The sequence below is a fragment of the Citrobacter sp. Cb004 genome (assembly GCF_030337065.1).
Taxonomy (GTDB): domain Bacteria; phylum Pseudomonadota; class Gammaproteobacteria; order Enterobacterales; family Enterobacteriaceae; genus Citrobacter; species Citrobacter braakii.
Genome location: NZ_JAOWCH010000071.1, coordinates 98,385 through 156,055 on the forward strand (window position 1 = coordinate 98,385; position 57,671 = coordinate 156,055).

Consider the following 57,671-nt stretch of genomic DNA (forward strand, 5'->3'; position numbering starts at 1 on the left):
TTTTCAGCCGGACCAGCCCACACCTGACCCCCTGCGTTTTTTATCTGAACAGCAAAACAGAGTTAACTGGAAGTCAGTGCACCGTGCACGTTCACGGGTATCTGCGCTTCAGAAAAGTGATACCACTGAGGTGAACGGAACCCTGAGCCGAAACCACATGTTCTCCATAATGCTTAACTGACTGGTATTACATGTTAGTGCGGCTTTTTTGTTGTGATCTGCTTCAAATATAGAAATTAAATTCTTTATATTGATATAAAAGAGAAAATATTTCTTAACTTTTAGAAATTACAGGGGTTTGTTTGTGAAGTTTTTCTCTGATCCTGCGCGTATGATTTCCTCATTACTCCAATAGCTCACCTGCACCGTAGTACTGCGTATCGCATTGAGGCAGTACGAAAAAAATATAAAAACCTCTACCTACACATTGAGCGGAAAATTATGGAAACGGCAACGAATAACAGCGTAATACTCGACGCATCTGCTCCGGCACGTCGGGCGGGAATGACCGAAAGTGAATGGCGCGAAGCCATTAAATTCGACAGCATGGACACCGGCTGGGTCATTATGAGTATCGGTATGGCAATTGGTGCGGGGATTGTTTTTCTTCCCGTCCAGGTGGGTTTGATGGGGCTGTGGGTGTTTTTGCTCTCCTCTATCATCGGTTACCCAGCCATGTATCTGTTCCAGCGTCTGTTTATTAATACGCTGGCTGAGTCCCCAGAGTGTAAAGACTACCCGAGCGTAATCAGCGGCTATCTGGGTAAGAACTGGGGCATCCTGTTAGGTGCGTTGTATTTTGTGATGCTGGTTATCTGGATGTTCGTCTATTCCACCGCCATCACCAACGATAGCGCCTCCTACCTGCATACTTTTGGCGTTACTGAAGGTTTACTGTCCGACAGCCCGTTCTATGGCCTGGTGCTGATTTGCATCCTGGTGGCTATCTCGTCCCGCGGGGAAAAACTGCTGTTTAAAATCTCCACCGGTATGGTACTGACCAAGCTGCTGGTGGTGGCGGCGCTTGGCGTGTCTATGGTTGGGATGTGGCATTTATATAACGTAGGTTCACTGCCGCCGATGGCGCTGTTGATCAAAAACGCGATTATCACGCTGCCGTTTACCCTGACCTCGATTCTGTTTATTCAGACCTTAAGCCCGATGGTTATCTCCTATCGTTCTCGCAATAAATCCATTGAAGTGGCACGCCATAAAGCCCTGCGAGCCATGAATATTGCGTTCGGTATTCTGTTTGTGACCGTCTTTTTCTACGCCGTTTCCTTCACGCTGGCGATGGGCCATGACGAAGCGGTTAAAGCTTATGAGCAGAACATTTCCGCTCTGGCGATTGCCGCGCAGTTTATCAGCGGCGCGGGTGCTGGCTGGGTGAAAATCGTCAGCGTTATTCTGAACATCTTTGCCGTAATGACCGCTTTCTTCGGCGTTTACTTAGGGTTCCGTGAAGCCACTCAAGGGATCGTGATGAACGTGCTGCGCCGCAAAATGCCAGCCGAGAAAATCAATGAGACCCTGGTTCAGCGCGGCATTATGGTTTTCGCTATCCTGCTGGCGTGGGGAGCCATTGTGCTCAATGCGCCGGTACTGAGCTTCACTTCTATTTGTAGCCCTATCTTCGGCATGGTGGGATGTCTGATCCCGGCCTGGCTGGTCTACAAAGTTCCTGCACTGCACAAATACAAAGGCGCTTCCCTGTATCTGATTATTGTCACGGGCCTGCTGCTGTGCGTTTCTCCGTTCCTGGCATTTTCCTGAGATATCTGAGCAAAGGTTGTTGTTATGTTTGAGACTACATTGAATCCATTATGGGATAGTTTTATCCGCGCGGTGCAGGAAGAAGTTAAGCCTGCGCTGGGCTGCACGGAACCTATCTCTCTGGCTCTGGCGGCAGCGGTCGCCTCCTCTGAGCTGGACGGCGCGGTTGAACGCATTGATGCGTGGGTCTCACCGAACCTGATGAAAAACGGCATGGGCGTTACCGTGCCGGGTACCGGAATGGTCGGGCTGCCTGTCGCGGCGGCACTGGGTGCGCTGGGGGGAAATGCCCACGCTGGTTTAGAGGTACTGAAAGACGCTTCGCCTCAAGCGATTGCCGATGCGAAAGCGATGCTTACCGCCGGGAAGGTCGCGGTGATGCTGCAGGAGCCATGCGAGGACATTCTTTTCTCCCGTGCGAAGGTTTATAGCGCTGAAGGATGGGCGTGCGTGACGATTGTTGGTGGTCATACCAACATTGTGCACATTGAGACCAATAAGGGCGTGGTGTTCACGACAGAACAGAACGCTCAGGAAGAGGAACAGGAGTCACCGCTGGCGGTATTGTCCCACACGTCGCTGGAAGAGATTCTGGCGTTCGTGAACGCGGTACCGTTTGAGTCAATCCGCTTTATTCTCGATGCGGCGAAACTGAACGGTGCGCTGTCCCAGGAAGGGCTGCGCGGTAACTGGGGCTTGCACATCGGAACCACGCTTGAGAAGCAGTGCGCGCGTGGCCTGCTGGCGAACGATCTCTCCACCTCTATTCTGATCCGCACCAGTGCGGCATCGGATGCGCGAATGGGCGGGGCGACGCTTCCGGCAATGAGCAACTCGGGCTCCGGTAATCAGGGGATTACCGCGACCGTTCCGGTAATGGTGGTGGCTGAGCACTTTGGTGCGGATGAAGAGAAACTGGCGCGTGCGCTGATGTTGTCTCACTTGAGCGCTATCTACATCCATCATCAGCTTCCGCGTTTGTCTGCACTGTGTGCGGCAACCACGGCGGCGATGGGCGCCGCGGCGGGGATGGCGTGGATTGTTGATGGTCGCTACAACACTATCGCGATGGCAATCAGCAGCATGATTGGCGACGTGAGCGGAATGATTTGCGATGGCGCCTCAAACAGCTGCGCGATGAAAGTTTCAACCAGCGCATCTGCGGCGTGGAAAGCGGTGCTGATGGCGCTGGATGACACCGCAGTGACCGGCAATGAAGGGATTGTGGCGCACAACGTGGAGCAATCTATCACGAACCTGTGTGCGCTGGCGTGTCGCTCGATGCAGGAAACCGACAAGCAGATCATTGAGATCATGGCCAGTAAGGCACATTAATCTGCAGGCCGGGTAAGGCGGAATCGCCCCCGGCATAACTCTAAGCCGCCTTTTCAGGCGGCTTCTTCGTCTTCCAGCCGTAGCTCGGCATCCGCCACAATCGCTTCCAGCTCTGTCAGCATTTCTTCATAGCCGAAGGTCACAGTATCCTGTTTTTTCGGCTCAACCTGCGGCTGGCGTTTTTTTGATGATTTCTTGCTCAATAGTCGTACTCCATTGTTTTCCCTGACTATACGGGCAAATCTATCAGCAAAGCGCGCAGCGCGGTATCGGCGACTAACGTTATGTTAGTTTCGTCACGAATAAATGCGCCATCGCCGCAGGTGAGCGCTTCTTTTTCGGCGCCAGATGTCACCGCATGGAATCTGCCGTGGATCGACTGTAAGTAAGCCCGCGGCCCATGTAACTGAAAACTCAGCGATTCACCTTGTTGCAGTTCAACGTGGTGCACCCATACCTGTTGACGCAGATGCAGGCTGCCTTGTTCACCATCCGGCGAGGCGAGCAACTGATGCTTACCGGCACTCAGCGTGGCTTTCTGTACGCAGGCGTTTTCGCGCTGCGGGCAGGCATCCAGCCAGAGCTGCATTCGGGTTAACGGTTTATCTTTGCTGATATTGTGTTCGCTGTAGCTAATTCCCGGCTGTGTGGCGAGCAGTAAAACTTCTCCTGCCTTGGCCTGGATATGGTTCCCTTCACTGTCGCGATACTCCGCTTCCCCTTCGAGGATCAGATTGACGATATCCACCTTCGGATAGGTACGTGGCTGGAAAGAGGCTCCCGGTGCCAGAACTTCCTGGTTCAGAACACGCAGCGAGGCATAACCCAGCAGTTTAGGATCAAAATAGTGCCCAAAGGAGAAGGTATAACGGGCCTGCAGCCAGCCGTAGTCTGCTTGCCCGCATTGTTTGGCTGTACGGGTAGTAATCATAGTTCTTGACCTCTCTTTACTTCCTTTTATGTTAAATGGCTAGACGCTGCATTGTTAGCCAGATATTCTGCCCGGTATGTTCAAATTTCCTGAATGAGAACGAGATGGCCAAAGAAAGGGCTTTAACGCTTGAGGCGTTACGCGTCATGGACGCAATAGACCGGCGTGGCAGCTTTGCCGCCGCAGCGGACGAACTGGGGCGCGTTCCTTCCGCGCTCAGCTATACCATGCAGAAGCTGGAGGAAGAGCTGGACGTCGTGCTGTTCGACCGTTCAGGTCATCGCACAAAATTCACCAACGTCGGGCGTATGCTGCTGGAACGTGGGCGTGTACTGTTGGAAGCTGCGGATAAGCTGACCACCGATGCCGAAGCGCTGGCTCGCGGTTGGGAAACGCATCTGACCATCGTCACCGAAGCGCTGGTGCCGACGGCGGCGTTTTTCCCGCTGATCGACAGACTTGCCGGGAAGGCCAATACCCAGCTTTCCGTTATCACCGAAGTTCTGGCCGGGGCGTGGGAGCGTCTGGAGCAGGGGCGGGCGGATATCGTGATTGCGCCGGATATGCATTTTCGCTCATCTTCGGAAATCAACTCGCGCAAGCTGTACTCGCTGATGAACGTATATGTGGCGGCCCCGGATCATCCAATTCATCAGGAGCCGGAACCGTTATCGGAAGTCACCCGCGTGAAGTACCGTGGAATCGCGGTGGCGGACACGGCCCGCGAACGCCCGGTGCTGACGGTTCAACTGCTGGATAAACAGCCGCGTCTGACGGTGAGTTCGATAGAAGATAAACGCCAGGCGCTGTTGGCCGGCCTTGGCGTGGCGACGATGCCATACCCGCTGGTGGAAGAGGACATTGCGGCGGGTCGGTTGCGTGTGGTTAGCCCGGAATCGACAAGCGAAATTGATATTATTATGGCCTGGCGTCGAGACAGCATGGGCGAAGCGAAATCCTGGTGTTTGCGGGAAATTCCCAAGCTGTTTGCGGGTAAATAGCAGGGCTGTTACGCCGGATGCGGTGCAAATGCACCTTATCCGGCCGACAAGATGGTGTATTACATCAGGACAGTTGTTTAGGGTCAGCGCCGAAGCGGTTGCTCCCCTGAGTCCCGTTTTGACAGTTGAAAATGATGATTACCAACCAGCCTACGATCGGGATCAGCAGCACCAGTAGCCACCAGGCCGAGCGGTCGGTGTCATGTAAACGCCGGAACTGCACCGCCCACCACGGGATAAAGACCAGAACCCCATAAATCGTCGTTAATATGCCTTCCCCTCCGGCGCGTTCCCAGCCAAGCATTCTGTCCAGAATGCCCAGCACGAACGTAAAGATGATGTTGACCAGCACAAACATCCAGTATTCTTTACGACGCGCGCGGCCCCCAAAACCAAAGTAGTTCTTTAATACGTTTAAATACCAATCCATTTTTGCCTCGTTCTGTATTCAATTACTTGTTTTTAAAGCAATCAAATTAAGAATAGCCGTGAATGGAATACTGGTAAATATTTGCTGTATTAATTATTTGGCCCCCAAAGGGGACCCGTGTAAATCAGGCAAAACGGTCATCACGCCCGTGGGGCTCGTTGAGGTCCTGCCACGGTCCGACAGAAATAATGCCGGTCGGGTTAATGGTTTTGTGGCTACGGAAGTAGTGATTGCGGATGTGATCGAAATTAACGGTCTCCGCAATGCCTGGCATCTGGTAGATATCGCGCAGGAAACCGTACAGGTTCAGATAGTCGCTAATCCGGTGTTTGTCGCACTTGAAGTGCGTCACATACACAGGATCAAAGCGCACCAGCGTGGTCCACAGGCGAATATCGGCCTCTGTTAACTGGTCCCCGGTCAGGTAGCGATGTTGCCCAAGGATCTGCTCCAGTCGCGCCAGAGATTGAAAGACTTTTTCTACGGCGTCGTCGTAGGCTTCCTGACTGGTGGCAAATCCGGCTTTATACACGCCGTTATTGACGTTGTCATAAATCCATCCGTTGAGCTCGTCGATTTTAGTTTGCAGAGCGGGTGGATAGTAATCCCCGGCTTTCGCGCCCAGCGCATCAAACGCAGTGTTAAACATACGGATGATATCTGCAGATTCGTTGCTGACAATGGTGTGGTTCTTTTTGTCCCACAGCACCGGAACGGTCACCCGACCGCTGTAGTGCGGATCGGCGTGTAAATAGAGTTGATAAAGAAATTCGTGCTGATACAGGGTATCGCCGGTTGCCGCCGGGAAGTTATCGTCAAAGGTCCAGCCGTTTTCCAGCATCAGCGGATGCACAACGGAAACGGAAATAAACGGTTCCAGCCCTTTGAGTTTACGCAAGATCAGCGTGCGATGCGCCCACGGACAGGCCAGAGAAACGTAGAGATGATAGCGGTCTTTTTCGGCGGCGAAACCCCCTTCGCCCGTTGGACCCGGTGCGCCATCCGCGGTGAGCCAGTTACGGAAAGCTGATGCAGAGCGTTGAAATTTTCCCCCGGTTGATTTGGTGTCATACCAGGTGTCATGCCATACGCCGTCAATGAGTTGTCCCATGTTTTCGCCTCCTCAGATAGCAAAAGCGAGGAGATGTCTCCTCGCTTTTTGATGCGTTTAGTATAGCTCGCTTACCATTTTTTATTCAGTACACGGTCGATGCTGAATGCGCCCGGACCGGTGATAGCCAGCAGCAGGAAGCCGCCTGCGATGGTCAGGTTTTTCATAAACATCAGAGAGTTCACACCTTCCGCAAAGTTGCTGTGGAAGAGGAACGCCGTCAGCAGCGTGAAGCCCGCGGTGAACAGCGCAGTAGTACGGGTCAGGAAACCAAACAGGATGGCCAGACCGCCGCCAAACTCAAGCAGGATAACCAGCGGTAACATAAATCCTGGGACGCCCATGGCTTCCATGTACTGTTGGGTACCCGCATATCCGGTGATTTTTCCCCAACCTGCGGTAATAAACAGGATTGGCATCAGAATGCGCGCTACCAGTACACCAACATCTTCTAATTTCTTCATCATACTCTCCAGGAAACCACTCAGGCGGCTTATTGTGTTTTTTTGTGCAACGACGTCGCAGAGTGCGTCGTTGCTGTCGATGGAGAGAATCATAAACGCGGCTAATGACAATTGTTAGCAAGGAAAACTGTCAGAAATTTTCAAAAAATTTGAGGTTAGGGGGAGAAGAGGTGATTAGCCGCGCAGTTGCTGTTGTCTGATGGTCGATTTAACCAGACGCCAGATGCTCCACACGCTAAAGCCGCGTTTAGCCCAGCGTACCAGCAGATTCGGGTTACGAATGGTGCGAACCGCTATAATACTGCTTCCGACCAACACCCAGCCACGCAGGTTCAGCAGCGTCTTCCAGCCACGATCGTAAACTTCGGTGGCTTCAAGCCAGTCGCGGCGAGTGGCAGACAGATCCAGCCTTTGCTGCTGGATCTGTCCAAGCAGTTGCGCCTTACGTTGTTGACGTTCGACTTTACTGCTCATTATGCATCATCCTCCAGGGCCTGCCTGTCGTTAGCGAGTTCATTGCGCGTATGGCGTAGCAGCGTTGTTTTACGCGCTTTACTCAGCGTCCATAGCCCGCCGATAAGCGCTAAAAGCAACAGCACAACGGTGGTGGCAATCATGGCGTTCAGGCGATACTGCGGGTCTATGGCCCAGATGATAAGCACCATCAGGCTCATCAGACCAAACGCCGCGAACAGCATGGTCAGCCCAAGCATCAGCAGGATCTGGATGAGATTGGCTTTTTCCTCTTCCAGCTCAACGACGGCCAGCCGCAGCCGCGTCTCTACGATCTCAACGAGAATCGTCAGGATCCGCTGTCCAATACCCAGTACGCCTTTGCCTGGACCTTGTGCGTGTTGAGAGTCTGCCATTATTAACGGCGCGACAGCAGTACACCAAGCACCACACCGACTGCAGCGCCAATGCCGACGCCTGTCCATGGGTTTTCGCGTACGTAGTTATCGGCTTTTGCCGCGGCCTCACGGGTCTGTTTGGCAATCACATCGCTGGTTTCGCTCAGACGATGGCGGCTCTCGCGTAACGCATGTTCGGCTTTGCTGCGAATTTTACTCATCTCTTCCTTCGACTTATCGCCAGAGGAGCTAAGTACTTCTTCAAGCGTATCCGCAAGAGATTTCAGCTCAGCGCGCAGGTTTTCCGTAGCATTATCTTTCGACATAGTTTTCTCCAGTTGAGTGACTAGTTACCGTACTTAGTAATCGCGTGTCTCGAGTTCTTTCAGCTCTTGCTGAGCTTCAGCAAGCTTATGTTCGCGCTTGGCTATCTTATCCGCATCGCCTTTTTGCTTCGCTTCGGCCAAATCACGTTGACGCTCGGCTATCTCATTTTTCTGCTCGGCGATTTTTTTCTGATGGTCGGCGCGCAGTTTGCTGTCAGTACAATTTGCCCGAACTTCGCTCAGCGCTTTGTTCAGACCATTGATGCGGTTTTGATTGTTGTGCTTTTCGGCATAGCTTATCTCCCGCTGAATATCCTGTTCTTTTTCCTGACAGAGGGTGGAGGCGTAACTGCCGGCACTGAGAGCGAAAAGACTAATTGCTAAAGCGATGCGGTATTTCATTCTTGAACCTTCCATTGTGATTCGACCTTGTGGCTTTGGCCGATGCTCCAGAATAATAAAGCAATGGGTCATAAACCCAGTTTATTAATCATAGGCGCTAAATGATGAAATCACCAAAGTGAGTGATCTAATTCAGATTCCTGGAGATTAACCAAAACGGTGCGGGGTATCACGTAAGCGGGATAACCACTGTACCGCCTGATTATCATCATCCTGCTGAGCAATAACGAAACCGTGCGGTAACGTTCGGTCCAGCACGACCTTTGCGGCTGCGCTTTGCGCGCTGGAATCAAAGGTGATCAGCAGCGCGTCATTTTGCGGAGTAATGCTTTTAAAGCGAATACCGTTGGCGTCCAGGTGATGCCAGATAGAGAAGCCATCAGGCATGGTGGCTCCCTGGTTTACAGCACGAATGGCAAGCGTTGACTCCTGCTGGCGGATGACCGACCAGGTCAGGAGCAGCGCGCCGATAAACAGCATAAAAGTAGTCGTCCAGGCCAGTCGTCGGAGTGTTATGCATGATTTCAGCATAATTTACCCTCGGTTCCCGTATTTCTTTTTCCAAAGCACAACCAGTGAACCTGCCAGACCAAACACCAGTAACACCACGGGAAGCAGCATCAGACAAGACATCAGCTGATCTTCATATTTGAGAAACACTGGCGTTTTGCCCAGCAGATAGCCAAGCGTTGTGAGAATCAGAACCCAAAGCAGTCCGCTCATCCAGTTAAAGAACTGAAAGCGCGCATTGTTAAGACCGGACAATCCTGCGATGGTCGGCAGTAATGTTCTGACAAACGCGATAAAGCGACCGACCAACAGGGCAGACAAGCCATGCTTATGGAACAGATGATGTGCGCGCTGATGGTAGTGCGCGGGTAGATGAGACAGCCAGTTTTGAACGGTGCGGGTATTTCCCAGCCATCTCCCCTGGATATAGCTGAGCCAGCAACCCAGGCTGGCCGCGGTGGTGAGCAGCAGTACCGTTTGCGGAAAACCCATCGCGCCTTTAGCGATAAGTACGCCGACCAGTACCAGTAGACTGTCGCCAGGTAAAAAGGCTGCTGGCAGCAGTCCGTTTTCCAGAAACAAAATGGTAAACAGTACGAAATAGAGCATGCCAATCATGGAGGGATTGGCCAGCGTTTCAAAATCCTGAGCCCATAAAGCATTCAATAATTGAGTCAGTAGTTCCATTCAATATTCCTGGAGAATCGGTTGTCGTCATGCCGGTATTCTGGAGTTTGTAACGCCGCAATTTTATTGGTGTTTTTTACATGGATCGCGGTCTGACACAAATTCACGGCCTGAACTATTCCCTGTAAAGTTGTGAAGTAAGCAAGCTCTCAAACACAAAAATTCAAATAACAACTAATTGTAACAAAGGTCAACGTAGTCCGTTATAGAAATTACGGGTGTTGCACTGTGATTTTGCTTATCGCAATGGAGGGAGGCGAGAGGATTTACACAGGCTGACACTTTATACCTAATGCTTACCAAGCGTCAGAAACAGGCGCTTTGTCGCGCCTGCATCGTTAAGATTGTTTATTTTGCGCCGTTAGCTGCCGTATCGAGATGAATGACGGGATTATCGGTAAAAAGATAACGGTCTGCGTTGAATTCAAAATCATCGCTGGTTTCGTTAAACAGCATCTGCTTTGTGTTCTCAAGATGCTGCCACATCGCCAGTTTGGCGGCGTGTGGATCTTTGCGAATCAGCGCCCGCAGGATCTGGTCATGGTCGTCGCACCAGTTATCTATCGTGCGCAGGTCGATGTGGTCGTGCAGCTTCTTCCAGTAGGGGTTGTGAATACGCTGAGTCCACATTTTTTCAACAATCGCGGCCAGGGCAGAGTTCTGTGTTGCCAGCGCGACCTGCACATGGAACAGGAGATCCCACTCGGAGTCACGAAAGCTTTTTTCGTTACGCGACTTCTCCTGAATTTCCATCAGTTTCATGATGTCCTGTTTGGTCACCTGGGTGGCGGCAAACTCAGCAATGTTGCTTTCTATGAGCTGGCGAGCCTGGAGCAGCTCAAACGGACCGTAGCTGGCGAATTCCAGACTTTCATCTGGCGCGACATAGTGTTTGGGTTGGTTTGAAATGACGTGGATCCCCGATCCTTTACGCACTTCAACATAGCCCTCAACCTCGAGCATGATAATCGCTTCACGAACCACGGTGCGGCTGACATTTTTTTCATCGGCGATAAAGCGTTCGGCGGGGAGTTTGTCACCCACCAGGTAGACACCCTGCTCAATGCGTTCTTTCAGATCAGCGGCAAGTTGTTGGTACAAACGTCGTGGTTCGGTGATTTCCATATGCGCTCCAGGCATGATACGGCAGACTCTATTTGTTATACCACTTTTGCGATTACGGCTCCACTCGCGGCGATAAAAAAGCCGCCAGATGACTGGCGGCTTAGCATTACATAACCTTGTTAAATCGTGTCTGGTTAACTTTGCGCAGCGGGATCGCCAGTTTGCGAAGCTGACTCTACCTCGCTGGCCGATTTGTTCTGCAATACCGTCCAGATGACTAACGCGCCGAGCAGGTCGAATACCGCCAGTACGGCGAACAGCGGGCTGAAGCCGATGGTGTCAGCCAGCGCGCCAACGACCAGTGCAAACAGCGTACTTGCAAGCCAGGCGGACATACCGGTCAGACCGTTCGCGGTTGCCACTTCATTACGACCAAATACGTCAGAAGAGAGCGTGATCAGCGCACCGGACAGCGCCTGGTGAGCAAAGCCGCCGACGCACAGCAGGGCGATAGCAATGTACGGGCTGGTGAACAGACCGATCATCCCTGGGCCAATCATCAGCAATGCGCCCATGGTGACGACCATTTTACGGGAAACGATCAGGTTAACGCCGAACCAGCGCTGGAACAGCGGCGGTAAGTAACCCCCTACGATACAACCCAGGTCAGCAAACAGCATCGGCATCCAGGCAAACATCGCAATCTCTTTCAGGTTAAAGCCGTAGACTTTAAACATGAACAGCGGGATCCAGGCGTTGAAGGTACCCCAGGCCGGCTCTGCCAGGAAACGCGGCAGCGCGATGCCCCAGAACTGGCGATTACGCAGGATCTGACCGAGAGACATTTTCTTGGCGGTGCTGTTTTTATGCTGTGATTCCTGACCATTCAGAATGTAATCACGTTCTTCATCAGACAGTTTTTTCTGGTCGCGTGGGTGTTTGTAAAATACCAACCAGCACATGGCCCAGATAAAGCTCAGGGCACCAGAAATAATGAATGCCATCTGCCAGCTGTGCATGACGATAGCCCAGACGACCAGCGGCGGAGCAATCATCGCGCCGATAGAGGAACCGACGTTAAAGTAACCCACGGCGATTGAACGTTCTTTTGCCGGGAACCATTCAGAACTGGCTTTCAGACCCGCAGGGATCATCGCAGCTTCAGCGGCACCGACTGCGCCTCGCGCCAGCGCCAGTCCACCCCAGCTACCAGCCAGTGCGGTCGCGCCACAGAAGACGGCCCACAGAACGGCGAACATCGCGTAACCAATTTTTGTGCCGAGCACATCGAGCACGTAGCCGGCAACAGGTTGCATTACGGTGTAAGCAGCAGAATACGCTGCGATGATATAGGAATACTGTTGGGTGGAGATGTGTAACTCTTCCATCAGAGTTGGCGCAGCTGCCGCCACAGTGTTACGTGTCAGATAACCCAGCACGGTGCCAAGCGTCACCAGTGCGATCATGTACCAACGTAACCCTTTAATTTTACGCATGTAAAACCTCATCGTTTTGTTATGTCCGCGAACGAGCGGTCATCTTCCAGTTCAGGGAGGAGGATGTTCTTTTACGAGGGGGTAACCGAAAAAAAAGCCGGTACTCCCCGAACTCTGCCATGTCAATATTTGTGCTAATTCGGTTTCCGTACCGGTTAATCCGATGGTGATACATCGGTAATTTGCATTCCGTCGGCTTATGTATCGCGACGGCAAAAAGATAACTTGTCATACAGCTTTAAAAGGTGAGTGCCATCACAAAAGTGTGAATCTTCGTGTGGTCATTATTTCGATTCAGCAAAGCCAGTGCTGGTGCGGCTTGGCGCGTGGTTTACCTCTTTGAGAGTAATTTTTTTGTCGCCATTTGTTGATCTAACTCACGAAAATATCTTCAGTGTATGGAAATTGGTGTGATAACTTTGTCAACATCAAAACATAAGCAATCTGACGCACTCGCTGAGAGGAAGACGATAATGACCCCGTTTATGACTGAAGATTTCCTGTTGGACACCGAATTTGCCCGCCGTCTGTATCATGATTACGCCAAAGACCAGCCAATCTTCGACTACCACTGTCATTTGCCACCGCAACAAATCGCGGAAAACTACCGTTTTAATAACCTGTATGACATCTGGCTGAAGGGTGACCACTACAAGTGGCGTGCGATGCGTACTAACGGCGTCGCTGAGCGCCTGTGTACCGGCGATGCGTCCGATCGCGAGAAGTTTGACGCCTGGGCCGCCACGGTTCCGCACACAATCGGTAACCCGCTGTACCATTGGACCCACCTCGAATTACGTCGCCCGTTTGGTATTACAGGTAAGCTGCTGTCTCCGGCAACGGCTGACGAAATCTGGAACCAGTGCAACGAACTGCTGGCGCAGGACAAATTCTCCGCGCGCGGCATCATGCAGCAGATGAATGTGAAAATGGTTGGTACTACCGATGACCCGATCGACTCTCTGGAGCATCACGCGGCCGTTGCTAAAGACGGAAGCTTTGATGTGAAAGTGCTGCCGAGCTGGCGTCCGGATAAAGCCTTTAACATTGAGCAGGCGACCTTTAACGACTATATGGCGAAGCTCGGTGAGGTGTCTGACACGGATATCCGCCGCTTCAGCGACCTGCAAGCTGCGCTGACCAAACGTCTGGATCACTTTGCGGCTCACGGCTGTAAAGTCTCTGACCACGCGCTGGACGTGGTGCTGTTTGCTGAATCTAACGAATCTGAACTGGATAGCATTCTGGCACGCCGCCTGGCGGGTGAAACGCTGAGCGAGCATGAAGTTGCCCAGTTTAAAACCGCGGTGCTGGTGTTCCTCGGTGCGGAATACGCGCGTCGTGAATGGGTACAGCAGTACCACATCGGCGCGCTGCGTAATAACAACCTGCGTCAGTTCAAACTGTTGGGCGCGGATGTCGGCTTCGACTCCATCAACGATCGCCCGATGGCCGAAGAGCTGTCCAAACTGCTGAGCAAGCAGAACGAACAGAACCTGCTGCCGAAAACTATTCTCTACTGCCTGAACCCGCGCGATAACGAAGTGCTGGGCACCATGATCGGCAACTTCCAGGGCGAAGGTATGCCGGGCAAGATGCAGTTCGGTTCCGGCTGGTGGTTCAACGATCAGAAAGACGGTATGGAGCGTCAGATGACGCAGCTGGCCCAGCTCGGTCTGCTGAGCCGTTTCGTCGGCATGCTGACCGATAGCCGTAGCTTCCTGTCATACACGCGCCATGAATACTTCCGTCGCATCCTGTGCCAGATGATTGGCCGTTGGGTTGCTGCAGGTGAAGCGCCGGCAGATATCCAGCTGTTGGGTGAAATGGTCAGAAATATTTGCTTCAACAATGCGCGTGATTATTTCGCCATTGAACTGAACTAAGGCCTGGGTGAAGGTATGCAATACATCAAGATCCATACGCTGGATAACGTCGCGGTAGCGCTCGCTGATTTGGCTGAAGGAACCGAAGTCACCGTTGATGGGCAAGCGGTAATCCTGCGCCAAGCGGTTTCTCGTGGCCATAAATTCGCTTTATGCGATATTGCGCAAGGCGAAAACGTCATTAAATACGGTTTGCCAATCGGTCATACGTTGGTGGACGTGGCGGCGGGTGAGCATATTCATGCTCACAACACGCGCACGAATCTGAGCGACCTGGACACGTATAGCTACCACCCTGATTTTCAGGCAGAGCTTGTTCAACCCGCCGATCGCGACGTACAGATCTACCGTCGCGCCAACGGCGAGGTCGGCGTGCGCAACGAACTGTGGATCCTGCCGACGGTCGGCTGCGTCAACGCTATGGCGCGTCAGATGCAGAACCGCTTTCTGAAAGAGACCAACGACGCCGAGGGTATCGACGGCGTGCATCTTTTCAGTCACACCTACGGCTGTTCACAGCTGGGTGACGACCACATCAACACCCGTACCATGCTGCAAAATATGGTGCGCCACCCGAATGCGGGTGCGGTGCTGGTGGTCGGCCTGGGCTGTGAAAACAACCAGGTTGATGCCTTCCGCGAAACTTTAGGCGAGTACGATCCTGAGCGTGTTCACTTTATGGTCTGCCAACATCAGGAAGACGAAGTGGAAGCGGGGATTGAACATCTCCATCAGTTGTACAACGTGATGCGTAACGATAAGCGTGAGCCGGGTAAGCTGGGCGAGCTGAAGTTTGGTCTGGAATGCGGCGGCTCTGACGGCCTGTCTGGTATTACCGCCAACCCGATGCTGGGGCGTTTTTCCGACTACGTGATTGCCAACGGCGGCACCACCGTGCTGACTGAAGTACCGGAAATGTTCGGTGCCGAGCAGTTGCTGATGGACCACTGCCGTGACGAAGAAACCTTCGGCAAGCTGGTGACCATGGTCAATGACTTTAAGCAGTACTTCATTGCTCACGACCAGCCGATTTACGAGAATCCATCGCCGGGCAACAAAGCGGGCGGGATCACCACGCTGGAAGATAAATCTCTGGGCTGCACGCAAAAAGCGGGCTCCAGCCAGGTGGTGGATGTACTGCGCTACGGCGAACGCCTGAAGACACACGGCCTGAACTTACTGAGCGCGCCGGGTAACGATGCGGTTGCTACCAGTGCCCTCGCGGGCGCGGGCTGTCATATGGTGCTGTTCAGCACCGGCCGCGGTACGCCGTACGGCGGTTTTGTGCCGACGGTGAAAATTGCGACCAACAGCGAGCTGGCGGCCAAGAAAAAACACTGGATCGATTTTGACGCCGGACAGCTGATCCACGGTAAAGCGATGCCTCAGCTGCTGAGCGAGTTTGTCGATACGATCGTTGAGTTCGCCAATGGCAAGCAAACTTGCAACGAGCGCAACGATTTCCGGGAACTGGCTATCTTTAAAAGCGGCGTAACATTGTAATTACCCTTCATCTTTCGCGTGACAGCCGCGTTGGCTGCGTCCATTCACCCCGGTCACTTACTCCAGTAAGCTCCCGGGGATGTCTGAACTTACCGCCTTGCGGTAGCACGAAATCTATTGGGTAATCGAAATGGAGTGGATTTTAAAAACGGCGTTTCATAATATGGAGCGCCGTTTGTTTTTGCGTTTCCTCACAAGGATCTCCCATGACCGCGTATTGGCTGGCCCAGGGCGTAGGTGTCATCGCCTTTTTGATCGGCATTACCACCTTTTTCAATCGAGATGAGCGCCGGTTCCGGCTGCAACTTGCCGTCTACAGCGCCACCATTGGCGTGCATTTTTTTCTGATGGGCGCCTGGCCTGCGGGAATGAGTGCAGAGCTAAACACCATCCGCACACTCGTCTCGATGCATACCCGCAAACTGTGGGTAATGACCGTTTTTATTATCCTCACCCTGGTTCTTGGGCTGGCGAAATTACAGCATGCGATGGAGCTGTTGCCGATTATCGGCACGCTGGCCAGCACCTGGGCGCTGTTTCGCTGCCAGGGGCTGACCGTGCGCTGCGTAATGTGGTGCGCAACCGCCTGTTGGGTTATCCATAATTTCTGGTTGGGATCGATTGGTGGGACGATGATCGAAGGTAGTTTTCTGGTGATGAACGGCCTGAACATTATTCGCTTCCGGCGGATGCAAAAACGCGGAATTGATCCATTCAAAATTGAAAAAAGCGTACAAGAAGAGAACCCCTCCGTCCGGTGACGGAGGGGCAGAGATTAGCCGCGCAGGGCGTTATTTGCCAGACGTTCGTCTTCAGCCTGGCAGGCCGCAGCGGTAAACAGGACGTCTGTAGAAGAGTTCAGCGCCGTTTCACAGGAATCCTGCAATACGCCGATGATAAAGCCAACGGCAACGACCTGCATGGCGATGTCATTCGGGATACCGAACATATTACATGCCAGTGGGATCAGCAGCAGAGAACCTCCCGCCACGCCCGATGCGCCGCAGGCACACAGCGAAGCCACCACGCTCAGTAACAGCGCCGTCGGTAAATCGACCGGAATACCCAACGTATTTACCGCCGCCAGCGTCAACACGGTAATGGTGATCGCCGCGCCAGCCATGTTGATGGTGGCTCCCAGCGGGATAGAAACCGAATAGGTATCACGATCCAGGTTCAGCTTCTCACACAGCGCCATATTCACCGGAATGTTTGCCGCGGAGCTACGGGTAAAGAAGGCGTACACGCCGCTTTCACGCAGACAGGCCAGCACTAACGGATATGGGTTGCGGCGAATTTTCCAGAATACCAGCAGCGGGTTGACCACCAGTGCTACCAGCAGCATACAGCCTACCAGCACGGTCAGCAGCTGCGCGTAGCCCCAAAGCGTGGCGAAACCGGTGGTTGCCAGCGTGGAGGAGACCAGGCCGAAGATACCGATCGGCGCGAAACGAATCACAAGCTTCACCATAAAGGTAACAGCGTTGGACATATCGTTGACCAGATTTTTGGTCGTTTCATTACCGTGACGCAGCGCAAAGCCCAGACCGACGGCCCAAACCAGGATGCCGATGTAGTTGGCGTTAAGCAGTGCATCAATTGGGTTAGAAACCATGCTCATTAGCAGGCCACGCATCACTTCAATAATGCCGGACGGCGGTACGATATCGCTGGCGCTGCTGGAAAGATGCAGTGTCGATGGGAAAGCGAAGCTGAAGACAACGGCCGCTAGCGCTGCGGAAAATGTTCCGAGCAGGTAGAGGAACAGGATTGGGCGGATATTGGTTTTTTGCCCGTGCTGGTGGTTGGCGATAGAAGCCATTACCAGCATCAGAACCAGAATTGGTGCGACGGCTTTTAACGCGCCGACGAACAGAGTACCCAGCAAACCAACGGCTTCTGCCGCAGGTTTTGACACCAGTGCCAGTAAAATCCCCAGAACCAAACCGATCAAAATTTGTTTAACCAGGCTCCCTTGCGCCAGGCGCGAGAATAGCCCCGATGAACGTTGCGTAGTCATGTAGTAATCCTTTCATTGTGTTGTTGCCCTGCCTTTGTGCGTTCTGTAGACGCATCTTTCAGGATGAGGCAAATGTTTGCATGGCTGAGTATAAGGAAAGAACAGGGTTCTGGAAGCGAAATATCCTGGATTTCGCGTCGAGATCATATTTTATAACTTTGAGTTAACATTATTTTGACATGATAAACAAAAAGCCCGACGCACGCAGTGTGCTGTCGGGCTTTTCAGCTAGCAGATGAAACTTACTGTATTTGCTGCTTTTTATCGTGCTGGTGGTTGACCCAGGCGTTCACAATCAGCGTCACAAACAGAATGCCAAATACCACGCCTAACGAGATAGCGATCGGGATATGGTAGAAATCGACGATCAGCATCTTAATACCGATAAACACCAGAATGACCGACAAACCGTACTTCAGCATGGAGAAACGCTCCGCCACGCCCGCCAGCAGGAAGTACATTGCGCGCAGACCCAAAATAGCAAACAGGTTTGAGGTCAGCACGATGAACGGGTCGGTAGTGACGGCAAAGATAGCCGGAATACTGTCGACGGCAAAAATGACGTCGCTCAGCTCAACCAGAATCAACACCAGCATCAGCGGCGTAACAAACAGCAGGCCGTTTTTACGCACGAAGAATTTTTCATCTTCGATGGTATCGGTCATGCGCAAATGACCGCGCAGCCAGCGTACTAACGGCCTGTCGCCAATACCGGAAGCATCTTCTTTCGCCAGCGCCATTTTTACGCCGGTAAACAGCAGGAATGCACCGAACACGTACAACAGCCACTCAAATTGGGTGATAAGCCAACTGCCGGCGAAGATCATGATCGTACGCAGAACAATGGCTCCCAGCACGCCATACACCAGTACCCGACGCTGCAACGCAGGCGGTACGGAGAAGTAGCTGAACAGCATCAACCAGACAAAGACGTTATCTACTGCCAGCGATTTTTCGATCAAATAGCCGGTAAGGAACGCCAGCGCCTGTGGGTCGGCAACGGCGCGGCCCTGGGTTTGTGCTAGGTACCACCAGAAGACGGCGTTAAACAGTAACGACAGCGTTACCCAAACGATTGACCAGGCCGCAGCCTGCTTCATCGACATCGTATGCGCGCCACGACGACCCTGCAACAGCAGGTCGATGGCCAGCATAATTACCACCACGACAGCGAAGCCACCCCATAACAACGGTGTGCCGACAGTATTCATTGTATTTCCCCATGCATAAAAAAAACGGCCAACGCCGAATGACGTTAGCCGCTGCTTTTTATGCATAGACCTTGCCATTCGGCAAGGTCTCACTTACAACAACAAAGGAATACGATGGCGTATTCCTTTGTTATCGCCCGGCGACCGGATGTGGTTTTTCACACATCGTAATGACGATCAACCGACAACGAAGTTACTCCCCTTTGCGGGTTACAAAATATTACAGGCCATGCATTCAGTCAATGGCCTGCAACATTCGTTTTACATACTTTTACGCAGTCAGCGATATTACCGCTTCGTCTGCCGGGAAAATCACGCCGGTCTGGCGGCGAATCTCTGTTTGCAGTTTGGCGGTGATACGGCTGACGGCCAGTGCGGGGTGATCCACTTCGCCGGATTCAACCAAATGAGCAAAAGCCTCTGCCTCATACAGCATAGTATTGATGTGCTGAGGCGTCGTCAGATCCTGGGTTTTCCCCCCGCGAGGAACGAAGCACACTTTCTGACACTCGGAGATATGCTCGATCACCAGCGATCCCTGCTCACCCTGAATTTCACTGGCTAACACCGAGTCGCTTACTTTTGAGTGCTGGAGTGTGACGCTGAAATCACCGTAATTCATCACCACCACGCCGTGGGCATCTACGCCGCTTTCCAGCAGACTGGCGCTGGCCTGAACGCTTTGCGGCTCACCCCACAGCGCAACCGCTGAGGCCAGGCAGTAAAAACCGATATCCATAATCGAGCCATTTGAGAACGCCGGATTAAACGTGTTCGGATTTTCACCGTCCAGATAGCGCTGGTAACGCGAGGAGTACTGGCAGTAATTAATAAACGCTTTCCTGATTCTTCCGACTTTGGGTAGAGATTGCTGCAACAGCAGGAAGTTAGGCAAGCTGGCGGTCTTAAACGCTTCAAACAGCACGACCTGATTTTCGCGCGCGCAGGCGATAGCGGCTTCGGCTTGCGCCTGGTTTGAGGCCAGCGGCTTTTCGCAAATAACATGCTTTTTGTGCCGCAAAAACAGCTCAGTCTGCGGGAAGTGCAGGGAGTTTGGACTGGCGATGTAGACGGCGTCGATCGCCTCGCTTTGCGCCATCGCTTCCAGTGAGGTAAACAGATGCTCGACGGGGTAATCATTGGCGAAGGTCTGCGCCTGCTCGAGGCTACGGGAATAGACCGCGGTTAACTTATATTTGCCGGTTTCATGGGCGGCATCGACAAACTGGCGGGTGATCCAGTTTGTGCCAATTACTGCGAAACGTATCATAATGGCCTTCAGGCTGCGAAAAGGGATCCTTTCGTCAATTTAGCATGCTCTGAAGACAAAGCCAGTGCGCGACTACGCAGTTTGCTTTAACGATTGTTGCGTTAACCACAGGCGGGTATCGAACTCCAGTTGATGATACTGAGGCTCCATATGACAGCACAGCTGGTAAAACGCTTTGTCGTGCTCTTTTTCTTTCAGATGCGCCAGTTCATGAACGACGATCATGCGTAAAAAAGGTTCAGGGGCATTGCGAAACACGGTGGCAACGCGGATCTCCGCTTTGGCTTTTAGCTTACCGCCCTGCACGCGAGATACGGCGGTATGCAGCCCCAGCGCATTCTTCAGAACGTGTATCTTGCTGTCATACATGACTTTATTCAGCGGCGGGGCATTACGCAGGAACTGATTTTTCAGATCCTGAGCATATTGCCAGAGCGCTTTGTCGGTCGCGAAATCATGCGTCCCCGGATAGCGCTTCTCCAGCACTGCGCCCAGACGCTGTTCAGCAATCAGCGTTCTCACCTGAGAAAGCAAATGTTCCGGGTAGCCCTGGAGATAAGTTAGTTGGTTCATCTTTGCCCATGCCAATCATAAAAAGTGTATACTCACGCACCCTTTTCAGGGATACGCCGAAATTTTACCATTCAGGAGGGCCGATGAGCCACATAGACAACGGTTTCCGTTCGCTGTCACTTAAACGTTTCCCGGAAACGGATGACGTTAACCCGCTGCTGGCGTGGGAAGCGGCAGATGAATATCTGCTGCAACAGCTGGACGATACCGAGATTAGCGGCCCGGTGCTAATCCTGAATGATACCTTTGGCGCGCTGGGCTGTGCGCTGGCGCAACATTCGCCGTACAGCATTGGCGACTCCTATCTCAGCGAGCTTGCCACACGCGAGAACCTGCGTCATAACGATATTGCCGAGTCGAGCGTCAAATTCCTCGACAGCACCGCTGAATATCCGCAGGCGCCGGGCGTGGTGCTGATTAAGCTGCCAAAAACCATGGCGCTGCTGGAGCAGCAACTGCGCGCGCTGCGTGAAGTGGTGACGCCGCAAACGCGTATCATCGCCGGGGCAAAAGCGCGTGATGTGCATACCTCGACGCTGGAGCTGTTTGAAAAAGTGTTGGGTCCAACCACCACCACGCTGGCGTGGAAAAAAGCCCGTTTAATCAACTGTACGTTCAGCAAACCTGAGCTGGCCGCTGCCTCGCAAGTGCTAAGCTGGAAGCTGGAAGGTACCGAATGGACTATCCATAACCACGCCAACGTCTTCTCCCGTACCGGACTGGATATCGGCGCGCGCTTTTTTATCGAGCATCTGCCGGAAAACCTCGAAGGGGAGATTGTTGACCTCGGCTGTGGTAACGGTGTCATCGGTATGACGCTGCTGGCGAAGAACCCGGAAGCCAGCGTGGTATTTGTTGATGAATCGCCGATGGCGGTGGCTTCAAGCCGCTTGAACGTGGAAAGTAACATGCCTGAAGCGCTGGATCGCTGTGAGTTTATGATCAACAACGCGCTGTCGGGCGTCGAACCGTTCCGCTTTAACGCCGTGCTGTGTAACCCACCGTTCCACCAGAAGCACGCGCTGACGGATAACATTGCCTGGGAGATGTTCCACCACGCTCGCCGCTGCCTGAAAATCAACGGTGAGCTGTACATTGTGGCTAACCGTCACCTTGACTACTTCCACAAGCTGAAGAAGATTTTCGGCAACTGTGTGACCATCGCCACCAATAATAAATTCGTGGTACTGAAAGCGGTCAAAACCGGTCGCCGCCGCTAATCGTGTGTGCCGGATGGCGGCGTGACCGCCTTATCCGGCCTACGAAATCCATACTGTTAAATTTCCAGCGCCAGCATCGTCCCTTGGGCAATAGCGCGTCGGGCATCCAGCTCCATCGCCACATCGCAGCCGCCGATCAGATGTACCGTTTTACCTGCCGCGTGGAGTGGATCAACCAGTTCACGGCGCGGCTCTTGTCCGGCGCAAATCACCACGTTATCCACGTTAAAGATCAACGGTTCGCCGTTCAACACGACGTGTAACCCATCATCATCAATTTTCTGATAGCTAACTGCCGGGATCATTTTCACGCCGCGTGAGAGCAGGGTGGCGCGATGGATCCAGCCCGTCGTTTTCCCTAAACCTTGTCCCGGTTTGCTGGCTTTGCGCTGCAACATCACTATCTGGCGCGGGCTGCGGGATAAGTGCGGACCTTCCAGGCGTAAGCCGCCAGGCTGTTGCAGGCTGGTGTCGATCCCCCATTCCACGCAGAATTCCGCAATGTTTTGGCTGGTGGGCTCACCGGGCTGGCTCAAATACATGGCGGTATCAAAACCGATCCCGCCGCAGCCAACGATCGCCACGCGTTTGCCCACCGGCATTTTATCGCGCAGGACGTCGAGATAGCTCAGCACTTTAGGATGCGCGATCCCCTCGATCGGTGGCATACGTGGCTCGATCCCGCTGGCGAGGATCACTTCATCGAAGGGGTACAGATCGCGTGCGCTGACAAAGTGATTCAGCTTCAGCGACACGCCAGTCACATCGATCATCCGGCGGTAGTAGCGCAGGGTTTCATAAAATTCTTCTTTGCCGGGGATCTGCTTAGCGATATTAAACTGCCCGCCAATCTCGCTATGCGCGTCAAACAACGTCACGTGATGACCGCGTGCGGCGGCATTAATGGCGAAGGCGAGGCCTGCAGGACCTGCTCCGACAACCGCCAGATTTTTCGGCACAGTGGCGGCAACGATCGGCATTTTGGTCTCATGGCAGGCGCGCGGATTCACCAGGCAAGAGGTGACTTTGCCGACGAAGATCTGATCCAGGCAGGCCTGGTTACAGCCGATACAGGTATTGATCTCATCCGCTCGCCCGGTTTGCGCTTTTGACAGCAGTTCGGCATCGGCGAGGAACGGACGGGCCATCGACACCATATCGGCATCGCCACGGGCCAGAATGTCATCGGCGACTTGAGGATCGTTAATGCGGTTGGTGGTGACCAGTGGGATCGTCACATGCCCTTTCAGCTTACGTGTCACCCAACTAAACGCACCGCGCGGCACCGGGGTGGCAATAGTGGGAATACGCGCCTCATGCCAGCCTATACCGGTGTTAATAATGGTCGCCCCTGCGGCTTCTATCGCCTGCGCCAACTGGACGGTTTCGTCGAAGGTTCCGCCGTTTTCCACCAGATCGAGCATCGACAGGCGGAAGATAATAATAAAGTCATTACCGGCACGCTGGCGTACCGCGCGCACCACTTCCACGGCAAAACGCATGCGGTTGGCATACTCGCCACCCCACTCGTCATTGCGCTGATTGGTGCGCAGAGTCAGGAATTCGTTGATGAGATAGCCTTCCGAGCCCATCACTTCGACGCCATCATAGCCTGCTTCCCGCGCCAGTTGAGCGCAGTGGGCAAAATCTTCAATCAACTGCAGCACCTCATCGTGCGTCAGCTCATGCGGCGTAAAGCGGTTGATTGGCGCCTGAATGGCAGAAGGTGCCACCAGATGCGGCTGGTAGCTGTAACGCCCGGTATGCAGGATTTGCAGGGCGATTTTGCCGCCTTCGTCATGCACCGCGTCGGTAATGACGCGATGATGTGCAAGCTGGCTGGTGTCGTTCAGCATCGCGCCGCCTTCCATCCCCACGCCGGAAAGCGCAGGCGCAATACCTCCGCTCACAATTAACGCTACGCCGTGACGGGCGCGTTCGGCGTAGAACGCGGCCAGCCGTTCTGCACCGTCGGGATACTCCTCCAGCCCGGTATGCATTGAACCCATCAGCACGCGGTTTTTAAGCGTGGTGAAGCCTAAATCGAGCGGGGCGAACAGCGACGGATAGCTCATAAAGGTGTCCAGTATGTAAAATTATTGTTATGTGGTCGGATGAGTTAATAATTTAGCCGTCGCCGCGTAAAAGGGAAAAGGGGAATGCCGTGATTGTGATGGGATTCAAAAAATGCCCCTGCGGACGCAAGGGCAAGTGGGTCAGAACGCCAGTCGTTTACCCAGACCGTCAAAGAGGTGCAGGTGCGACTCTTGTACGGTGAGCGTAAGTGGTGTATCCGGCATGAAGCTAAGCTGTTGAAAAGACTTCAGGCACACGGGGTGGCCGGCTAAATCCAACCACACCAGCGTGGAGTCGCCCTGTAATTCACACAGCCGGGTACGACCTTGCAATGTGAAATCCCCGGTCTGCTGGTACTGCATATGCTCCGGGCGGATGGCGACAAACAGTTTGTCCCCGTCGCTAACGCCTACGGGCTGACGGGTGAGGCGGAAGACGAGGTTATCGGCGATATGCAGCGCGCCTTCACGCCATACCGCTGGCAGAACATTAATTTTCGGCGTGCCGATAAACTCAGCGACGAACAGGTTTGCCGGGGTGTTATACAGCTCCAGCGGCGTGCCCACCTGCTCAATTTTTCCCTTGTAAAGCACCACGATGCGATCGGCCAGCGTCATCGCCTCCACCTGATCGTGCGTTACATAGATCATGGTGTTTTTCAGGGTGTTATGCAGCTGCTGGATCTCCTGGCGCATCCCGACCCGCAACGCGGCATCCAGGTTAGACAGCGGTTCATCAAACAGAAACAGTTCCGGTTGCTGGACAATAGAACGCCCGATCGCCACACGTTGGCGCTGCCCGCCGGACAGATTCTGCGGCAGCCTGTCCAGCATCTCTTCCAGCTTCAGCATGCTGGCGGCGTGAGCGACCCGCTTATCAATCTCGGCGGCAGGCGTGTTGATATTACGTAAACCGAATGACAGATTTTCCCTGACGGTCATATGCGGGTAGAGGGCGTAGGACTGAAACACCATCGACAGGTTGCGTTTGCCCGCCGCAAGCCTGGTGACCTCTTTTCCCCCCATCACCAGTTTACCGCCGTCGGGGATTTCCAGTCCGGCGATGATCCGCAGCAGCGTGGATTTCCCGCATCCGGAAGGGCCAACCAGCACAATGAACTCCCCGGAGGCGATCTCCAGCGACAGATTTTCAATGATGGTGTTCTTGCCCCAGGCTTTATGAATATTGCTCAGGCTTAGCGCGGTCATAACCTCTCCTTGTCAGAATCCCAGGCTGCAATCAGCGTTAAAAGTTCATCGGTTTTGCGCGCCAGCAGTGCCGTATCCGCGCGGGTTTCCACGTTCAGGCGCAGCAGCGGCTCGGTGTTGGAGGCGCGTAAGTTGAAGCGCCAGTCAACGAAGTCGATGCTCAACCCGTCGCAATCGTCACGCAGGCCGCCGGCTTGCAGATAGTGAGCGGCGATGGATTGCATGACCGATTGCGGATCGGCCACCGTCAGATTGATTTCGCCGGAAACCGGAAAGCGCACCTGGGCGTGTTCGATATACGCCGACAGCGGACGGCTGTCGCTGCCGATAATTTGCAGCAGCAATACCAGTGGGATCATCCCGCTGTCGCAATAGCCAAAATCGCGGAAGTAGTGGTGGCCGCTCATTTCTCCGCCGTAGACCGCGTCCTCTTCGCGCATTCGCGCTTTGATAAAGGCGTGCCCGGTTTTGCTGATGACCGGGATTCCGCTGCAGCGAGTTACAACGTCCAGCGTATTCCACGTCAGGCGCGGGTCCAGAATGATATGACTGCCTGCGGAGCGTTGCAGGAAGTGCTCGGCAAACAGGCCAACCAGGTAGTAGCTCTCAATAAAGCGGCCACACTCATCAAAGAAGAAGCAGCGATCGAAATCGCCATCCCAGGCGATGCCGAAATCAGCCTGATTCTCGATAATCGCCTGCTGGGTGATGAGGCGGTTTTCCGTCAGCATCGGATTGGGCACGCCTGCGGGGAAATGACCGTCCGGCTGATGGTGCAGGCGAATAAACTCAATCTGAACCCCCGCACGGGCCAGTCCGTCGGCGATCGCGTCAAGCGCAGGCCCGACGGTGCCATGTCCGGCGTTGGTCACAATACGTAGCGGGCGAGTCGGCGGATGCTGAAGGAAGCGCAGCAGGCAGGCAATCCAGGCGGGGCGATTATCATAAGGGATGAGGCTGCCACGATGGACGATCGGTGCAAAGTCGTTGCGCTCCGCCAGCGCTTTTATCTCCAGCAGGCCGTTGTCGTTACTGATCGGACGCGCCTCTTCGCGCACCAGCTTCATACCATTGTACTGCGCCGGATTATGGCTGGCGGTTATCTGAATGCCGCCGTCCGCACGCAGTTCCCGGGTGGCGAAGTAGATCTCTTCGGTGCCTGACAGACCAAGGTCGATAACATCCACGCCGCTGGAAATCAGCCCGTCGGTCACGGCGGATTTTAACGATTCCGAGCTAAGGCGAATGTCTGAGCCGATCACTACCCGGCGCGGATGGCGCCAGGCGGCGTAAGCGCGACCGATGCGAAAGGCGATATCCGGCGTCAGGTTGACGCCAACCTCACCGCGAATGTCGTAGGCTTTAAAACAGGTTAGTTCATCCATAATCTACTCTTCTGTAATTAATGAGTCAGGCTGACTCCCGAATGATGAGCTGGTAAGGCAATTCATAGTGGGTCACCGGTCCTCTGGTGAGCAGCAATTTGACGGCCATTTCCCCTTTCTTTTCCGCGTCTTGCGCGATGGTGGTCAGGCGTATTCCCGCCACCTCAACGGCGAGATTATCGAAACCGGTAACGGCAACCCGCTGCGGAACCGCCAGCTGCTGCCGTTGGCAGTAGTGGATCGCGCCGACGGCGAAGCGATCGGAAAGGCAGATAAGCGCAGTGATCTCCGGATGGGTTTCCAGTAACGCTTTGGCCGCCTGTTCGCCGTGTTCTTCATCGTGTCGGGTTTGATACAGCCAGCACGTATCAAGGGCGAAGCCGCGCTGCTGGAAAACCTCCCGGCAGGCATTCACGCGGGAGAGCATCAGCAGGTTGTCGCCGGTGACGGGGGCGGTCAGATCGCACATTCCCTGCGCTGAGGGCTGTGACGGAAAGGCGATGATGCCGAAATGTCGATGACCTTTATCGGCCAGATAGCGGGCAATATCGCGCATGGCGCAGGCGTTATCGATGGAGACGCTGCTATGGTCGGGAAACTGAAAATCGAGCGTGACCACCGGACGCCCATGAGCCAGCGCGTGCTGGATCATGGCCGCATTGTTATGCGTGGCGTTGAGAATATAGCCATCAACCAGGGTGTTGAGCGGCGTCTGTTGCCGCTTACGCAAAGGGATCAAGACCAGATTGACGTTTTGTTCTTCACACTGGACGGCGATCCCCCGCATCAGCGCAATGTCGTGGGGATCGATAAACACGTAACTCATAGAGTCGTTGAATATCACGCCGATGGTGTCAGATTTGCCGGTACGCAGCGCGCGCGCCAGCTTGTCCGGTCCCTGAAAGCCAAGCTCGCTGGCATATTGCAAAATTCGCTGGCGCAGCTCCGGAGATAATTTTTCCGGATTATTCCATGCGTTCGACACCGTGGTATGGGAAATACCCATAATCTTGGCCAATGATTTTATCGTAATACGTTTCTTATCTTTATTATCATTAACGTTTATTTTCATTTTTAATATATTTGTTGGGTTTATATATTGGCGTGAATTATTTATTTCTATCGTCCATTGCGTTGAACGTTGATGCAAAGTTTAACGTTAAACAAAAATCGTTTTGTGATTTGTTTAACGTTAAACATAAAAAGGGGGTGTTAATTTACGCTCCATTCAATAGCAGGGTAGCGGTAAATCAATACTTATTGAAAGTAAATGGAGAGTTATCGTGAGAGTTGTAAAATTAGCTAAATTAACAGCCTGTGTACTATTCGCATTTTGTATTTCTGGCTGCGGTCCGGATGATAAAAAATCCGCAGAGACAGCAAAAACGCCAATTAAAATGTGGGTGGCACCAAACGAAAATGAAGAAGCCTTCTGGAATACTATGGTTAAAGAATGGAATAAAGACCCGGCGCATACCCCGGTCGAATTTACGCCCATTCCTGCCGCCAGCAGTTCTGAAGAGGCAATAATGAACGCGCTGGCTTCCGGCACGGAACCCGATATTTCCAGTAATATCTTTATCGGTTTTGCCAGCCAGTTGGTGGAAATTGGTCAGCTTGAAGACCTGTCTAAAATGAGTGGTTTTAATGAACTCGTTAATAACCGACAGATGGGCAAAATTATTCCTGCCTGGCAATTAAACGGCGAGCAACATGTTCTGCCAATCTATATTAATCCTATCGTCTGGTGGTGGCGGGGCGATTTACTCAAGCAGTATGGTTTTGACCATGTTCCGACCCGTTATGATGAGCTTTATCAGTTGGCAGAGCGCCGGGCGGCGGATAATAACGGCTATGTTATCCAGATGACCGCCGGGAAAAACTGGTGGGAACGCTGGTTCGATTTTATTCCGCTTTATTATGCGCAAAACGGCGGTAAACCTTACCTCGCGGGTCATCAGGCGACGTTTGCCGATCCTGCCGGACAGGCGGTACTGACCTTTATGGGGAAAGTCTTTAACAGCAAGTGGAGCAGCTACGACTTCACCGCCGCCGACGATCCGTTAGCGACTGGACAGGTGCTGGCGTCCGCGCGCGGTCCGTGGGATATCGCTCGCTATCACAAGCAGTATCCGGAGATCCTCAAAACGCTGCAAATTGGGCCGATGCTCACCGAGAAAGGCGACGCGCATCCGTATACGTTCGGCGACAGCAAAGGGGTGGTTATCTTCAGTTCCAGCAAGCGCAAAGCGCAGGCGTGGGCGTTTATTCAGTGGGTCTTTAACAACGCCGAGCACGACCGGAGCTGGCTGGAGCTGACCGGTATGCCGCCAGCACGCAGTGATTTAATGAGTAATCCGCTGTTTGTGAATTACTTTGAGAAAAACCCGCTGGAGAAGGCGATCGCATCTTACGTGGACGTCGCGCTGCCGCCAGCGGCCACTACGCAAACCACGGAGATTCAGCGCAGCATGACGCAGATGCTGGAGCAGGTCATTTTCAACCACGCCGATCCGGCAGCCACCCTCGATAAATCCGCGCAGGAAATTAACACGTTGCTGGCGAAATAAGGGGAAATAATGGCTGGATATGAATCCCGCACCGGAGGCCTGCTGGCCTCCACGTGGATCGGTTATTCGTTGCTGTTCTGGTTTTATCCGCTGTGCTGGCTGGTCGTGCTCAGCGTGACGAACTGGCAATTTATTGGCACGCCGACGTTTAGCGGATTACAGAATATCATTGGCGTGTTTCATGACGCGTTATTCTGGCAATCGATGTGGAACGTGTGCCGTTTTTTAATGTGGTATATCCCGATTGTCTTTCTTGCCTCGCTGCTGTTTGCCGCGGGATTACGAAAAATTAAGTACGGGAAAAGTTTTATTGCCCTGAGCTTTTTACTGGCGAATATCTCTTCGGGGGTGGCCTATTCCATCGTCTTTTCAAAACTGTTCAGCGAATACGGGCCGGTCAATCAATTTTTACAGGCCAGTTTCGGCATCTCTGTGCCCTGGTTTACCAACCCTGACTGCGCCATGTTATCCATTGCGTTAATTGTTACCTGGAAATTCGTCGGTTATTACGGGCTGATTCTCTATTCCGGGATGGTGGCGATCCCCGCGGATATTTACAGCGCGGCGCAGTTGGATAAAACCGGGAGGTTTAAGCAAAGTTGGGCGATTACCCTGCCGATGATGAACGCGCAAATCGTGATGGTGATGGTGCTGGCGATTACCGTGGCGTTCAGCATCTTTACCGAGCCGTATCTTATCACCGGCGGCGGGCCGCTCAACAGCACCACCAGTCCGATGGTGGTGATGTATGAAGTGGCGTTCCAGAAAATGAAGCCAACCTGGGCGGCGACCATGTCGATTATCGTTGCGGCATGCAGTTTCCTCGCCATTTGGGTCTTCCGCAAAGTATTCGAAAAACATATCGAGATTGTGTGAATGAAGAAACTGACTCCTTTAACGCTGCTCATTCACGCCGTGATGTTTTTGCTGGCGCTCACCTGGCTTTATCCTTTTATCTGGATGGTGATCTCCTCGTTGAAACCGACGGCGCAAATCTACACGACCGGGCTGTTTTCCGGTCATCTGACGCTGGAGAATTACGCTTTTCTGTTCGATAACAGCAACCGGGCGGACAAACCTTTTTTGCGCACCCTGGTTAACTCGCTGTTCGTGTCGCTCACCATTACCGTCTGCGTCACGCTGACCTCAATGCTGGTGGGATATGCCGTCGCGAAAACCGAGTTTCGCGGCAAAAATGCGTTTCGCAACCTGTTGATTGTGCAGATGGTTTTCCCGGTCTTTATGTTCATCATTCCACAGTTTGTCCTGATGCGTGAACTGGGGCTGATCAACAGCTACGGGGCGATGATCCTGCCGTATGCGATGAGCGCCTGGGGCATTTTTATGGTTTCGCAGAGCTTTAAAGGCACGCCGAATGATTACCTGTATGCCGCAAGGCTCGATCACGCCAGCCTGTGGGGGATCTTGCGGCATGTGATGATGCCGCTGAATAAATCCATTCTGGCGATTGTCGCACTGTTCACCTTTTCCAGCTCATGGGACAACTTCCTCTGGCCGCTGATCGTGATGCGCGAAGTGGACAAAATGCCGTTTTCGGTGCTGCTCGCCACCTTCAGCAAATCCTACGGCATCTACCTGGGACCGGTGCTGGCGGGGTCGGTGGTGCAGATGCTGCCAATCGTTGTCCTGTTTATTCTGTTCAGAAAATACTTCCTCGAAGGCATGTCGTTATCACTGAAATAAGGAACGTGACGGTGAAAAAGCAACCGTGGTGGCAGGCGTGTACCTGTTATCAAATTTATCTGCCTTCGTTTTGCGACGGCAATAACGACGGGCTGGGCGATTTTCCGGGCCTGATTTCCCGGCTGGATTATTTGCAGGCGCTGGGCATTGGCGCGGTGTGGATCACGCCGTTTTATCCCTCTCCGCTGGTGGATAACGGCTACGATATCAGCGATTACTGCGCCGTTGACGCCCGTTTCGGCACTCTCGACGATTTCCGCCGGGTGGTTGACGGCTGCCATGCCAGAGGCATTCGGGTGATTATCGATCTGGTGGTCAATCACGTCTCCTCAGAACATCCCTGGTTTTGCGATGCGTGGAATAATCCGGACAGCCGCTATCGTGATTATTTCCTTTTTCGCCGCCAGCCGAATAACTGGCGTTCTTTCTTTTCCGGCAGCGCGTGGACCGCTGAGCCTGACACCGGCGAATTTTATTACCATAAATTCGCGCCCGGCCAGGTGGATCTCAACTGGGCCAACCCCGCGGTGGAACAGGAAATTTACCGGGTGGTGGATTTCTGGGTTACGCAGGGGGTGGACGGTTTTCGCTTTGACGTCATCAACTTTCTTACTACCGACGGCATTGGGCCTGATAACCCGGAAGAGAACGGCGAGCAGCGCCATGAATTTGACATCAATCAGCCGCGACTCCCGGAAACGCTGCAACGGCTGTGTGCCCATGTTCGGGCGCAGGGGGACTATTTCCTGATTGGCGAAATCGGCAGCGAAGACCCTGACGTGCTCAGCCGCTATCAAAGCCCGCAACTGATGGACGTGGTGTTTAATTTCAATATCGGCAGCCAGAAAACTTTTGATGTTTCCCGTCTTTTCAACCAGTTAAAAACCACGCTGGCTGCGCAGTCGGGTTTACCGACGCTGTTTTTCTCCAGCCATGATATGTCGCGGATGATCAGCCGCTTTGGCGAAAACGAGCGCGATACCGGGCGGGCGCTGGCGGTGTTGGCGCTCCAGCTAACGGTGAGCGGCGTGCCGTTTATCTTCCAGGGCGAAGAGCTGGGGGTGACCGACTACCGTCCGCAAACGGCAGAGCAGCTTTTTGATATACAGGGAAAAACCCATTACCGCACCGCCCTTGCCGCAGGCAGCAGCCCACAGCAGGCGCTGGCGCTGGCTATTGAACATTCGCGGGATGGTTCGCGCGCGCCGCTGCCCTGGCGCGACGCCCCCTTTGGCGGATTTTCCACCGTCGCGCCGTGGATGCCCGTCGGCGGCGATATCGCCCTGATTAACGCGGAGCGCCAGCAACAGGATGAGACATCGTTCTGGCATCAGTACCGGCGGCTGATCGCCCTGCGCCGCCGCGTTGCGGCGCTGCATCAGGGACAGCAGGACTCGCTCGACCTCACTGACGAATGCGTCTGGTTTACCCGTTCGACGGCGGCGGAGCAGGTCTGGATCGCCATCAACTTTGGTGCGCCTGTTCGCAATCCGTGGCAGGAGATTGAGGCTGAAGTGCTGTACGGAGAGGACGCGCAATGGATTGGTAAGAATCAATGTTTGATCAAAAGGAGAGTACATGGACAGGCACAGTAAAAACCCGTTGATTACCCCGGCGGACGTGACGCCTTCACTGCCCGGCAGGAAGGTCGATTGTGTTTTCAATGCTGGCGTAACGGAGTGTGACGGGGAGATCGTTTTGCTGCTGCGAGTGGCGGAAAGCGTGATCAATTCCGATCAGCAGCAGCGTGTCGTACCGCTGTTGGAAAAAACCGATGCGGGCTGGGTACAGGCCACCGCGAGTTTCGATCGTCGCGATGAACGCTATGATTTCAGCGATCCGCGGGTGATCGTGCTGAAAAGCGATCCGGCGCGGGTGTGGCTGACCTCCATGTCGCATCTGCGTCTGGCGCGCAGTCGCGATGGGGTGAACTTCCGGATTGACAGCCAGCCGTTTATCATCGCCGATACGCAATATGAAGAGTTCGGCTGCGAAGATGCGCGGATCACCCGCATCGATGATACCGCGTACATCAACTACTCGGCGGTGTCGTCGCTGGGGATTTCTACCGCGCTGGCGGTGACCAAAGATTTTGTCACGGTGGAGAAAAAAGGGTTGATCCTCTGTCCGGACAACCGCGACGTCTGCTTTTTCCCGGAAAAGATCGCCGGTAAATATCACGCCCTGACCCGTCCGGCCCCGTGCCACTTCGGTCATCCGGAAATCTGGATCTGCGAGTCGCCGGATATGTTGCACTGGGGCAACCATCGCCACCTGCTGGGACGGTCCGGCGATGCCTGGGACTGCCGTAAATCAGGCGGCGGCGCGCCGGTATTAAAAACCGATCGCGGCTGGCTGGAGATCTACCACGGTGTGGATGCCGATCAGCGCTACTGCCTTGGCGCGCTGCTGCTGGATCTCAACGAGCCGACCCGCATTCTGGCGAAATCACCGGTGCCGCTGCTGGAGCCAGATGCGCCCTACGAGCGCGAAGGCTTCTTCGGCAATGTGGTGTTCACCTGTGGGGCGCTGATCCGCGATGAGACGCTGCACGTCTGGTACGGCGCCGCCGATGAGTGTGTGGCGCTGGCGACAATGCCGCTGGACAAACTGTGGCGGCATCTGGGGGTTAAATAAATGCCGCAGAGCGTCCTGGGTTGCTAAACCCGTTTCTGGCAGGGGACGTCGATTCACACGTTGTGGCCGCTGGTGGACGAATCTTTGCTGCAAATAATGAAAATACACAACAGAAGAGCAGGGCAATAAATGCCCTGCAAGTCTGTATATTTAATGTCACATTGTATTTCAGGTGAGCAAGAAAACAGATTGCGCTTATCGTTATTAATATTTTAATTAATATCTGACGCGGGGGCCGCCTCAATAGCTTTTTCTTCTTTGGTTAGCCCTTTGATGTATTTACTGTATTTCCACCAGGCAAAACCGAGAAAAATAACAATCCCCCCGACGTTATAGAAAATAATGGTCATGATGTTACCGCCGGTCGGGAAGGTCGAGGCAATAAACCCGATGGTGAAAAGGACAATCAGCATCGATACCACAATAATGCCGGTTTTTTGCGAACCCATACGGAAGTCGCGCGGTAAGTGGTCCAGTTTTGCGCGCAGATTCAGGTAAGCCAGCATAATAAACAGCGGCGGCAGCATTGATGCGGCGGCGGTCATGTTGATGATGGTGTTCATTAAATCCTGCACGGTATTGGAGCCGAGCGTTGGGATAATCATCAGCGGGATAACAATCAGGAACTGAATCCAGGCTGCGCGGGCCGGAACGCCGTTTTCATTTAGTTCGACGGTTTTTTTACCGAAAATTCCCGCCGGAATTTCAGAGAAGAAAATTTTCACCGGCGTTGCGGTCCACATCAGCAGAGAGCCGAACATCGCGGTAAAGGAGACCAGGCCGACAAAGCGGTTAACGATCAGTTCCGGCAGGCCAAAGTATGCCGCCAGGCCGTGGAATACCTGTACCGAACCACCGGTAAATTTCAGCTCTTTGCTGCTGACGAAGACGTTGATCAGTACCGAGGAGATGGAATAGAGCACGCCGATAAAAATCCCGGCAATGATAATGACCTTCACGAACGATTTGGACCCGCCCTTGACGTCGTTGACGTACACTGCCACCGACTCCGCACCGCCTGCCGCCATAAAGATCCAGGTGGTGATACCGAGGAAGGCCCAGTTAAAATTCGGGATCATTGCGTCTACGGTGATAGGGTCAGCAGGCTGTACGCCGCCAACCAGCGCAGTACCCGCCAGCAGGATGTAGGACAGGGTCAGCAGCAGCATCAATGTGGAGGTGACCGAAGTAATCGGTCCTAACATTTTTGCGCCGTTGGTCGAAACCCAGGTGGAGAAGGCAAACAGCACCATACTTAACACCGTGGTTGCGAACGGTGTCAGAATGTATTCGTAGCCTAAAAAAGCATATGAGGCGTAGGCGATAACACGGGGTAACAGCGAGGTAAAAAAGAACAGGTTAACGAACCAATAGGTATAGGCGGTAATAAATGCCCAACGTCCGCCCAGCGAACTTTTCACCCAAGCATAGACACCGGCTTCGGAGTTTTTATTCAGCGAAACAAATTCAGCGATGATTAAGCAGAACGGAATAAAGTAGAAGATCGTCGCGAGGAAAAACATCGGTGCGGATGCCAGACCCAGCTCAATATTATTGTTGATAACGTTATTAAAACTATAAACCGCGGCAAAGGTGAGTGAAAGTAAGCCGAACTTGCCGATGGTATTACGTTTGGTATCAGACATAGCACATCTCCGATTCCTGATTATTATAGGGTACTGGCGGCGCAACGTCGGCGCCGCCTGTGTTTTTATTTATTATGAAAATAACCATCTTCGATGGTGACTTTGAGTACGACTTTCTTCACTGCGTTATTACAAATAAAACGATAGGCTTCATGGTTGTCACAAATAACCATTTGTCCTTCGCGCACTTCTACGGTTTTTCCACAGCCTTTCAGATATTCGCGATCGGTTTCATCGCGATAATATTCAACCACCTGGAGATCCTCTTTGGCGGCATACTCTATTTTTTGCTGTCCTTGCAGGTAGTAATGGATTTCAAAATAACGACGATGACCGGTAAACAGCGCATCGGTCGCGGAGTCTGTCTCCACGCGATAGCTCAGGGAATCACCGATAGAGTGGGCGACGCCTGGTTGAATATTATCAATATTTTCAATCGCTTCGACGCAGCGCTGCCACTTCTTCCCGGATGCGTAAATTTGTTGGAACTGCGCTAAGTTGTCGATGATCCTCATTTTGTATTCTCACTGTGCAAATTCGTGGAAAAGAACCCGGTACCAAAGACGCGGCTGGCGGCGGTTTGAGCGCTAGATTCGCTACCGGAAACCGGCAACAACGTGAAGCCGTAGCTGAACGAACGGAACCAGACGCGCCAGGAATCAAGCACCTCGCTTCCCCATGAGTTGGAGCCTAAGCCCAGCACCTGGTGGTCCAGATTCAGGGTGATGTCATCGCTGCGCTGCAGCGCATTACAGTGCTGTGCGGCAAAGATATTTTCTGGCGTATAGCGCCAGGCGCTCAGGTTGACAGGGCGCTGCGGAACCACCAGCAGACCGTTGCCGTGGCGGTTGGTTAGCGTTGCCCAGCGCACGTCCTGACGATTGCCGTTGTTTTGCGGGAACGGATAGTTTTCGAACATTTCATCCACGCTGCTGCGCCAGATATCGATGATGTTGGCCTGCTGGCTATCGGCATAGTTTTCACCGGGACCACGTCCGTAATACGCCACCTTCCCCAAATCGCCGTTGATGCCCATCGTGAAGCCGATGCACGGAATAATGTCCCGGTACTCGCCGTAAGGCTGGCCGGAAAGCTCCACGTTCAACTGACCGTCTGCGGCAATCCGCCAGCGGTAGGTACAGCGCATACCGAAATCAAATACCGGCGGGGCGATAATCGTCTGGCTGGTTATCAACAGCGCGTCATCGGTTTGCTCAATGGCAAAATCGCGCAGATGCTCCTGCATAATCTGTAAATGATTTGGTTGCCAAAGGCCTTCGAACTCTTGTTTGTGGTTATCAATGGTTGGTTTGAAGAAATTAATCTTCGGCTCGCGGGTAATCAGCTCCTCACCGTTAACGGTCCAGCTAATGGGCTTACCGTTCAGTTTTGAGAAGGTCAGAAGGAAGTTATAACCGCGTATGGTGCAGCTCTGGGGGCTGTCTTCCAGCGTCAGAGGGGTAGCGTTTTTCAGGCTAAACGGTACGGCAGCCGCCGTTCTGGCCTTCAGCGGGAACTGATAAGTCGCGATGTGGTGCCCGGCTTCGCTGTATGCCGTACGGGAATCTTTCGTCACGATGACGTTGAGGAACGCTTCGCGCGCATCCAGCTCCGGCAGTGTGCATTGCACGAGGGTATCGCTGTTAGGAGGGACGTCGCGCAGTTTTATCTGCTGAGCAGAAAGCGTATCTCCCTCGGCGCGAACCTCAATATGCAAGGTGTAGTCGTCAAGCGTGGTAAACCACAGTTTGTTTTCTACCCGTAGCTCGCCGCGAGCCAGATCCTGTGCGCGTACTTTTACTGGCGCAATCACCTGCTTGTACTCCTGCAGACCCGGCCCCGGGGTTTGATCGGAATAAATCAGGCCATCAAGGCAGAAGTTGTAGTTGTTCGGATAGTCGCCGTAGTCGCCGCCATATTTGTACCAGACGTTGCCGTCGTCATCTTTGGCCTGAATCCCGTGATCGCACCACTCCCAGACATAGTGTCCCTGAATGCAGTCATGCTGATAAAAGACGTTCTGATATTCCGTCAGCCCGCCGGGACCGTTGCCCATGGCGTGAGCATATTCGCAGATGATGCGCGGCTTAGGATGTGGATATTCGCCAAACTCATTCATCAGCGGCACACGGGTGTACATGGTGGAGATGATATCCACCACTTCGGCGTCACGATCTTCTTCGTAATGGATCAGACGCGTGTCATCCAGCGCTTTTGCGGCGTGATACATGGCGCGGATGTTACAGCCGTATCCGGATTCGTTGCCGAGCGACCAGATGACGATCGACGGGTGGTTTTTTTGTGCATGGATGTGGCGCACGATGCGCTCAACGTAGACGTTTTCCCACAGCGGATCGTCGGTTATCCGGCTGATATCGCCGATATTGGCGAAGCCGTGAGATTCAACGTCGGTTTCGGCCATCACGAACAGACCGTAGATATCGCACAATTCATAGAAGCGCGGATCGTTCGGGTAATGGGCGGTACGCACGGAGTTGATGTTGTGCTGCTTCATTAACAGCAGATCTTTTTCAACGCGATCCATGCCAACCGCACGGCCTTTAAGATGATCGTTATCGTGGCGGTTAACGCCATGCAGCATCACGTAGCGGTTATTGATGTAAAACAGACCGTCGCGAACTTTGATATCACGGAATCCGACCCGCTGTGGCACGACCTCAAGGAGATTGCCGTTGGCATCTTTCAGCGTCATCACCAGATGATAAAGATACGGCGATTCCGCTGACCACTGCTGCGGCGCGCTAACCTTGAAATTAAAAGCGGTGAGGGTGTGTTGATCCACTGCCAGATTGTTAATTACGCCGCTATGCAGCGCCTGCTCACCGTCAAACAAGGTGTATTCGAGCGACGCCATCGCTGGCGTGGCAGCCAGGTTTTCCAGCGCAATGTCGCAGGTGAGGATGGCGTCGCGATAGTCATCATCGAACTCGGTGCGAACGGTAAAATCCTGAATATGGGTCGCCTGTTTGCCTACCAGATAGACGTCGCGGAAAATTCCCGCCGACCACCACATGTCCTGGTCTTCAACGTAAGTGGAATCAGCCCATTGCATTACGCGAACGCACAGCAGGTTGTCACCGGTCTTCACCACCGCGCTGATATCAAATTCAGCCGTCAGGCGGCTGCCTTTGCTGAAACCGACGTACTGACCATTCACGTAAACTTCGAAGTAGGTTTCTACGCCATCAAATTTAATCAGCGTTTGTTTGCCCTGCCAGCCTTCGCTGAGGGAGAAAATGCGCTGGTAGGCTCCGGTGGGGTTATTGGTCGGAACGTAGGGGACATCAATCGGGAAAGGAAAACCTTCGTCGGTATACTGCAGTTTGCCGTGTCCTTCCATCTGCCACATGCCTGGGACGGTGATGCTGCCCCAGTCATTCATAAACTGCGACGTAAAGATTTCCGGCACCTGCAGCGGATGCTCAAAGAACTGAAAATTCCACTGACCGCTTAGCAACTGAAAGAGGCTGCTGGTTTCGCGGGCAAACGAGCGAGCCTGCGCAACGGAGTCATAAGAGAAAAAATATGCGCGTGGCGCCAGTCGATTTTCGTGGGTGAGCTGAATGTTTTCCCAGCGATTCATAAGGCCTCCCGGTGGAGAAAAATCGGAACCATTCATTGTAATGGTGAGTAAGTGTAATTGATGGTGATTTTAGTAAAAGTTTTACTAAAATATAGCGAGTGAGGTGATTTACTTTAACTGGATCACGAAAATAATGGGGCGCAGAAAATAATGCATGACAATGCGCGCCCGGCATCAGAAGAAACCGGGCGTGTTTACTGGGGATTTTAGCGGGTGGTGCCGCGCAGTTTCAGCTTGCTGGGAACAAAAACCAGCAGAGGAAGCGCACGCCCATCGCGGGCTTTCTCAAACAGCAGGTTGACGCCCTGACTGCCCATCATTTCTGAATGGATGCGAACGGTGGAAAGCGGAGGAAAGGTGAAGCGCGCTGTCGGGATATCATTAACGCTAATCAGCGAAATGTCCTGCGGAATGTTCAGGCCACGCTCGTGAATGGCGCGCAGAACGCCAATAGCAATCGAGTCTGAAGCCACAAACAGGGCACCGGGATAGTCGGCTTTCGCCAGCATTTTTTTGGCCAGTTCATACCCTGATGAACTGGAGAAACCGCCGCGATAGATGTCCTGTTCAGAAACGACCTGCTGCAGACGACCGTATTCGACAAACGCGGCTTCACGGATATCTGCCTTGCCGGGTTCGTCTTCACCGCCGATGAAGCCAATGCGAGTGACGCCCTGGGCGATGAAGTAGTCGATGCTCTCTTTACTGATGCGGGCCAGATCGATATCGACGGCGTCATATTCGCTGCCGGGTTCATGGAAATCGATAAAGCAGATGTTGTCGGTAAGCGCTGTTGCCGCATTACGCAAAACCGGAGAAGGCTTGCCGACAATAAGAATGCCGGTAATGTTTTTGCTCTCCGGCAGCCCACTGTGCTCATAGCAGTTGGTCAGTTCGATCCCCAGCTTCTCACACTGGGTTTCTATTCCGTGACGGATCGCGAGATAGTAAGGATCGTTGATTTCCAAATCCTGCTGGTAGCTGTAGAGCGCCAGAATATGCTGGGGGCCGAGCGCGCTGGTCTGGTTTTTACGAGCACTGCTGGTTTTGTACTCCAGTTTTTCCGCGATCTCCAGAATGCGATGCTTGGTCTCTTCTTTTACATTCAGCGTGGGGTCATCGTTTAAAACCCGGGACACTGTCGCCAGGGACACGCCAGCTTCGATTGCGATGTCTTTAAGTGTTGCCATGTTTGCCTTTTCCCTGAGTTACCTGCGCATTGTAAATGAAGTGCTTATCTATTCATCTGTTTTCAGTAAAAAAAGTACGTTTAATTGACATGTCTGGGGTAAAACTGGGCTTTCAGAGTGTGATGACTACGTCATTTTCCCGCTTTTGAGAACCATGCCAAGAAAATATTTTGCTAGTATTTAGTAAAATTTTACCAAAGGAGAACACAATGGATACCGTCGCATTTGCTGATTTTGCCCGAATGGAAATACGTGTTGGAAAAATCGCACAGGTAAAGCGCCATGACAATGCTGATAAGCTGTATATCGTGCAGGTGGATGTGGGAGAGCGTACGCTGCAAACCGTGACCAGCCTGGTGCCTTATTACAGCGAAGAGGAGCTGATGGGGAAAACGGTGGTGGTGCTGTGTAATCTGCAAAAGGCCAAAATGCGCGGGGAAACGTCAGAATGCATGTTGCTCTGCGCTGAGACGGACGATGGCAGCGAAAGCGTGCTGCTGACGCCAGAACGCCTTATGCCTGCGGGTGTGCGGATTGTTTAAGTTGTGCTAATTGCCGGATGGCCGCTACGCTTTTATCCGACCTACATTTGATCCCGTAAGCCTGAGATGCGCAGCGCCATCCGACATGTATTACACCTGCTCCACGCTCACCCGTAATGCTGCCAGGGCTTTGCGCGTCGATCGCAATACCAGATCGCATTGCTCGATCGTTAACGTTAACGGCGGTTCGATACGGATCGTCTTTGCATTGTTTAGCGTGCCGGCAACCAGTACCCGCTGGCGGAACATCTCACTGGCAAAGTTGTAGCCGATTTCATTATCGACAAACTCAATTGCCATCAGCATGCCTTTACCGCGTACATCATGCACCAGGTCTGGGTACTCCCGAGCAAGCTGGCGGAAACCATCCAGCAACATATCGCCTTTCTGCTCCGCCTGAGCCGGTAAATTTTGCTCCAGCAGGACGTTAATGGTGGCTAACGCAGCCGCACAAGCGAGCGGGTTGCCGCCAAACGTGGTGGTATGCAAGAAGGGATTGTCGAACAGAACGGAAAACACCTCTTCGGTGGCAATGGTTGCGCCAATTGGCATCACGCCGCCGCCCAGCGCCTTGGCCAGACACATAATGTCGGGCTGCACGTTTTCGTGCTCGCAGGCGAACATTTTGCCGGTACGACCCATGCCCGTCTGCACTTCATCAAGGATCATCAGCGCGCCAAACTCATCGCAAAGTTTACGCACGGCGGGCAAATACCCTTGCGGTGGCAGGATCACGCCCCCTTCACCCTGGATAGGTTCGAGGATCACGGCTGCGACGTCGTCACCGGTCTTTTTACACTCGCTGAGCATGGTGCGCATCGCGTTAATATCGCCAAACGGCACATGGCGGAAACCCGGCAGCAGCGGCATAAAGGGTTTGCGGAATGTTGATTTAGCCGTGGCGGACAGTGCTCCCAGTGATTTGCCGTGGAATGCGCCGCTGGTGGCAATGAACGTAAATTTACCGCGCGGCGATTGATACGCTTTCGCCAGCTTCAGAGCGGCTTCAACCGACTCGGTCCCGCTGTTACAGAAAAAACTGTATTTCAGTTTACCTGGCGCCAGCGCGGCGAGGGTTTTTGCCAGCATGGCCCGCAGAGGGTCAAGTAGCTCCTGGCTGTGCAGAGGTTGTTTCGCGAGTTGATTCTGTACGGCGGAAACCACGACTGGATTACGGTGCCCCACGTTGAAAATTCCAAATCCACCCAGGCAATCGACGAACTCCTGCCCCTGGGTGTCGACAAGCGTATTCAGGCTTCCCGCTTGCCACTCTACGGCTCCGTAATCCCCGCCTGCAGTTACAGATTTTCGATACTCTAAGAACCCCGGATTGACATGCTCCTTGAAGTATTCAATCACCTCTCGGTTTAATGATTTCATTTCCTCATGATCAAGCGTGCGCTTTTCGATGAGATTCAGTGCGTGTGCGCTGCAGGCCAGGGCCGATGCGCTGGAAGGTAACCTGTTCAAAATATGCTCCCGGAGCTCGCGTATCACATGATACTGATTTAAGTATTGCAGTGATTGCGCCATTCCGGCGCGCTTAGCAAAAATCGGGATAAACACCAGGAAACATCTCATTCATGCAACATTTAATGCTGATGTTTAACATTTGCTGGCATTTTGCCCAGGTTAAGGCCGTGAAAACAGATCGGAAAAGCACTTTTCTGCGCTAAAAGTGAGCAATATTTGCACTGTGACGGTGCGTTGGTAGACGTGTAGTTGAATAGTTACTCAATGAAAGTATTTTAAATCAATGGATTAGAATGCGTACAGATTTTGAGGTTTAATCGCAAATTGCGATCTAAATCAAATTTAACAACTAAAGATAAAAAAATTATCGCCGAAATAACATAAGCCGAAAGAGTTAACAACCAGATAACCTGCACAGGACGCAATCATGTCTTCTCATCCCTACGTTAGTCAGCAAAATACACCGCTGGATGATGATATCACCCTCATGTCGACCACCGATTTACAAAGCTATATCACCCACGCGAACGATACTTTTGTCCAGGTCAGTGGCTATCAACTGAATGAATTGCTCGATAAGCCGCACAATCTGGTTCGTCATCCGGATATGCCAAAAGCGGCGTTTGCGGATATGTGGTACACCCTGAAACAGGGCGAGCCATGGAGCGGGATTGTGAAAAACCGGCGTAAGAATGGCGATCACTACTGGGTAAGGGCCAATGCGGTGCCGATGGTGCGGGAAGGTCGTGTCACCGGATATATGTCGATTCGTACCCGGGCCACGGACGAGGAGATTGCGGCGGTAGAGCCTTTATATAAAGCGCTGAATGAAGGGCGTTGCAACCGACGTATCCATAAAGGACTGGTGGTACGCAAAGGCTGGCTGGGTAAACTCCCGGCGCTGCCGATTCGCTGGCGAGTGCGCAGCGTAATGGCAATTATGTTTATCGTACTGGCAGCCGCATTGCAGCAAATGGGCGCCGAATGGCCGTTACTACTGATAAGCGCGCTGGTGATGATGCTGGGAACGGCTATTTTCGAATGGCAGATTGTGCGTCCTATTGAGAATGTCGCTCGTCAGGCGCTAAAAGTGGCGACCGGTGAACGAAACAGCGTGTCACATCTTAACCGCAGTGATGAACTGGGCCTGATGCTGCGAGCGGTGGGGCAACTGGGGCTAATGTGCCGTTGGCTCATCCATGATGTCTCCAGTCAGGTGAGCTGTGTGCGCAGCGACAGCGAAACGCTGGCGAAAGGCAGCGATGATTTAAACAAGCATACGCAGCAGACCGTAGAGAACGTGCAGGAAACGGTGACCACTATGAATCAGATGGCGGCATCGGTGAAGCAAAACTCAGAGACCGCCGCCGCGGCCGACAAGCTCTCCATTGCAGCCAGCAGCGCGGCGACGCACGGCGGCGAGGCGATGGATACCGTCATCAAAACTATGGATGATATCGCCAACAGCACCCAGCGGATCGGCACCATTACCACGCTGATTAACGATATTGCTTTCCAGACTAATATTCTGGCCCTGAACGCCGCTGTTGAAGCCGCACGGGCGGGTGAGCAGGGGAAAGGGTTCGCCGTGGTGGCGGGAGAAGTGCGTCATCTTGCCAGCCGCAGCGCCAGTGCAGCCAATGATATTCGCAAGCTGATTGATGCCAGCGCCGATAAGGTGCAGTCCGGATCTGACCAGGTCCACGCCGCAGGGCGCACGATGGATGATATTGTGGCGCAGGTGCAAAACGTGACGCAGTTGATCGCCCAAATCAGTCACTCAACGCTGGAACAGTCAGATGGTCTTTCGAGCCTGACTCGCGCAGTGAATGAATTAAGCAACATTACGCAGAAAAACGCCGAGCTGGTTGAAGAGAGCGCCCAGATTTCCGCGATGGTGAAACATCGCGCTGGTCGTCTGGAAGATGCAGTCACGGTGCTGCATTAATATTAACGATAAAGGCGGAACGCAGGGCAAACGCGTTCCGCCTGCTCTGTAGATTAATCCAGTTGAGTAATATCCAGCGCAGCGCGATCGATAATACCGATGATTTTTTTGATCTGCGCATCGCTGGTATCACCATGATTGACCCGTAGGTCCAGCACGGCTTTGAAGTTCTCCAGCGCGCGTTTCATCTGCGGATTCTTGCGTAATTCAAAACCCACGCAGCGGGCTTTAATACGTTCGTGGATATGTTCCAGATGCTCACGGTTTTCATCCAGCCACTGCTGGCCCTGGGTTGTGATCGCTATCTGTTTACGCCCGCCTTCCTCGTCGCTGATGGTGATCAGCTCTTGATCCTGCAAGAAATCCAGCGTCGGATAGACGACGCCCGGGCTCGGGGTATAGTTGCCCTGAGTCAGGGTTTCAATCGCTTTAATCAGCTCATAGCCGTGGCTGGCGTCGCGGGTCAGGATATCCAGAATGACCAGGCGTAATTCTCCGTGACCGAAGAAGCGCTGGCGACGACCGCCGCCGCGACCGTGGCGGTGTCCACAACCCTGTTCATGGCGATGTTCTTCACCTTTGCAGCAACCTGCATGGTGTTCGTTGTGGCGGCCTTCGTGGTGATGTCCTTCACCCTTGCAGCAGCCTTCGTGTTGGTGCTCTGTATGCTTGCAGCAACCTTCATGATGGTTTTGCATCATCGTCTCCTGATGTGTTTTAGATATATCTAATTTATATCTAAATATTGTTTTGCTGCAAGCCTATAAAATGTTTTTTGTTTAAGTTGATGATTTTTATCTGTTTTAAAGGGGGTTTGTTAGCCGGTTAATCAGAAGTCGACTATATCAAAAAAGTGCTTGCAATCTTGCTGATTAGCAATCATTATCATTTAAAAATTAATTTAGATATATCGTATTATCTTTCCGAAGGCGAAAAAATGACAAAAAACACCTCACGCTACCCGCAGCGCGTTCGCAATGAACTGCGTTTTCGGGAACTTACCGTCCTGCGCGTAGAACGTATTAGCGCGGGCTTTCAGCGCATTGTACTGGGCGGTGACGCTCTGGATGGTTTTAGCTCACACGGCTTTGACGACCATACCAAGGTCTTTTTCCCTGAACCGGGCAGCCACTTTGTGCCGCCGGTTGTCACCGATGAAGGTATTGTCTGGGCTGACGGCGTGCGTCCGATATCCCGTGATTACACGCCGTTGTATGACGAAGCACGCCATGAGCTGGCACTGGATTTCTATATTCATGACGGTGGCGTGGCAAGTACGTGGGCGATGAATGCCCGCGAGGGTGACAAGCTGACGGTAGGCGGACCGCGCGGTTCTTTGGTGGTGCCAGAGGACTATGCGTATCAGGTTTACGTGTGTGATGAATCGGGAATGCCTGCGCTGCGCCGACGCCTGGAGTCGCTCAGCCGTTTAGCGGTACGTCCGAACGTCACGGCGCTGGTAAGCGTGCAGGATGCCGCGTACCAGGACTATTTTGCCCATCTCGACGGATTTACTATTCAGTGGTTTATCGGCCATGACGAACAGGCGGTGAATGAACACTTATCGCAGCTAAGCGTACCTGCAGATGATTATTACATCTGGATTACCGGCGAAGGTAAGGTGGTCAAAAACCTGAGTGCTCGCTTTGAAAGCGAGGCGTTCGATCAGCAACTTGTTCGCGCAGCGGCTTACTGGCATCAGCGTCGTTAATCAGTAATTAGATGGCGGAACGCCAAACGCCTGGCGGAATGCGTAGCTAAATGCCGCGGTGCTTGAATACCCTACGTCGAGCGCCACGGCGGTCACGCTTTTATTTTTCTTCAGCATTAATACGGATTCCAGAATACGCATTTTTTGCTTCCAGACGCTGAAAGGCAATCCGGTTTCTTTTTTGAAATGGCGTGAAAAGGTACGGGCAGACATACCCAGATGCTGCGCCCAGTATTCAACCGAATGCTCCAGCGCCGGGGATTCTTGTATTGTTCGACAAACTTTAGTTAATTCGCGATCCTGCGGCCAGGGTAATACAAAAGCGACTTCCGGAAGCTGCAGAATAATGTCGACCAGGACGCTAACCAGCTTGCCCTCTTTTGACTGGCTATCATAATGGCCCGAAATTACATTCGTGGCGTAATGAATAAACTCTCTGGCGAAATCACTGATAGCCACCACTTTACATTCATTGATGCTCTCTTCAAGAAAGCTCGGTTTAATATCCAGATTCTCTAAATACACATCATCCAATGCCCAAACCGCATGCTCCGTATTATTCGGGATCCAGATGCCATAATGCGCCGGGATTATCCAGCACTTGCCTGCAACATCAATACGCATACTGCCTTTGCGGGCGAAATGAAACTGCATAAAAGAGTGTGAATGCTGTGGAACATGATGATTGGCTTCCAGGACATACGAGCGAAAGTAAACATCCTGCGGCAGTTCCGTCATGGAGTTATCCGGGAAGGAGTTCCACTGTTTTTGCACGAGAGTTTCCATAAATAAATCGTCAATGCTCCCGATGGTGTGTCCGCTGCTCGATAGATCTTGTCCGCGGATCATAATACATACACTCTGTTTTCCATAATAATCTTGCGTAAGAATTTTTAGCCCACCTTTGGTAAATACCATGAACTCGCTTTGTTCAGATGCTGTCATCGTCAATGAAACAAATGATAACTGGACCCGAATGGGAAAAGAGCTGCTTTCGCAAGCGGATATCAGGATTAATGGCTCCCGCGCCTGGGACATTCAACTTCATCATGCCGGTTTCTTTAAACGGGTACTGCAACAAGGCTCGTTAGGGCTTGGCGAAAGCTATATGGAAGGCTGGTGGGACTGCGAGCGGCTCGATATTCTGTTCTGCAAAATCCTGAAAGCAAAACTTGATCAGCAGATGCCGGGTAACCTGAAAGATATTTTACGTATTGCCAGCGCACGCCTGTTTAATTTGCAGTCGCGGAGCCGCGCGTGGATTGTCGGCAAAGAACATTATGATATTGGTAACGATCTCTTTGCACTGATGCTTGATCCGCATATGCAATATTCCTGCGCTTACTGGAAAGACGCAACCACATTAGACGATGCGCAAAATGCCAAATTAAAAATGATCTGTGAGAAGCTACAACTTAAACCGGGCATGCGTTTACTCGATATTGGTTGTGGCTGGGGTGGGCTGGCGGAATATGCGGCGCGTCATTATGGCGTGGCGGTGGAAGGCGTCACCATTTCCAAAGAGCAGCAAAAAATGGCGCAGCAGCGCTGTGAAGGACTGGACGTTAAGATTCTGCTGCAGGATTATCGCGACCTCGATAAACACTACGATCGCATTGTCTCCGTGGGGATGTTTGAACACGTCGGGCCAAAAAACTACGACACTTATTTCAGCATCGCCGACCGTTGTTTAAAACCGGACGGACTGTTCCTGCTACACACCATTGGTAGCAATAAAAAAGGGATGAGCGTCGATCCGTGGATCAATAAATACATTTTCCCGAACGGCTGCTTACCGGCGATCTCCCATATTGCCGAAGCCAGCGAATCACGGTTTGTGATGGAAGACTGGCATAACTTTGGCAGCGATTACGATAAAACGCTGATGGCGTGGCACGAGCGCTTTAATCAAGCGTGGCCGGAGCTGTCATCACGTTATTCCGCCACCTTCAGAAGAATGTTTAACTACTATTTATGCGCCTGCGCCGGGGCTTTCCGCGCCAGAGATATTGAACTTTGGCAGGTGCTGTTTAGTCGCGGCGTAGAGGGCGGGATCCGCGTTTATCGTTAACGTTCTGCCTGATAAGCGAAGCGCCATCAGGCAGTAAATACCTGAGAAGCGCTCCTTGTTACATCTTAGCCCAGCTCACTCTCCGCCAGCGCTTTAAACACCATCGCTACGGCGTGCGCGCCGGGGTCCATATTTCCGAGTAGGCTTTCGCTGCTCAGATACGATGCGCGACCCGCATTGGCTTTGCTCGACAAACAGGTTCGTTCGGCTCCCGCTTGCGCGGCGTCGAATGCGGCCTGCAGATTTTTCGGCTGTGTGAGCAGCGAGGTCAGGGCCGGTTGCAGCGCATCAATCATCGTGCGATCGCCTTCGTCTGCGCCGCCGTAGAACTTCATCTGCGCCAGCCCCGTATTTAGCGCTTCGACAACGTTAGCGCCCTGTTCCAGTTTCTGCCCGGCGGCGGTAAAGAAGATTGACATCAGCACACCGCTGGAACCGCCCATCACCACGGTCAGACGTTCGCCAATCAGCGCGAACAGCGTGGCAAGGTTATCCAGCGGCAGCTGCTGGCGATGCAGCAGGCTGGCAATTTCACGCGCGCCGGCGGCAAAGGTCGAACCGGTATCGCCATCGCCGACTTTGGCGTCCAGCGCATTCAGATGAGTCTCCAGATCGGAAAGGGTTGCGGTGACCAGCTCCACAATCCCGGCCACCAGGGCGTTTGCCGAAGGCTGGAATTCCACGCGGGCGCTACGCTGAGATGACGCTACGCAGCTGATTTCACGCGGTGGGACCGGCGTCGGCCAGTTGCTGGTTTCCACTTCGGTGAGCAGTGCTTTTTCGATGCTCTCTTCCAGCACGATGGCCGTCAGTGAGAAGCCTTTCATATCCAGCGCAGTGACCAGCGAGGCCGGGCCAATTAGCCAGTCGATACGCGAGTGCAGCGGGCTGCTGGCGAGTTCGCGGGTGATGATGGCCATTTCGGCCACGGAAACGCCGCCAAGATTATTAATCATCACCGCCAGACGACCGGTTTCAGGCAGGGCGGCCAGCAGTTTATCCACCATCAGGTTCACCACTTGCGCACTGTTTTGGGTGTCGATAACCGATGCGCCTGGTTCGCCGTGAATGCCCATACCCAGCTCCGCATGACCCGGATGATGACGAGGGGCTGCGTCGGTTTCTTGCGGCAGATGACAGCTGGAAAGGGCTACGCCCAGGCTAAAGGTGTTGCTGGCTGCGTACTGCGCTTCACGCAGGACGGTGGCGAGGTTATAGCCGCGTTCGGCAAAATAGCCTGCGACTTTATGCACCAGGATAGTTCCCGCAATGCCACGTGGGTGTTTGTTATCCGGCAGGGAGATGTCGTCGCCGACAATCAGCATTTCAACGTTATAGCCAAGGCGACGCGCCTTCTCGGCGGCGAGACCGAAATTAAGACGGTCACCGGTGTAGTTTTTCACAATCAACAAACAGCCAGCCTCACCGGTCACCGCCTGAATGGCGGTCAGTACTGCATCCACGCTCGGGGAGGCGAAAACATCGCCGCAGACCGCAGCGGTTAGCATGCCTTTACCGATAAACCCAACGTGCGCGGGTTCGTGTCCCGAACCGCCGCCGGAAATGACCGCTACGTTATTTTTATTAAGGTCACGACGGACCACGATGCGAATGGCCGGATCGCTTTCCAGACGCGCCAGGTTATTCCATGGGCTGGCGATAATCGCCCCGTCGATGACGTCGCTCACGAGATGGGTGCGTTGGTTAAAAAAGAATTGAGACATAACGGCTCCTCGAGGTTGAGTGAAAGACAAACCCCCGAATGTAGGATCATGGTGCGGAGGCAATGAAGAGATTCTGGCGAAGTCAGCGTGGAAAAAAACAACGCTAAAATGAGTTTCATTACGGAACGTTGATGCTGTTTTTTGTTCCGAAATGAAACTTAAAAAAGCGGGGAATGATCATAATGCGAGCTCGCTCGACTTTTTTCTCCTGCGATCAGCGCCGCTCATACGGCGCAGCCAGCCTTTTTTTGCCGGTTTTAATATAACTGCATGAGTAAAAGAGGAACTGAGCTTCGTGTTTGCCGGAGATTTGGGGGTAAATGAACGGATCGGGATCGCAAACCTTATCATTTTTGTGGATAAGCGTTCCAGAATGGAACGTGCGTCGTTTTTATCTGTTTCATATCAGAACAAAATGACGAAAGATTTTTTTGTTCACGCCTCGCCATACAGTTACTGCATCGCTCCGGTACCTCCTGTTTTTGCCGACAGCAACAGGCCAAACAGGTTAACGCCAGGGCTCACCATGTAAAAACATGTACTTATTTGAGGATGAAAGGAATGCTAAAAGTTATTCAATCTCCAGCCAAATATCTCCAGGGCCCTGACGCTTCCACCTTATTTGGTCAATACGCTAAAAATCTGGCGGACAGCTTTTTCGTGATTGCGGATGACTTCGTGATGAAGCTGGCGGGAGAGAAGGTACTCAATGGCCTGCACAGCCACGACATTAGCTGCCACGCGGAACGCTTCAACGGTGAATGCAGCCATATTGAAATTAATCGCCTGATTGCCATTCTGAAACAGCACGGTTGCCGCGGCGTGGTTGGGATTGGCGGCGGGAAAACGTTGGATACCGCCAAAGCGATTGGTTACTACCAGAAGCTACCGGTGGTGGTGATCCCGACTATCGCCTCTACCGATGCGCCAACCAGCGCGCTGTCCGTTATCTATACCGAAGCCGGTGAGTTTGAAGAGTATCTGATCTACCCGAAAAACCCGGATATGGTGGTGATGGACACCGCAATCATTGCCAAAGCGCCGGTACGCCTGCTGGTGGCCGGGATGGGCGATGCGCTCTCAACCTGGTTTGAAGCGAAAGCCTGTTATGACGCCAGAGCGACCAGCATGGCGGGCGGACAGTCCACCGTAGCGGCGCTGAGCCTGGCGCGCCTGTGCTATGATACCCTGCTGGCGGAAGGCGAAAAGGCACGATTTGCCGCGCAGGCTGGCGTGGTGACTGATGCGCTGGAGCGTATTGTCGAAGCGAACACTTACCTCAGCGGCATCGGCTTTGAAAGCAGCGGTCTTGCAGGGGCGCATGCTATCCACAACGGTTTTACGATTCTGGAAGAGTGTCACCATTTGTACCACGGTGAAAAAGTCGCCTTTGGTACGCTGGCGCAGCTGGTGCTGCAAAACAGCCCGATGGAAGAGATCGAAACCGTGCTGAATTTCTGTCAGAAAGTAGGCCTGCCGGTAACGTTAGCGGAAATGGGCGTGAAAGACGACATTGACGGCAAGATCATGGCCGTGGCCAAAGCGACCTGCGCAGAAGGTGAAACCATCCACAATATGCCGTTCCCGGTGACGCCTGAAAGCGTACATGCCGCGATACTGACGGCAGACCTGCTGGGACAGCAGTGGCTGGCGCGTTAATCAGTCGTCGGTAAGTTTTTATCCGGCATCTTCTCCCCCCTCTGACAGTCTCTGCCGGAGGGGTTGTCTATGGTAAAACAGCGGAAAGGGATATGACGACGCACACTCAGGACATTGGGAAGGAAGTCTCTTCGGTCATTGCCCAGTCATGGCATCGTTGCAGCAAGTTTATGCAGCGGGAAACCTGGCAGGCGCCGCATCAGGCGCAGGGCCTGACCTTTGAGTCGATCTGTCGTCGCAAAACGGCGCTGCTGACGATTGCTCAGGCCGCGCTGGAAGATGCCTGGGAGTTTATGGACGGCCGTCCGTGCGCGTTGCTAATTCTGGATGAATCGGCCTGTATTCTCAGCCGTTGCGGCGATCCGCAGACGGTGCAGCAACTGGCGGAGCTCGGTTTTCGCGACGGCAGTTACTGTGCGGAAAGCATTATTGGCAGCTGCGCGTTGTCGCTGGCGACGATGCCGGGGCAACCGACAAAAACCTCTGGCGATCAGCACTTTAAACAGGCGTTGCATCCGTGGTCGTTCTGCTCTACGCCAGTATTCGATAACCATGGTCGACTGTTTGGCTCCATCTCGTTGTGCTGTCTGGTAGAGCATGAGTGCGTTTCTGATTTATCCCTGACGCTGGCGATTGCCAGAGAAGTCGGCAACTCATTGCTGACTGACAGCCTGCTGGCTGAATCCAACCGCCATCTGAACCAGATGTACGGGCTGCTGGAGAGTATGGATGATGGCGTGATGGCCTGGAACGAACAGGGCGTATTGCAGTTCCTCAATGCGCGCGCGGCGCTGCTTTTGCATCTCGACGCGCAGGCCAGCCAGGGGAAGAATATTAATGACCTGCTCAATCTCCCCATGCTGCTGCGTCGGGCGATCAAACATGCCCGCGGCCTGAATCATGTCGAAGTCACCTTTGAAAGCCAGCACCAGTTTGTTGATGCCGTCATCACCCTGAAACCGATTGTTGAAGAGCAGGGCAACAGCTTTATCCTGCTGCTGCATCCGGTGGAGCAAATGCGTCAGCTGATGACCAGCCAGCTCGGCAAGGTGAGCCATACCTTTGAGCAGATGTCGACAGACGATCCAGAAACCCGACGTTTGATCCACTTTGGTCGTCAGGCGGCGAGGGGAAGTTTCCCGATCCTGCTGTGCGGGGAAGAGGGCGTCGGTAAAGAGCTACTGAGTCAGGCCATTCACAATGAAAGCGAACGCGCCAGCGGGCCGTATATCGCCGTGAACTGCCAGTTGTATGCCAACAGCGTACTGGGGCAGGATTTTATGGGCAGTGCGCCCACTGATGATGAAAACGGTCGGCTGAGCCGTCTTGAACTGGCGAACGGCGGCACGCTGTTTCTTGAAAAAATTGAATATCTGGCGCCGGAGTTACAATCCGCGCTGCTGCAGGTGATCAAGCAGGGGGTTTTAACCCGCCTGGATGCCCGGCGGCTGATTCCGGTGGATGTCAAAGTGATCGCCACCACCACGGTTGATCTCGCGAATCTGGTGGAGCAAAACCGCTTTAGCCGTCAGTTGTATTACGCGCTGCACTCTTTTGAGATCGTTATCCCGCCGCTGCGGGCGCGGCGTAACAGTATTCCATCGCTGATTTATACGCGGTTGAATAGCCTGAAAAAACGCTTTTCATCCAGCCTGAAGATCGACGACGACGCGTTGGCACAACTGGTGGCCTATTCGTGGCCGGGTAATGATTTTGAGCTGAACAGCATTATTGAAAACATCGCCATCAGCAGTGATAACGGCCATATTCGGCTGAGCAATCTGCCGGATTATCTGTTTGCCGAACGCCCTGGTCTGGAGACGGCGTCTTCACTGCTGCCCGCCAGCCTGACCTTTACCGCCATCGAGAAAGAGGCGATTATCCATGCCGCCCGCGTGACCAGTGGGCGTGTTCAGGAGATGTCGCAACTGCTGAATATTGGTCGCACCACCCTGTGGCGTAAGATGAAGCAGTACGACATCGATGCCAGCCAGTTTAAGCGCAAACATCTGGAGTAGTTTCTTCGATTCTGGCCATCGAGAACAGCGCATCCGACAGCCGGTTGATATAACGCCTGGCCTCATCGCGTAACGTCAGCGTTCTGCCCATCGCGATGAGGATCCGCTCCAGCCGACGCGTCAGGGTTCGCGCAACGTGCAGCTGTGCCGATGCCAGATTTTTCCCCGGAATAACAAACTCTTTGAGCGGGCCGCTTTGCGCCATATTGCGGTCAATAAGCTGCTCCAGCGCCTGAATATCCTCTTCGCCAATACGCTGTTTTAAGCGTGTGAGTCCTTTCTGATCGCTGGCGAGTTCCGCCCCCAGTACGAACAGCATCTTCTGCATAGCGTGCAATTCCTGGCGTAGCTCGGCCTGGCGCGTGCTGGCATAGCAGACGCCAAGCTGGGAAATCAGTTCATCCACCGTGCCGTAGGCCTCAACGCGGATGTCGTCTTTATCGATACGGCTGCCGCCAAACAGCGCGGTCGTGCCGTTATCGCCGGTTCGGGTATAGATGCGGTACATTTATTTTATCTCGCTGAAGGGAAGAACTTTAACCAGTTGACCGGCATTGGCGCCGAGCGTGCGGATCTGTGCTGTCCCGGCGCGGGTATGCCCGCAGACCAGCGCCCGATCCTCGGGCAACTGGGCATGGGTTAAGGCAATATCACCGGTGGCGTTGAGACCGAGACCCACGCGCAGCGTCGAACTTTTGGCCGCCAGTTTGCCGAGAGCCAGCGCGCAGTCATGATCGTCGCAACAGATTGCCCGGCAGGGAACGCCTTGCTCTTCCAGCCCCCAACACAGCTCATCAAGCACGCGAGTACCCTGCCAGCGTGAGTGATAAAACAGATGTACGCCCGGTGATGAAAGTGACATTGCGCCCCCTGCGTTATCAGAATGCCTGACGGAAGATCTCGGCAATTTCTTTCTCGTTCCCTTTGCGCGGGTTGGAGAAGGCGTTGCCGTCCTTCAGCGCCATTTCCGCCATATACGGGAAATCGGCTTCTTTGACGCCCAGATCGCGCAGATGCTGCGGAATACCGATGTCGGCGGAGAGGCGGGCAATAGCATGAATGGCCAGCTCGGCGGCATCCATGGTGGAGAGTCCGTCCGTGTTTTCGCCCATAAACTCTGCGATGTCGGCAAATTTTTCCGGGTTAGCGATCAGGTTATAGCGCGCTACGTGCGGCAGCAGTACGGCATTCGCCACGCCGTGCGGCATATCGTAAAGACCGCCAAGCTGATGCGCCATCGCGTGAACGTAGCCGAGGTTGGCGTTGTTGAAGGCCATACCCGCCAGCAGGGAGGCGTAGGCCATGTTCTCGCGAGCTTTCAGGTTGCTGCCCAGCGCCACGGCCTGGCGCAAGTTACGGGCGATCAGGCGGATCGCCTGGATAGCGGCAGCGTCGGTGACCGGGTTGGCATCTTTGGAAATGTAGGCTTCCACGGCGTGGGTCAGGGCGTCCATCCCGGTGGCCGCAGTCAGTGGGGCTGGCTTGCCGAGCATCAGCAGCGGATCGTTAATAGAGACCGACGGCAGGTTGCGCCAGCTGACAATCACAAACTTCACTTTGGTTTTGGTATTGGTCAGCACGCAGTGGCGGGTGACTTCGCTGGCGGTACCGGCGGTGGTATTCACCGCAACGATCGGCGGCAGCGGGTTGGTCAGGGTTTCAATCCCGGCATAGCTGTAGAGATCCCCTTCGTGAGTCGCGGCGATACCGATGCCTTTACCGCAGTCATGCGGGCTACCGCCGCCAACGGTAACGATGATGTCGCAATGCTCTTTCCGAAAGACCTCCAGGCCGTCGCGCACGTTGGTGTCTTTGGGGTTTGGCTCAACGCCGTCAAAAACCACGACGTCAATACCGGCTTCACGCAGATGTGTGAGGGTTTTATCTACCGCGCCGTCTTTAATCGCCCGCAGACCTTTATCAGTGACCAGCAGCGCTTTTTTACCGCCCAACAGTTTGCAGCGTTCGCCGACCACGGAAATAGCATTGGGGCCAAAGAAGTTCACATTTGGCACCAGGTAATCAAACATACGATAGCTCATAATATACCTTCTTAGATTTAAATTATAATTCAGAGAAACAATTCAATGCGGTTTCTGCTAATAATCTGTCTTGTTCGACGGTACCGCCACTTACACCAACGGCACCGATTACTTTGCCGTTTAATATGACAGGTAAACCGCCGCCAAAAATAACAATTCGTTGTTGATTGGTGAGCTGCAAGCCATATAGAGAGGCACCTGGTTGTACCGCGTCGGTAATTTCATGGGTACCCTGTCGCAGGCAGCAGGCGGTATAAGCTTTATTAAGAGAGATATTACAGCTGGTGACAAACGCGTCGTCCATACGTTGCATTAGCAGCGTGTTCCCGCCGTGATCCACCACGGAAAACACCACCGGAACGTTGATTTCAAGCGCTTTAGCCTCGACGGCCTGCGCCATTTTCTTTGCAGCCGCCAGCGTAATGGTGGCGATTTGTTGGCTCTTATTCACAGTCTCTCCTGAAAAGGTTGTAGGGCTGAGGTCACGAAAATATCGCGCAACAGCTATTTTTATCATTGGCTTTATCTTATTTTCTCGCCCCGCGTTATTAAGTCAATAGGGTGGGAATTTCAAAAATATTACCTTCAGTTTCCTGTTGCGGCGTTTATTGATAATGATCATTTAACCTCGTCACAATTCGCGGTGAATATTCCTGAGCCGCGTTTCAATATGAAACGATGGTTTTTTATTACGTGCCAAATTGGAACGAAATTAATTTTATTTTTTTATTGTCCTGCTCATTTAGAGTTCGGCTATTGCTGATGAAAGGCGAATGCCGGGTGTTGTGTCCCCGGCAATACGGCCCGGCGTCCCTATTTTTTATCTTTTGAGTCCATAAACTATGAGAAGATCAAAACGATTCGAAGTGCTTGCCCAGCGGCCTGTAAATCAGGATGGGCTAATTGGCGAATGGCCTGAAGAGGGGCTGATCGCAATGGAAAGCCCTTACGATCCGGCTTCGTCGGTGAAGGTGGAAAATGGTCGTATTGTTGAGCTGGACGGCAAGAGCCGCGCCGAGTTCGACATGATTGACCGGTTCATTGCCGATTACGCGATTAACGTGCCCGAGGCCGAGCGCGCCATGCAGCTCGACGCGCTGGAGATCGCCAGAATGCTGGTGGATATCCACGTCAGTCGGGAAGAGATCATTGCCATTACGACTGCCATCACCCCGGCGAAAGCGGTGGAGGTGATGGCGCAAATGAACGTGGTGGAGATGATGATGGCGCTGCAAAAAATGCGCGCCAGACGCACCCCCTCCAATCAGTGCCACGTGACCAACCTGAAAGATAACCCGGTACAGATTGCTGCCGACGCTGCTGAAGCGGGGATCCGTGGCTTTTCCGAACAGGAAACAACGGTCGGGATCGCCCGCTATGCGCCGTTTAACGCCCTGGCGCTGCTGGTGGGGGCCCAATGCGGTCGCCCCGGCGTGCTGACGCAATGCTCCGTTGAAGAGGCCACGGAGCTGGAGCTGGGAATGCGCGGGCTAACCAGCTACGCCGAAACGGTGTCGGTATATGGCACGGAATCGGTGTTTACCGATGGCGATGATACGCCGTGGTCAAAAGCGTTTCTTGCCTCGGCGTATGCTTCTCGTGGCCTGAAGATGCGCTACACCTCCGGCACCGGCTCGGAAGCGCTGATGGGCTATTCCGAAAGTAAATCGATGCTTTACCTAGAGTCGCGTTGCATTTTTATCACCAAAGGTGCGGGCGTACAGGGGTTACAAAACGGCGCGGTCAGCTGTATCGGCATGACCGGCGCTGTGCCGTCGGGGATTCGCGCGGTGCTGGCGGAAAACCTGATTGCCTCGATGCTCGACCTTGAAGTGGCCTCCGCCAATGACCAGACCTTTTCCCACTCCGATATTCGTCGTACTGCCCGCACCCTGATGCAGATGCTGCCGGGCACCGACTTTATCTTCTCCGGCTATAGCGCGGTACCGAACTACGACAACATGTTTGCCGGGTCGAACTTCGACGCTGAAGACTTCGATGATTACAACATTCTGCAACGCGATCTGATGGTTGATGGGGGCCTGCGTCCGGTCACGGAAGAGGAGACAATCGCCATCCGCAATAAGGCCGCACGCGCCATTCAGGCGGTGTTCCGCGAACTGGGCCTGCCGCTGATTAGCGATGAAGAGGTGGAGGCCGCCACTTACGCTCACGGCAGCAAAGATATGCCCGCGCGCAATGTGGTGGAAGATTTGGCTGCCGTGGAAGAGATGATGAAACGCAATATCACCGGGCTGGATATCGTCGGCGCGTTGAGTTCCAGCGGCTTCGAAGACATCGCCAGCAATATCCTCAACATGCTGAGGCAGCGTGTTACTGGTGATTACCTGCAAACGTCGGCCATTCTGGATCGTCAGTTCGACGTCGTCAGCGCCGT

52 protein-coding genes (1 of these 52 only partly in view) are annotated in these 57,671 nt (G+C 53.3%); 19 read left to right on the plus strand and 33 right to left on the minus strand.

The window, feature by feature from the left end; translation table 11 throughout:
- Positions 1–441 precede the first annotated feature (441 nt).
- Both OGV65_RS24340 and OGV65_RS24345 read left to right on the plus strand, forming a co-directional pair.
- Positions 442–1,773 (plus strand): SLC5/6 family protein, encoded by a 1,332-nt coding sequence (locus OGV65_RS24340; protein WP_016157542.1) that lies wholly within the window; start codon positions 442–444, stop codon positions 1,771–1,773.
- Positions 1,774–1,797: 24 nt separating this feature from the next.
- On the plus strand, positions 1,798–3,108 hold the full coding sequence (locus OGV65_RS24345) for an L-cysteine desulfidase family protein (protein WP_016154627.1): 1,311 nt from the start codon (positions 1,798–1,800) through the stop codon (positions 3,106–3,108).
- Between the two features lie 53 nt (positions 3,109–3,161).
- On the opposite strand, the gene OGV65_RS24350 is transcribed toward OGV65_RS24345, so the two are convergent.
- Together OGV65_RS24350 and OGV65_RS24355 are read right to left on the minus strand one after the other, a co-directional pair.
- Positions 3,162–3,311 (minus strand): protein YhaL, encoded by a 150-nt coding sequence (locus OGV65_RS24350; RefSeq protein ID WP_016157540.1) that lies wholly within the window; start codon positions 3,309–3,311, stop codon positions 3,162–3,164.
- A 26-nt stretch (positions 3,312–3,337) separates the two neighbouring features.
- Entirely contained in the window at positions 3,338–4,039 is a 702-nt protein-coding gene (locus OGV65_RS24355; RefSeq protein WP_016157539.1) for a pirin family protein, read from the minus strand.
- A gap of 104 nt (positions 4,040–4,143) precedes the next feature.
- Between OGV65_RS24355 and yhaJ the strand changes: the two genes are divergently transcribed.
- On the plus strand, positions 4,144–5,040 hold the full coding sequence (gene yhaJ, locus OGV65_RS24360; RefSeq protein ID WP_016154624.1) for a DNA-binding transcriptional regulator YhaJ: 897 nt from the start codon (positions 4,144–4,146) through the stop codon (positions 5,038–5,040).
- 64 nt (positions 5,041–5,104) lie between these two features.
- Here yhaJ and OGV65_RS24365 read toward each other — a convergent pair whose 3' ends face one another.
- From OGV65_RS24365 to OGV65_RS24415, 11 genes are all read right to left on the minus strand, one after another.
- Positions 5,105–5,470 (minus strand): DUF805 domain-containing protein, encoded by a 366-nt coding sequence (locus tag OGV65_RS24365; protein WP_016154623.1) that lies wholly within the window; start codon positions 5,468–5,470, stop codon positions 5,105–5,107.
- 124 nt (positions 5,471–5,594) lie between these two features.
- Positions 5,595–6,581, minus strand: coding sequence for a glutathionyl-hydroquinone reductase YqjG (gene yqjG, locus OGV65_RS24370; protein ID WP_016154622.1), 987 nt, complete (start codon positions 6,579–6,581; stop codon positions 5,595–5,597).
- A 71-nt stretch (positions 6,582–6,652) separates the two neighbouring features.
- Entirely contained in the window at positions 6,653–7,045 is a 393-nt protein-coding gene (locus tag OGV65_RS24375) for a DoxX family protein (RefSeq protein WP_003024847.1), read from the minus strand.
- A 174-nt stretch (positions 7,046–7,219) separates the two neighbouring features.
- Positions 7,220–7,519 (minus strand): YqjK-like family protein, encoded by a 300-nt coding sequence (locus OGV65_RS24380; protein ID WP_048242009.1) that lies wholly within the window; start codon positions 7,517–7,519, stop codon positions 7,220–7,222.
- Positions 7,519–7,914 (minus strand): phage holin family protein, encoded by a 396-nt coding sequence (locus OGV65_RS24385; protein ID WP_016157537.1) that lies wholly within the window; start codon positions 7,912–7,914, stop codon positions 7,519–7,521. The genes OGV65_RS24380 and OGV65_RS24385 overlap by 1 nt, the downstream gene beginning before the upstream one ends.
- 2 nt (positions 7,915–7,916) lie before the next feature.
- Positions 7,917–8,222: an ElaB/YgaM/YqjD family protein gene (locus OGV65_RS24390; RefSeq protein ID WP_003024832.1), complete on the minus strand. Its 306-nt coding sequence runs from the start codon at positions 8,220–8,222 to the stop codon at positions 7,917–7,919.
- 33 nt (positions 8,223–8,255) lie between these two features.
- Positions 8,256–8,624 (minus strand): DUF1090 domain-containing protein, encoded by a 369-nt coding sequence (locus OGV65_RS24395; protein ID WP_016154619.1) that lies wholly within the window; start codon positions 8,622–8,624, stop codon positions 8,256–8,258.
- A 147-nt stretch (positions 8,625–8,771) separates the two neighbouring features.
- On the minus strand, positions 8,772–9,140 hold the full coding sequence (mzrA, locus tag OGV65_RS24400; RefSeq protein ID WP_029139667.1) for an EnvZ/OmpR regulon moderator MzrA: 369 nt from the start codon (positions 9,138–9,140) through the stop codon (positions 8,772–8,774).
- An 18-nt stretch (positions 9,141–9,158) separates the two neighbouring features.
- A complete protein-coding gene (gene yqjA / locus OGV65_RS24405; RefSeq protein WP_003024820.1) occupies positions 9,159–9,821 on the minus strand; it encodes a DedA family general envelope maintenance protein YqjA in 663 nt (220 codons plus the stop codon).
- A gap of 348 nt (positions 9,822–10,169) precedes the next feature.
- Positions 10,170–10,946 carry a transcriptional regulator ExuR gene (exuR, locus tag OGV65_RS24410; protein WP_047499647.1) on the minus strand — a complete coding sequence of 259 codons (777 nt, stop codon included), beginning with the start codon at positions 10,944–10,946 and terminating at the stop codon, positions 10,170–10,172.
- A gap of 134 nt (positions 10,947–11,080) precedes the next feature.
- Positions 11,081–12,382 carry an MFS transporter gene (locus tag OGV65_RS24415; protein WP_016154616.1) on the minus strand — a complete coding sequence of 434 codons (1,302 nt, stop codon included), beginning with the start codon at positions 12,380–12,382 and terminating at the stop codon, positions 11,081–11,083.
- Between the two features lie 473 nt (positions 12,383–12,855).
- On the opposite strand from OGV65_RS24415, the gene uxaC reads away from it, so the two are divergent.
- The 3 genes from uxaC (at position 12,856) to OGV65_RS24430 (ending at position 16,532) form a co-directional block, all read left to right on the plus strand.
- A complete protein-coding gene (gene uxaC, locus OGV65_RS24420) occupies positions 12,856–14,268 on the plus strand; it encodes a glucuronate isomerase (protein ID WP_047499643.1) in 1,413 nt (470 codons plus the stop codon).
- 15 nt (positions 14,269–14,283) lie between these two features.
- A complete protein-coding gene (locus OGV65_RS24425; protein ID WP_016157534.1) occupies positions 14,284–15,771 on the plus strand; it encodes a UxaA family hydrolase in 1,488 nt (495 codons plus the stop codon).
- 206 nt (positions 15,772–15,977) lie between these two features.
- Positions 15,978–16,532: a YgjV family protein gene (locus tag OGV65_RS24430; RefSeq protein WP_016154613.1), complete on the plus strand. Its 555-nt coding sequence runs from the start codon at positions 15,978–15,980 to the stop codon at positions 16,530–16,532.
- A 14-nt stretch (positions 16,533–16,546) separates the two neighbouring features.
- Here OGV65_RS24430 and sstT read toward each other — a convergent pair whose 3' ends face one another.
- The 4 genes from sstT to OGV65_RS24450 all read right to left on the minus strand — a co-directional run bounded on the left by sstT (position 16,547) and on the right by OGV65_RS24450 (position 20,845).
- Positions 16,547–17,791 (minus strand): serine/threonine transporter SstT, encoded by a 1,245-nt coding sequence (gene sstT / locus OGV65_RS24435; RefSeq protein WP_049283300.1) that lies wholly within the window; start codon positions 17,789–17,791, stop codon positions 16,547–16,549.
- A gap of 242 nt (positions 17,792–18,033) precedes the next feature.
- Positions 18,034–19,002 (minus strand): TerC family protein, encoded by a 969-nt coding sequence (locus tag OGV65_RS24440; protein WP_016154611.1) that lies wholly within the window; start codon positions 19,000–19,002, stop codon positions 18,034–18,036.
- A gap of 271 nt (positions 19,003–19,273) precedes the next feature.
- Entirely contained in the window at positions 19,274–20,272 is a 999-nt protein-coding gene (locus OGV65_RS24445) for a Gfo/Idh/MocA family protein (protein WP_103767078.1), read from the minus strand.
- A gap of 72 nt (positions 20,273–20,344) precedes the next feature.
- Positions 20,345–20,845, minus strand: coding sequence for a M48 metallopeptidase family protein (locus OGV65_RS24450; RefSeq protein ID WP_103767079.1), 501 nt, complete (start codon positions 20,843–20,845; stop codon positions 20,345–20,347).
- Between the two features lie 83 nt (positions 20,846–20,928).
- On the opposite strand from OGV65_RS24450, the gene rlmG reads away from it, so the two are divergent.
- Positions 20,929–22,065, plus strand: coding sequence for a 23S rRNA (guanine(1835)-N(2))-methyltransferase RlmG (rlmG, locus tag OGV65_RS24455; RefSeq protein ID WP_279265474.1), 1,137 nt, complete (start codon positions 20,929–20,931; stop codon positions 22,063–22,065).
- A gap of 56 nt (positions 22,066–22,121) precedes the next feature.
- Here rlmG and OGV65_RS24460 read toward each other — a convergent pair whose 3' ends face one another.
- The 4 genes from OGV65_RS24460 to OGV65_RS24475 form a co-directional block, all read right to left on the minus strand.
- Positions 22,122–24,140, minus strand: a complete 2,019-nt coding sequence (locus OGV65_RS24460; RefSeq protein WP_047499171.1) for an oxidoreductase — start codon at positions 24,138–24,140, stop codon at positions 22,122–22,124.
- Between the two features lie 141 nt (positions 24,141–24,281).
- Entirely contained in the window at positions 24,282–25,349 is a 1,068-nt protein-coding gene (locus OGV65_RS24465) for an ABC transporter ATP-binding protein (protein WP_109017951.1), read from the minus strand.
- Positions 25,346–26,734, minus strand: coding sequence for a phosphohexomutase domain-containing protein (locus OGV65_RS24470; RefSeq protein WP_286455534.1), 1,389 nt, complete (start codon positions 26,732–26,734; stop codon positions 25,346–25,348). Before OGV65_RS24470 ends, OGV65_RS24465 begins: the two co-directional genes overlap by 4 nt.
- Before the next feature lie 25 nt (positions 26,735–26,759).
- Entirely contained in the window at positions 26,760–27,806 is a 1,047-nt protein-coding gene (locus OGV65_RS24475; protein WP_016154604.1) for a LacI family DNA-binding transcriptional regulator, read from the minus strand.
- A gap of 211 nt (positions 27,807–28,017) precedes the next feature.
- On the opposite strand from OGV65_RS24475, the gene OGV65_RS24480 reads away from it, so the two are divergent.
- The 5 genes from OGV65_RS24480 to OGV65_RS24500 are packed head-to-tail and all read left to right on the plus strand — an operon-like array spanning position 28,018 to position 33,645.
- Positions 28,018–29,304, plus strand: coding sequence for an ABC transporter substrate-binding protein (locus OGV65_RS24480; RefSeq protein ID WP_016154603.1), 1,287 nt, complete (start codon positions 28,018–28,020; stop codon positions 29,302–29,304).
- A gap of 9 nt (positions 29,305–29,313) precedes the next feature.
- Positions 29,314–30,180, plus strand: coding sequence for a carbohydrate ABC transporter permease (locus OGV65_RS24485; RefSeq protein ID WP_200047064.1), 867 nt, complete (start codon positions 29,314–29,316; stop codon positions 30,178–30,180).
- The gene (locus OGV65_RS24490; RefSeq protein ID WP_016154601.1) at positions 30,181–31,008 is read left to right on the plus strand and encodes a carbohydrate ABC transporter permease; all 828 of its coding nucleotides are present in this window, start codon (positions 30,181–30,183) and stop codon (positions 31,006–31,008) included.
- Positions 31,009–31,019: 11 nt separating this feature from the next.
- On the plus strand, positions 31,020–32,603 hold the full coding sequence (locus tag OGV65_RS24495) for an alpha-glucosidase (protein WP_286455535.1): 1,584 nt from the start codon (positions 31,020–31,022) through the stop codon (positions 32,601–32,603).
- Entirely contained in the window at positions 32,587–33,645 is a 1,059-nt protein-coding gene (locus tag OGV65_RS24500; protein ID WP_153689989.1) for a glycoside hydrolase family 130 protein, read from the plus strand. Before OGV65_RS24495 ends, OGV65_RS24500 begins: the two co-directional genes overlap by 17 nt.
- Before the next feature lie 212 nt (positions 33,646–33,857).
- Here OGV65_RS24500 and OGV65_RS24505 read toward each other — a convergent pair whose 3' ends face one another.
- The 4 genes from OGV65_RS24505 to ebgR all read right to left on the minus strand — a co-directional run bounded on the left by OGV65_RS24505 (position 33,858) and on the right by ebgR (position 40,085).
- Positions 33,858–35,291 (minus strand): amino acid permease, encoded by a 1,434-nt coding sequence (locus OGV65_RS24505; RefSeq protein WP_016154598.1) that lies wholly within the window; start codon positions 35,289–35,291, stop codon positions 33,858–33,860.
- Positions 35,292–35,356: 65 nt separating this feature from the next.
- Positions 35,357–35,806: a beta-galactosidase subunit beta gene (locus OGV65_RS24510; RefSeq protein WP_016154597.1), complete on the minus strand. Its 450-nt coding sequence runs from the start codon at positions 35,804–35,806 to the stop codon at positions 35,357–35,359.
- Positions 35,803–38,895, minus strand: a complete 3,093-nt coding sequence (gene ebgA, locus OGV65_RS24515) for a beta-galactosidase subunit alpha (protein WP_286455536.1) — start codon at positions 38,893–38,895, stop codon at positions 35,803–35,805. The genes OGV65_RS24510 and ebgA overlap by 4 nt, the downstream gene beginning before the upstream one ends.
- A 206-nt stretch (positions 38,896–39,101) precedes the next feature.
- Positions 39,102–40,085: a transcriptional regulator EbgR gene (ebgR, locus tag OGV65_RS24520; RefSeq protein WP_047499182.1), complete on the minus strand. Its 984-nt coding sequence runs from the start codon at positions 40,083–40,085 to the stop codon at positions 39,102–39,104.
- 209 nt (positions 40,086–40,294) lie between these two features.
- On the opposite strand from ebgR, the gene OGV65_RS24525 reads away from it, so the two are divergent.
- Entirely contained in the window at positions 40,295–40,627 is a 333-nt protein-coding gene (locus OGV65_RS24525; RefSeq protein ID WP_016157522.1) for a tRNA-binding protein, read from the plus strand.
- Between the two features lie 90 nt (positions 40,628–40,717).
- On the opposite strand, the gene ygjG is transcribed toward OGV65_RS24525, so the two are convergent.
- Entirely contained in the window at positions 40,718–42,097 is a 1,380-nt protein-coding gene (ygjG, locus tag OGV65_RS24530) for a putrescine aminotransferase (protein ID WP_049259762.1), read from the minus strand.
- 430 nt (positions 42,098–42,527) lie between these two features.
- On the opposite strand from ygjG, the gene OGV65_RS24535 reads away from it, so the two are divergent.
- Entirely contained in the window at positions 42,528–44,048 is a 1,521-nt protein-coding gene (locus tag OGV65_RS24535) for a methyl-accepting chemotaxis protein (RefSeq protein ID WP_016154592.1), read from the plus strand.
- A 53-nt stretch (positions 44,049–44,101) separates the two neighbouring features.
- Here OGV65_RS24535 and OGV65_RS24540 read toward each other — a convergent pair whose 3' ends face one another.
- Positions 44,102–44,749, minus strand: coding sequence for a PadR family transcriptional regulator (locus OGV65_RS24540; protein ID WP_170973718.1), 648 nt, complete (start codon positions 44,747–44,749; stop codon positions 44,102–44,104).
- A 236-nt stretch (positions 44,750–44,985) separates the two neighbouring features.
- On the opposite strand from OGV65_RS24540, the gene OGV65_RS24545 reads away from it, so the two are divergent.
- Positions 44,986–45,759, plus strand: a complete 774-nt coding sequence (locus tag OGV65_RS24545) for a siderophore-interacting protein (RefSeq protein WP_019077743.1) — start codon at positions 44,986–44,988, stop codon at positions 45,757–45,759.
- On the opposite strand, the gene OGV65_RS24550 is transcribed toward OGV65_RS24545, so the two are convergent.
- The gene (locus tag OGV65_RS24550) at positions 45,760–46,608 is read right to left on the minus strand and encodes an AraC family transcriptional regulator (RefSeq protein WP_047418149.1); all 849 of its coding nucleotides are present in this window, start codon (positions 46,606–46,608) and stop codon (positions 45,760–45,762) included.
- Positions 46,609–46,675: 67 nt separating this feature from the next.
- Between OGV65_RS24550 and cfa the strand changes: the two genes are divergently transcribed.
- Entirely contained in the window at positions 46,676–47,830 is a 1,155-nt protein-coding gene (cfa, locus tag OGV65_RS24555; RefSeq protein WP_019077741.1) for a cyclopropane fatty acyl phospholipid synthase, read from the plus strand.
- Positions 47,831–47,895: 65 nt separating this feature from the next.
- Here cfa and OGV65_RS24560 read toward each other — a convergent pair whose 3' ends face one another.
- Positions 47,896–49,554 (minus strand): glycerone kinase, encoded by a 1,659-nt coding sequence (locus tag OGV65_RS24560; protein WP_047499186.1) that lies wholly within the window; start codon positions 49,552–49,554, stop codon positions 47,896–47,898.
- A gap of 561 nt (positions 49,555–50,115) precedes the next feature.
- Between OGV65_RS24560 and OGV65_RS24565 the strand changes: the two genes are divergently transcribed.
- Both OGV65_RS24565 and dhaR read left to right on the plus strand, forming a co-directional pair.
- Entirely contained in the window at positions 50,116–51,213 is a 1,098-nt protein-coding gene (locus OGV65_RS24565; protein WP_016154586.1) for a glycerol dehydrogenase, read from the plus strand.
- 92 nt (positions 51,214–51,305) lie between these two features.
- Positions 51,306–53,231, plus strand: a complete 1,926-nt coding sequence (gene dhaR / locus OGV65_RS24570; protein WP_286455538.1) for a dihydroxyacetone kinase operon transcriptional regulator DhaR — start codon at positions 51,306–51,308, stop codon at positions 53,229–53,231.
- Here dhaR and OGV65_RS24575 read toward each other — a convergent pair.
- From OGV65_RS24575 to OGV65_RS24590, 4 genes are read right to left on the minus strand one after another with little or no spacing between them, the layout of a single operon-like run.
- Complete coding sequence (locus tag OGV65_RS24575; protein ID WP_016157513.1) at positions 53,209–53,739, minus strand: cob(I)yrinic acid a,c-diamide adenosyltransferase; 531 nt, start codon at positions 53,737–53,739, stop codon at positions 53,209–53,211. The genes dhaR and OGV65_RS24575 overlap by 23 nt on opposite strands.
- On the minus strand, positions 53,740–54,093 hold the full coding sequence (locus OGV65_RS24580; protein ID WP_049040240.1) for a glycerol dehydratase reactivase beta/small subunit family protein: 354 nt from the start codon (positions 54,091–54,093) through the stop codon (positions 53,740–53,742).
- Positions 54,094–54,109: 16 nt separating this feature from the next.
- A complete protein-coding gene (dhaT, locus tag OGV65_RS24585; protein ID WP_016157511.1) occupies positions 54,110–55,273 on the minus strand; it encodes a 1,3-propanediol dehydrogenase in 1,164 nt (387 codons plus the stop codon).
- Positions 55,274–55,295: 22 nt separating this feature from the next.
- Positions 55,296–55,724: a GlcG/HbpS family heme-binding protein gene (locus OGV65_RS24590; RefSeq protein ID WP_137351843.1), complete on the minus strand. Its 429-nt coding sequence runs from the start codon at positions 55,722–55,724 to the stop codon at positions 55,296–55,298.
- A gap of 391 nt (positions 55,725–56,115) precedes the next feature.
- On the opposite strand from OGV65_RS24590, the gene OGV65_RS24595 reads away from it, so the two are divergent.
- Positions 56,116–57,671 carry the 5' portion of a propanediol/glycerol family dehydratase large subunit gene (locus OGV65_RS24595; RefSeq protein ID WP_103767089.1) on the plus strand. Its footprint extends 112 nt past the window's final position, so the window shows 1,556 of its 1,668 coding nt (coding positions 1–1,556); its start codon is at positions 56,116–56,118; its stop codon lies off the right edge, out of view.

Bases quoted from the DNA above. Each gene is read 5' to 3' on its own strand.
- cfa (WP_019077741.1), top strand. From the start codon at position 46,676: ATGAACTCGCTTTGTTCAGATGCTGTCATCGTCAATGAAACAAATGAT.
- exuR (WP_047499647.1), bottom strand. From the start codon at position 10,946: ATGGAAATCACCGAACCACGACGTTTGTACCAACAACTTGCCGCTGAT.
- ebgA (WP_286455536.1), bottom strand. From the start codon at position 38,895: ATGAATCGCTGGGAAAACATTCAGCTCACCCACGAAAATCGACTGGCG.
- OGV65_RS24380 (WP_048242009.1), bottom strand. From the start codon at position 7,519: ATGAGCAGTAAAGTCGAACGTCAACAACGTAAGGCGCAACTGCTTGGA.
- OGV65_RS24545 (WP_019077743.1), top strand. From the start codon at position 44,986: ATGACAAAAAACACCTCACGCTACCCGCAGCGCGTTCGCAATGAACTG.
- OGV65_RS24575 (WP_016157513.1), bottom strand. From the start codon at position 53,739: ATGTACCGCATCTATACCCGAACCGGCGATAACGGCACGACCGCGCTG.
- OGV65_RS24485 (WP_200047064.1), top strand. From the start codon at position 29,314: ATGGCTGGATATGAATCCCGCACCGGAGGCCTGCTGGCCTCCACGTGG.
- OGV65_RS24470 (WP_286455534.1), bottom strand. From the start codon at position 26,734: ATGGATGAACTAACCTGTTTTAAAGCCTACGACATTCGCGGTGAGGTT.
- OGV65_RS24540 (WP_170973718.1), bottom strand. From the start codon at position 44,749: ATGATGCAAAACCATCATGAAGGTTGCTGCAAGCATACAGAGCACCAA.
- OGV65_RS24430 (WP_016154613.1), top strand. From the start codon at position 15,978: ATGACCGCGTATTGGCTGGCCCAGGGCGTAGGTGTCATCGCCTTTTTG.
- OGV65_RS24565 (WP_016154586.1), top strand. From the start codon at position 50,116: ATGCTAAAAGTTATTCAATCTCCAGCCAAATATCTCCAGGGCCCTGAC.
- OGV65_RS24385 (WP_016157537.1), bottom strand. From the start codon at position 7,914: ATGGCAGACTCTCAACACGCACAAGGTCCAGGCAAAGGCGTACTGGGT.
- OGV65_RS24525 (WP_016157522.1), top strand. From the start codon at position 40,295: ATGGATACCGTCGCATTTGCTGATTTTGCCCGAATGGAAATACGTGTT.
- OGV65_RS24375 (WP_003024847.1), bottom strand. From the start codon at position 7,045: ATGAAGAAATTAGAAGATGTTGGTGTACTGGTAGCGCGCATTCTGATG.
- OGV65_RS24440 (WP_016154611.1), bottom strand. From the start codon at position 19,002: ATGAATACTGTCGGCACACCGTTGTTATGGGGTGGCTTCGCTGTCGTG.
- OGV65_RS24465 (WP_109017951.1), bottom strand. From the start codon at position 25,349: ATGACCGCGCTAAGCCTGAGCAATATTCATAAAGCCTGGGGCAAGAAC.
- dhaT (WP_016157511.1), bottom strand. From the start codon at position 55,273: ATGAGCTATCGTATGTTTGATTACCTGGTGCCAAATGTGAACTTCTTT.
- OGV65_RS24345 (WP_016154627.1), top strand. From the start codon at position 1,798: ATGTTTGAGACTACATTGAATCCATTATGGGATAGTTTTATCCGCGCG.
- rlmG (WP_279265474.1), top strand. From the start codon at position 20,929: ATGAGCCACATAGACAACGGTTTCCGTTCGCTGTCACTTAAACGTTTC.
- OGV65_RS24535 (WP_016154592.1), top strand. From the start codon at position 42,528: ATGTCTTCTCATCCCTACGTTAGTCAGCAAAATACACCGCTGGATGAT.
- yhaJ (WP_016154624.1), top strand. From the start codon at position 4,144: ATGGCCAAAGAAAGGGCTTTAACGCTTGAGGCGTTACGCGTCATGGAC.
- yqjG (WP_016154622.1), bottom strand. From the start codon at position 6,581: ATGGGACAACTCATTGACGGCGTATGGCATGACACCTGGTATGACACC.
- OGV65_RS24550 (WP_047418149.1), bottom strand. From the start codon at position 46,608: ATGATCCGCGGACAAGATCTATCGAGCAGCGGACACACCATCGGGAGC.
- yqjA (WP_003024820.1), bottom strand. From the start codon at position 9,821: ATGGAACTACTGACTCAATTATTGAATGCTTTATGGGCTCAGGATTTT.
- OGV65_RS24500 (WP_153689989.1), top strand. From the start codon at position 32,587: ATGGACAGGCACAGTAAAAACCCGTTGATTACCCCGGCGGACGTGACG.
- sstT (WP_049283300.1), bottom strand. From the start codon at position 17,791: ATGACTACGCAACGTTCATCGGGGCTATTCTCGCGCCTGGCGCAAGGG.
- OGV65_RS24415 (WP_016154616.1), bottom strand. From the start codon at position 12,382: ATGCGTAAAATTAAAGGGTTACGTTGGTACATGATCGCACTGGTGACG.
- uxaC (WP_047499643.1), top strand. From the start codon at position 12,856: ATGACCCCGTTTATGACTGAAGATTTCCTGTTGGACACCGAATTTGCC.
- OGV65_RS24460 (WP_047499171.1), bottom strand. From the start codon at position 24,140: ATGAGCTATCCGTCGCTGTTCGCCCCGCTCGATTTAGGCTTCACCACG.
- OGV65_RS24510 (WP_016154597.1), bottom strand. From the start codon at position 35,806: ATGAGGATCATCGACAACTTAGCGCAGTTCCAACAAATTTACGCATCC.
- OGV65_RS24395 (WP_016154619.1), bottom strand. From the start codon at position 8,624: ATGAAATACCGCATCGCTTTAGCAATTAGTCTTTTCGCTCTCAGTGCC.
- OGV65_RS24580 (WP_049040240.1), bottom strand. From the start codon at position 54,093: ATGTCACTTTCATCACCGGGCGTACATCTGTTTTATCACTCACGCTGG.
- OGV65_RS24390 (WP_003024832.1), bottom strand. From the start codon at position 8,222: ATGTCGAAAGATAATGCTACGGAAAACCTGCGCGCTGAGCTGAAATCT.
- dhaR (WP_286455538.1), top strand. From the start codon at position 51,306: ATGACGACGCACACTCAGGACATTGGGAAGGAAGTCTCTTCGGTCATT.
- OGV65_RS24340 (WP_016157542.1), top strand. From the start codon at position 442: ATGGAAACGGCAACGAATAACAGCGTAATACTCGACGCATCTGCTCCG.
- OGV65_RS24505 (WP_016154598.1), bottom strand. From the start codon at position 35,291: ATGTCTGATACCAAACGTAATACCATCGGCAAGTTCGGCTTACTTTCA.
- OGV65_RS24490 (WP_016154601.1), top strand. From the start codon at position 30,181: ATGAAGAAACTGACTCCTTTAACGCTGCTCATTCACGCCGTGATGTTT.
- OGV65_RS24365 (WP_016154623.1), bottom strand. From the start codon at position 5,470: ATGGATTGGTATTTAAACGTATTAAAGAACTACTTTGGTTTTGGGGGC.
- OGV65_RS24475 (WP_016154604.1), bottom strand. From the start codon at position 27,806: ATGAAAATAAACGTTAATGATAATAAAGATAAGAAACGTATTACGATA.
- OGV65_RS24355 (WP_016157539.1), bottom strand. From the start codon at position 4,039: ATGATTACTACCCGTACAGCCAAACAATGCGGGCAAGCAGACTACGGC.
- OGV65_RS24450 (WP_103767079.1), bottom strand. From the start codon at position 20,845: ATGAACCAACTAACTTATCTCCAGGGCTACCCGGAACATTTGCTTTCT.
- OGV65_RS24560 (WP_047499186.1), bottom strand. From the start codon at position 49,554: ATGTCTCAATTCTTTTTTAACCAACGCACCCATCTCGTGAGCGACGTC.
- OGV65_RS24445 (WP_103767078.1), bottom strand. From the start codon at position 20,272: ATGATACGTTTCGCAGTAATTGGCACAAACTGGATCACCCGCCAGTTT.
- ebgR (WP_047499182.1), bottom strand. From the start codon at position 40,085: ATGGCAACACTTAAAGACATCGCAATCGAAGCTGGCGTGTCCCTGGCG.
- OGV65_RS24425 (WP_016157534.1), top strand. From the start codon at position 14,284: ATGCAATACATCAAGATCCATACGCTGGATAACGTCGCGGTAGCGCTC.